The 54,269-nt window shown below is 43.3% G+C and carries 44 protein-coding genes and 2 pseudogenes; 21 read left to right on the top strand and 25 right to left on the bottom strand.

Going from position 1 to position 54,269, the window contains the following annotated elements; all coding sequences use genetic code 11:
- Nucleotides 1-836, top strand: an 836-nt coding sequence (locus tag L8106_RS24245) for an RNA-guided endonuclease TnpB family protein (RefSeq protein WP_009787141.1), incomplete at its 5' end; no start/stop codon positions are given.
- 71 nt (nt 837-907) lie between these two features.
- Here L8106_RS24245 and L8106_RS32565 read toward each other — a convergent pair.
- Both L8106_RS32565 and L8106_RS24235 read right to left on the bottom strand, forming a co-directional pair.
- Complete coding sequence (locus L8106_RS32565) at nt 908-1,063, bottom strand: hypothetical protein (RefSeq protein ID WP_009787140.1); 156 nt, start codon at nt 1,061-1,063, stop codon at nt 908-910.
- 108 nt (nt 1,064-1,171) lie between these two features.
- Nucleotides 1,172-1,606 (bottom strand): DUF29 family protein, encoded by a 435-nt coding sequence (locus L8106_RS24235; RefSeq protein WP_009787139.1) that lies wholly within the window; start codon nt 1,604-1,606, stop codon nt 1,172-1,174.
- Nucleotides 1,607-1,768: 162 nt separating this feature from the next.
- On the opposite strand from L8106_RS24235, the gene L8106_RS24230 reads away from it, so the two are divergent.
- The 4 genes from L8106_RS24230 (at nt 1,769) to L8106_RS24215 (ending at nt 7,321) form a co-directional block, all read left to right on the top strand.
- Nucleotides 1,769-3,913 carry a DNA-binding protein gene (locus tag L8106_RS24230; protein ID WP_009787138.1) on the top strand — a complete coding sequence of 715 codons (2,145 nt, stop codon included), beginning with the start codon at nt 1,769-1,771 and terminating at the stop codon, nt 3,911-3,913.
- 112 nt (nt 3,914-4,025) lie between these two features.
- A complete protein-coding gene (locus L8106_RS24225) occupies nt 4,026-5,309 on the top strand; it encodes an RNA-guided endonuclease TnpB family protein (RefSeq protein ID WP_039897127.1) in 1,284 nt (427 codons plus the stop codon).
- A 217-nt stretch (nt 5,310-5,526) separates the two neighbouring features.
- Nucleotides 5,527-6,198: a fasciclin domain-containing protein gene (locus L8106_RS24220; RefSeq protein ID WP_232228564.1), complete on the top strand. Its 672-nt coding sequence runs from the start codon at nt 5,527-5,529 to the stop codon at nt 6,196-6,198.
- A 400-nt stretch (nt 6,199-6,598) separates the two neighbouring features.
- Nucleotides 6,599-7,321, top strand: coding sequence for a choice-of-anchor E domain-containing protein (locus L8106_RS24215; RefSeq protein ID WP_009787135.1), 723 nt, complete (start codon nt 6,599-6,601; stop codon nt 7,319-7,321).
- Nucleotides 7,322-7,876: 555 nt separating this feature from the next.
- Here the strand turns inward: L8106_RS24215 and L8106_RS24210 are convergent.
- Entirely contained in the window at nt 7,877-8,851 is a 975-nt protein-coding gene (locus L8106_RS24210) for a DUF2207 domain-containing protein (protein ID WP_304412094.1), read from the bottom strand.
- 340 nt (nt 8,852-9,191) lie between these two features.
- Here L8106_RS24210 and L8106_RS29960 point away from each other — a divergent pair, with 340 nt between their 5' ends.
- The 4 genes from L8106_RS29960 (at nt 9,192) to L8106_RS24185 (ending at nt 15,850) form a co-directional block, all read left to right on the top strand.
- The gene (locus L8106_RS29960; RefSeq protein ID WP_009787132.1) at nt 9,192-10,595 is read left to right on the top strand and encodes a hypothetical protein; all 1,404 of its coding nucleotides are present in this window, start codon (nt 9,192-9,194) and stop codon (nt 10,593-10,595) included.
- Between the two features lie 98 nt (nt 10,596-10,693).
- A complete protein-coding gene (locus L8106_RS29955; protein ID WP_009787131.1) occupies nt 10,694-11,959 on the top strand; it encodes a DUF1822 family protein in 1,266 nt (421 codons plus the stop codon).
- Between the two features lie 210 nt (nt 11,960-12,169).
- Nucleotides 12,170-14,860 carry an ABC transporter substrate-binding protein gene (locus tag L8106_RS29950; protein WP_009787130.1) on the top strand — a complete coding sequence of 897 codons (2,691 nt, stop codon included), beginning with the start codon at nt 12,170-12,172 and terminating at the stop codon, nt 14,858-14,860.
- 84 nt (nt 14,861-14,944) lie between these two features.
- A complete protein-coding gene (locus L8106_RS24185) occupies nt 14,945-15,850 on the top strand; it encodes an alpha/beta fold hydrolase (protein ID WP_009787129.1) in 906 nt (301 codons plus the stop codon).
- 484 nt (nt 15,851-16,334) lie between these two features.
- Here the strand turns inward: L8106_RS24185 and L8106_RS33930 are convergent, their stop codons facing one another.
- The 3 genes from L8106_RS33930 to L8106_RS32550 form a co-directional block, all read right to left on the bottom strand.
- The gene (locus L8106_RS33930; RefSeq protein WP_009787128.1) at nt 16,335-20,498 is read right to left on the bottom strand and encodes a PatA/PatG family cyanobactin maturation protease; all 4,164 of its coding nucleotides are present in this window, start codon (nt 20,496-20,498) and stop codon (nt 16,335-16,337) included.
- A 416-nt stretch (nt 20,499-20,914) separates the two neighbouring features.
- Entirely contained in the window at nt 20,915-21,718 is an 804-nt protein-coding gene (locus tag L8106_RS24175; protein WP_009787127.1) for a DUF5829 family protein, read from the bottom strand.
- A 38-nt stretch (nt 21,719-21,756) separates the two neighbouring features.
- Complete coding sequence (locus L8106_RS32550; protein WP_156803814.1) at nt 21,757-22,146, bottom strand: DUF5838 family protein; 390 nt, start codon at nt 22,144-22,146, stop codon at nt 21,757-21,759.
- 11 nt (nt 22,147-22,157) lie between these two features.
- On the opposite strand from L8106_RS32550, the gene L8106_RS34285 reads away from it, so the two are divergent.
- On the top strand, nt 22,158-22,286 hold the full coding sequence (locus L8106_RS34285; protein ID WP_009787126.1) for a hypothetical protein: 129 nt from the start codon (nt 22,158-22,160) through the stop codon (nt 22,284-22,286).
- A gap of 80 nt (nt 22,287-22,366) precedes the next feature.
- Here the strand turns inward: L8106_RS34285 and L8106_RS24170 are convergent, their stop codons facing one another.
- The 9 genes from L8106_RS24170 to L8106_RS24135 all read right to left on the bottom strand — a co-directional run bounded on the left by L8106_RS24170 (nt 22,367) and on the right by L8106_RS24135 (nt 31,197).
- Entirely contained in the window at nt 22,367-23,284 is a 918-nt protein-coding gene (locus L8106_RS24170) for a LynF/TruF/PatF family peptide O-prenyltransferase (RefSeq protein WP_009787125.1), read from the bottom strand.
- 277 nt (nt 23,285-23,561) lie between these two features.
- Complete coding sequence (locus tag L8106_RS34280; protein ID WP_071941443.1) at nt 23,562-23,819, bottom strand: DUF5837 family cyanobactin class RiPP; 258 nt, start codon at nt 23,817-23,819, stop codon at nt 23,562-23,564.
- Between the two features lie 120 nt (nt 23,820-23,939).
- Nucleotides 23,940-24,362, bottom strand: coding sequence for an HNH endonuclease (locus tag L8106_RS24165; protein ID WP_009787123.1), 423 nt, complete (start codon nt 24,360-24,362; stop codon nt 23,940-23,942).
- A gap of 3 nt (nt 24,363-24,365) precedes the next feature.
- Nucleotides 24,366-24,779, bottom strand: a complete 414-nt coding sequence (locus L8106_RS24160) for a hypothetical protein (RefSeq protein ID WP_009787122.1) — start codon at nt 24,777-24,779, stop codon at nt 24,366-24,368.
- A 43-nt stretch (nt 24,780-24,822) separates the two neighbouring features.
- Entirely contained in the window at nt 24,823-27,150 is a 2,328-nt protein-coding gene (locus tag L8106_RS24155) for a TOMM precursor leader peptide-binding protein (protein ID WP_009787121.1), read from the bottom strand.
- Nucleotides 27,151-27,208: 58 nt separating this feature from the next.
- Complete coding sequence (locus tag L8106_RS31780; protein WP_009787120.1) at nt 27,209-28,048, bottom strand: LamG-like jellyroll fold domain-containing protein; 840 nt, start codon at nt 28,046-28,048, stop codon at nt 27,209-27,211.
- A 91-nt stretch (nt 28,049-28,139) separates the two neighbouring features.
- Nucleotides 28,140-28,835 (bottom strand): cyanobactin biosynthesis PatC/TenC/TruC family protein, encoded by a 696-nt coding sequence (locus L8106_RS33210; protein WP_009787119.1) that lies wholly within the window; start codon nt 28,833-28,835, stop codon nt 28,140-28,142.
- A 16-nt stretch (nt 28,836-28,851) separates the two neighbouring features.
- Nucleotides 28,852-29,097, bottom strand: a complete 246-nt coding sequence (locus tag L8106_RS24140; RefSeq protein ID WP_009787118.1) for a cyanobactin biosynthesis system PatB/AcyB/McaB family protein — start codon at nt 29,095-29,097, stop codon at nt 28,852-28,854.
- A 105-nt stretch (nt 29,098-29,202) separates the two neighbouring features.
- Nucleotides 29,203-31,197: a PatA/PatG family cyanobactin maturation protease gene (locus L8106_RS24135; RefSeq protein ID WP_009787117.1), complete on the bottom strand. Its 1,995-nt coding sequence runs from the start codon at nt 31,195-31,197 to the stop codon at nt 29,203-29,205.
- A gap of 633 nt (nt 31,198-31,830) precedes the next feature.
- Here L8106_RS24135 and L8106_RS24130 point away from each other — a divergent pair.
- The 6 genes and pseudogenes from L8106_RS24130 to L8106_RS24110 all read left to right on the top strand — a co-directional run bounded on the left by L8106_RS24130 (nt 31,831) and on the right by L8106_RS24110 (nt 37,144).
- Nucleotides 31,831-32,373, top strand: a complete 543-nt coding sequence (locus tag L8106_RS24130) for a hypothetical protein (protein ID WP_009787116.1) — start codon at nt 31,831-31,833, stop codon at nt 32,371-32,373.
- Between the two features lie 444 nt (nt 32,374-32,817).
- Nucleotides 32,818-33,657: pseudogene (locus L8106_RS34635) on the top strand (reverse transcriptase domain-containing protein); the annotation flags it as partial.
- Nucleotides 33,652-34,425 (top strand): group II intron maturase-specific domain-containing protein, encoded by a 774-nt coding sequence (locus tag L8106_RS34630; RefSeq protein ID WP_369749559.1) that lies wholly within the window; start codon nt 33,652-33,654, stop codon nt 34,423-34,425. The pseudogene L8106_RS34635 and the gene L8106_RS34630, both read left to right, overlap by 6 nt.
- A 50-nt stretch (nt 34,426-34,475) precedes the next feature.
- Entirely contained in the window at nt 34,476-35,240 is a 765-nt protein-coding gene (locus tag L8106_RS34625; protein ID WP_369749543.1) for an RNA-guided endonuclease InsQ/TnpB family protein, read from the top strand.
- 10 nt (nt 35,241-35,250) lie between these two features.
- Nucleotides 35,251-35,646, top strand: coding sequence for a zinc ribbon domain-containing protein (locus L8106_RS34620; RefSeq protein WP_009787112.1), 396 nt, complete (start codon nt 35,251-35,253; stop codon nt 35,644-35,646).
- A 184-nt stretch (nt 35,647-35,830) separates the two neighbouring features.
- Nucleotides 35,831-37,144, top strand: coding sequence for an RNA-guided endonuclease TnpB family protein (locus L8106_RS24110; RefSeq protein ID WP_009786370.1), 1,314 nt, complete (start codon nt 35,831-35,833; stop codon nt 37,142-37,144).
- 913 nt (nt 37,145-38,057) lie between these two features.
- Here L8106_RS24110 and ltrA read toward each other — a convergent pair.
- The 7 genes and pseudogenes from ltrA to L8106_RS24085 all read right to left on the bottom strand — a co-directional run bounded on the left by ltrA (nt 38,058) and on the right by L8106_RS24085 (nt 44,547).
- Complete coding sequence (ltrA, locus tag L8106_RS24105; RefSeq protein WP_009787111.1) at nt 38,058-39,593, bottom strand: group II intron reverse transcriptase/maturase; 1,536 nt, start codon at nt 39,591-39,593, stop codon at nt 38,058-38,060.
- Nucleotides 39,577-39,813 (bottom strand): reverse transcriptase N-terminal domain-containing protein, encoded by a 237-nt coding sequence (locus L8106_RS34615; RefSeq protein ID WP_369749541.1) that lies wholly within the window; start codon nt 39,811-39,813, stop codon nt 39,577-39,579. The genes ltrA and L8106_RS34615 overlap by 17 nt, the downstream gene beginning before the upstream one ends.
- A gap of 724 nt (nt 39,814-40,537) precedes the next feature.
- On the bottom strand, nt 40,538-40,828 hold the full coding sequence (locus L8106_RS34610) for an RNA-guided endonuclease TnpB family protein (RefSeq protein ID WP_009787110.1): 291 nt from the start codon (nt 40,826-40,828) through the stop codon (nt 40,538-40,540).
- A 116-nt stretch (nt 40,829-40,944) separates the two neighbouring features.
- Nucleotides 40,945-41,610, bottom strand: coding sequence for an RNA-guided endonuclease InsQ/TnpB family protein (locus L8106_RS34605; RefSeq protein ID WP_369749539.1), 666 nt, complete (start codon nt 41,608-41,610; stop codon nt 40,945-40,947).
- 217 nt (nt 41,611-41,827) lie between these two features.
- A pseudogene (locus L8106_RS32545) lies at nt 41,828-43,070 on the bottom strand (RNA-guided endonuclease InsQ/TnpB family protein).
- Nucleotides 43,071-43,628: 558 nt separating this feature from the next.
- Entirely contained in the window at nt 43,629-43,919 is a 291-nt protein-coding gene (gatC, locus tag L8106_RS24090) for an Asp-tRNA(Asn)/Glu-tRNA(Gln) amidotransferase subunit GatC (RefSeq protein WP_009787105.1), read from the bottom strand.
- A gap of 106 nt (nt 43,920-44,025) precedes the next feature.
- On the bottom strand, nt 44,026-44,547 hold the full coding sequence (locus L8106_RS24085; protein WP_009787104.1) for a photosystem I assembly protein Ycf3: 522 nt from the start codon (nt 44,545-44,547) through the stop codon (nt 44,026-44,028).
- Between the two features lie 488 nt (nt 44,548-45,035).
- Between L8106_RS24085 and L8106_RS24080 the strand changes: the two genes are divergently transcribed.
- The gene (locus L8106_RS24080) at nt 45,036-46,334 is read left to right on the top strand and encodes a hypothetical protein (RefSeq protein WP_009787103.1); all 1,299 of its coding nucleotides are present in this window, start codon (nt 45,036-45,038) and stop codon (nt 46,332-46,334) included.
- Nucleotides 46,335-46,383: 49 nt separating this feature from the next.
- Here L8106_RS24080 and L8106_RS24075 read toward each other — a convergent pair whose 3' ends face one another.
- Nucleotides 46,384-47,610 carry a glycoside hydrolase family 10 protein gene (locus L8106_RS24075; RefSeq protein WP_009787102.1) on the bottom strand — a complete coding sequence of 409 codons (1,227 nt, stop codon included), beginning with the start codon at nt 47,608-47,610 and terminating at the stop codon, nt 46,384-46,386.
- A gap of 82 nt (nt 47,611-47,692) precedes the next feature.
- On the bottom strand, nt 47,693-48,313 hold the full coding sequence (locus L8106_RS24070; RefSeq protein ID WP_009787101.1) for a macro domain-containing protein: 621 nt from the start codon (nt 48,311-48,313) through the stop codon (nt 47,693-47,695).
- A gap of 219 nt (nt 48,314-48,532) precedes the next feature.
- Here L8106_RS24070 and gor point away from each other — a divergent pair, with 219 nt between their 5' ends.
- The 3 genes from gor (at nt 48,533) to L8106_RS24055 (ending at nt 53,338) form a co-directional block, all read left to right on the top strand.
- Nucleotides 48,533-49,879: a glutathione-disulfide reductase gene (gene gor, locus L8106_RS24065; protein ID WP_009787100.1), complete on the top strand. Its 1,347-nt coding sequence runs from the start codon at nt 48,533-48,535 to the stop codon at nt 49,877-49,879.
- A gap of 122 nt (nt 49,880-50,001) precedes the next feature.
- Nucleotides 50,002-51,357 carry a beta-xylosidase gene (locus L8106_RS24060; protein WP_039897109.1) on the top strand — a complete coding sequence of 452 codons (1,356 nt, stop codon included), beginning with the start codon at nt 50,002-50,004 and terminating at the stop codon, nt 51,355-51,357.
- A gap of 394 nt (nt 51,358-51,751) precedes the next feature.
- Nucleotides 51,752-53,338 (top strand): diguanylate cyclase domain-containing protein, encoded by a 1,587-nt coding sequence (locus L8106_RS24055; RefSeq protein ID WP_009787098.1) that lies wholly within the window; start codon nt 51,752-51,754, stop codon nt 53,336-53,338.
- Between the two features lie 110 nt (nt 53,339-53,448).
- Here the strand turns inward: L8106_RS24055 and tnpA are convergent, their stop codons facing one another.
- Nucleotides 53,449-53,856, bottom strand: a complete 408-nt coding sequence (tnpA, locus tag L8106_RS24050; RefSeq protein ID WP_009784073.1) for an IS200/IS605 family transposase — start codon at nt 53,854-53,856, stop codon at nt 53,449-53,451.
- 54 nt (nt 53,857-53,910) lie between these two features.
- Between tnpA and L8106_RS24045 the strand changes: the two genes are divergently transcribed.
- The coding region (locus L8106_RS24045) for a helix-turn-helix domain-containing protein (RefSeq protein WP_009787097.1) at nt 53,911-54,269 on the top strand (359 nt) is incomplete at its 3' end.

Raw genomic sequence — 54,269 nt, 5'->3', positions numbered from 1 at the left:
AATTAGGCAATATTAAGTTTATTCAACATCGTCCTTTACCTGATGGGTTGACAATTAAAAGAGCTTTAATTACCCAAAAAGCTGATGGCTTGTATGTAACACTAACACTTGAAGATAAATCAGTTCCTAGCCTAACTGTAGATATTCAACCAACAGAAGAAAACAGTTTAGGTATTGATAGTGGTTTAGAGTTTTTTGTTGCTTGCAGTGATTTAACTGCTGTTAAACTCCCTAAATTCTATCGCCAATCCGAAGATAAATTAGCTAAACTTCAATCAAAAAGAGATCGTAGAAAATTAGGGTCTAAAGCCAGAAGAAAGCTCAACCAAAAAGTAGCGAAACTTCATCAAAAGATCGCAAGGCAACGTAAACAATGGCACTATGAAATTGCTAATCAACTCTTAGATAAAGCTGATGTCTTATTTGTTGAAGACTTAAAGGTATCCAATATGTCTAGGCGAAATCAACCTAAGCAGGGAGAAAATGGAACATTTCTACCTAATGGACAATCAGCTAAATCTGGGTTAAACAAAAGTTTTGCTGATGCTGGTATCTCTGGATTTCTTAGCGAGATACTTCCTGGCAAAGCTGAAAAAGCTGGCAAGAAAGTAGTTAAAGTCAATCCAAAAGGTACATCTCAACATTGTGCAATTTGTCTTAATCGTGTTCCTAAAGAATTATCAGATCGTTGGCATTCTTGCGCTTGTGGTGCATCAATGTCAAGAGACATTAATTCGGCAATATTAATAAAAAAAGTGGGGTTGGGCGTTCGCCTCACTATAAAACGCAAATCTTCTGATAATAAGAAGAGGAGAAGCCAGCGTTCTGTTGCCTAAGCAACGAACGTCTGGAGTACGTCACTAACATCAGGGTACAAGGTCTGTACCCCGGCGACTCCTTAAATTTGTTAAGCGGCTTGACGACGACTAGGTAAGGAAAGACTAGACGCCAATACAATAGGCGGTTCTGGGGGAAAGGTACTTAAGTAAAACCAAGCAAAAGCAGTTCCATCTGAGTTGTATTTTTCTCCAAATTGAATAGAACTTCGATGACGACGGATCATGTGCGCTCGCCAACTTTTTAGGTTAATAATAAACCAAACGCTACTACTCCCTATCGATGAAATTGAAAAATGGAAACAACAACATCGCCCCAACACTTAAAAAATCATTTAACTATCTTCATCTGCGAGAATTAAATTTAAGGCTTGATGCAAAATCACTTCTTGATCAACTTTTTGTTTTAACTCTCTAGAATCATAACGCCCTTCTTCAACTTCTAGAGAAGCTTGATCGATAGCGTTTAAATAGGCTTCTTCTAAGGTTTCGAGTAATTCTTCTTGATTGAGATAATAACCCCCCGCTTCGTAACGTTTATTTTTGCGCTTAATCTCTCGAACCGAATTGCGGATAGAAACATCCCAAGAGCGAGTTGTGCGATTTTCGGCTTGTTGTTTAATCAGATGAAGGAGTAAAATAATAGCATGACTGCGAATATTATTAATAATATCATCCCGACTCATTTCTTCCAATTCCTCAACAATCGCGAGTGAACCTTTGATGTCGCCTTTGAGCAGTAATTCTTTTAACTCTAGAATTTCTTCCATAACATCAGCATCAAGAGAAGATAGATTAATCTTAGCGTTTGAGTGCAGTTTGTAGAGTTCTGATACACAAGCTACGCGATCGCAATGCCTAGAAACGTTATGCTTGAGAAAGAATGGCGATATGATAATCATCAAACCCGTTAAACTCCCCCTCCCTGCGATATGCGGCTGCAACGCCAGTTCACCGGACAGAAAATTACCCTTGATACCAGCAACCTGATCGCCAGTGGTGGAGAAGGTCGCATATTTCCGGTTGTCGAAGATTCCTCTCTGGTTGCGAAAATCTATCATAAACCGACAGAGGAAGACGCCGACAAACTCACCGTCATGTTTAATAACCCGCCTCAGACGTTAACGGTAATGCCCGGAGTCACGGCGATCGCATGGCCAGTCGATCTTCTCTGTACCCCCGACAACAAGCGAAAAATCGTCGGGTTCTTGATGCCCAGTGTAACGCGATCGCTGCCCATCCACACCTTTTATACCCCCAAAACTCGGCGGGAACGCAAACCCCTATTTAACTACCTCTACCTGCATCGTACCGCCAGAAACCTAGTCGCGTCCGTCACCGACTTACACGCCAGTGGTTATGTTATTGGAGATGTCAACGAATCAAATATTTTAGTCTCCGATACTGCTTTAGTCACTTTAGTTGATACCGACTCCTTTCAAGTTAGAGATCCCGACACTAAAACCGTGTATCGCTGTCCCGTCGGAAAAGCTGAATTTACTCCCCCAGAATTACAAGGTCAAACCTTTCGCGATCGCGATCGTACCCCAGAACATGATCGGTTTGGGTTAGCAGTGTTAATCTTTCAACTGTTGATGGAAGGAACACACCCCTTTTCTGGAGTTTATAAAGGGAGTGGCGATCCTCCCGCAATTGAAACCCGCATCAAAGCCGGTCATTTTGTCTACGGAAACAACCGGGTTCCCTACAAACCCATGCCTTTGGCACCTTCATTTGAGATCCTCCATCCCAAACTGCAAGAATTATTTTTGCGTTGTTTCCAAGACGGACACACAAACCCCAAAGCCCGACCCGATGCCAGAACTTGGCTATTAACCTTGATCGAAGCCGAAGAAAACCTTCTCACCTGCGACAAATACAGTCAACACCGTTATGGTCGTCATTTAAACACTTGTCCGTGGTGTGAACGCACCTCAAAACTGGGCGGACGTGATCCGTTCCCCTCTCGCGAAGCCGTACAGCAGGGACTCCACTTACAACCCCTCAAACCGAAGCGAAAAAGGCGTTCAACGGTGCGATTGGCTTCGCCACTGCGCTCCGCGCAATCGCTGATTCCGACAAACGCTATTCAACCGCAAACAACCGTTAGACAAGCCGTTACTTCCTCTCGTTCTCGTTATCGTCCTCGTACCCGAACAATCTCAAACGGGTTATCGCCACAAATTCAATCTTTGATGTTGAACTTGATCCAAGGGGCGATCTTAGGCGGAATTTGGGGTGTGGCTTGTTCTTCAGCAATTATGGCGATTATGTTTGGATTTTTCCGAGGAACTGGCGGTATTCTCGGGGGGATGTTTGTGGGAACGATTTGGGGGGCGTTTTTTGGGGTTTCGATTAGTATGTTTTTACCGCCTCCGAGGGGTTTAAATCGCTGGAAAGCGTTTATTGTGGGCAGTTTTTGCGGGGCGATGATTGCAGCCGCGATTTCGGGTATTTTGTTTGGGGCGTTAACGGGAGAGATGGTTGTCGGTCAAACCTTGCTTTGGGGGGCATTTTTGGGGTTAATTTGGGGATCGATCTGGTGTGTGTTTAAACCGCCTTTATCTCTGCCGACAACGGGAGGAGTCAGAGGCTTGACGGGGGCGGTGTCTGGCAGTGTTTGGGGGGCGGTATTGGGATCGATCACGGGGGCGGTTTTGGCGATCGCTGCGGTGTTGTGGAGTGAATGGCAGGTACAGATGAGTCTAACTCTGAGTCCAAAGTTGGTGTCGCAAATGTTGGTGATGGCGATGGTGGCGGCAGGTTTGGGGGCTTTAGGGGGTATCCTCTCTGGCGCCACGTTTGGGAGTATTGGGGGAGTGCCGCCTTTGCCTTTGTCGATGAAGATGGTAGGGACAAAAGGTGCAATTGTCGGCGGAATTTGGGGGAATTTTTTGGGGGCGATCGCAGGGGCGGCGGTCGGGGCGATCGCAGCAGTCATATTTCCTGATTTTCTCAGTAGTACATCGGGAGAAGCGATGCCGATGTTTTTAGGGGCGATGGTGGTTTCTGCCGGAGTCGGGGCGGTTTGGGGTACGATTTCGGGTATTGTTTGGGGAGCGTTGGGGCAGTTTTAACTAAATTTGGCAAGAAGTCCCACTCCAAAAACAGAGTGTTGGTGATGGGATGAATTGCAAGACTAGGCTCTTACCACCTTTGTACTATGGTAGTAAAGAGAAGGTGAATGCAATGCGACATCAAGCCATCAAGGTGAGGTTATATCCGACAACTGAACAAAAGCAGATACTAGCTCAACACTTTGGTTGTTCCCGTTTTTGGTGGAATTATGCGCTCAATTTGTGCATAGAAACATACAAAGCGACGGGCAAAAGCTTGAATCAGTCTGCATTGAATTCAATGCTTCCTAAGCTCAAAAAGGAAGAAGGAATCACTTGGTTATCTGAATGCTACTCTCAAGTATTGCAGGCAACTACATTAAATTTGGTAACTGCTGATCAAAACTTCTTTGAAGGTCGGGCGAGATACCCAAGGTTCAAAGCTAAAAAAAATAAGCAGTCAATTCAATATCCCCAGTCTACAAAAATTGTCGATGGTTGTTTAAAATTTCCCGGTCGAGTAGGCATCATTAAAGCAAAGCTTCATCGACCAATCGAAGGGAAAATTAAAGCCGTAACCGTCAGTATGACTCCATCGGAGAAGTATTATGCTTCAATACTTGTGGAGATAGAAGGGGATAATCAATCGCCTAATAGCTCAGGGAAGGTGGCGGGTATTGACTTAGGGCTAAAAGATTTTGCGATCGTTAATGACGGGTTGAAAACATCTAAGTTTGTCAACCCCAGACACCTGGCAAAGCATGAGCGCAACCTAAAGAGAAAACAGCAAAAATTAGCAAGAAAGCAGAAAGGAAGCAAATCAAGAGAAAAAGCTAGAAAACTTGTTGCTAGGGTTCACGAACGAATTAGCAATGTCCGTCAAGACTACTTGCATAAGTTGTCCAGAAAACTTGTTGACGATAACCAAGTCATCGTAGTGGAATCACTCAATACTAAGGGCATGGTGAGCCAGCGCGTTGGGCGGGTTCCCCGACTTGAAGCGACTGGCTCACCCGCAAGGGTTCGTAACCACAAACTAGCCAAAGCAATCTCTGATGTTGGGTGGGGAATGTTCGTCAATTTCTTGTCTTATAAGCTCGAAAAAGAGGGCAAGGTATTGGTAGTAATTGATCGATGGTTTCCTAGTTCAAAACTCTGCTCAAATTGTCATGATCAAATTGGTGAAATGCCGCTAGAGGTCAGAAGTTGGACTTGTCCAAATTGCGGCACTCATCACGACAGAGACGAAAACGCGGCGATAAATATCAGAGCAGAAGGCATCAGAATTCTATCAGTCTCGGGAACCGGGACTGCTGCTGAGGTCGGGGAAGTAAGACCAAAGCCGGGACGAAAGTCCAAGCTGAGGCGTTCCCCTGTGAAGTCAGAAGCCCACACCAAAAGCGTGCATCGCTTGTGATGGGTAGTTCACATCCTCCTTTAGTTAGATTTACGGATGGATTGATATTGAATTTTGGTTGTTTTCCGAAGGGAGACGAAATGGTTTTGTAGGTGCGGTTAACTGCACTCTCAAACAACTTGACGCCGGTTAAGGTTGTGTTAAGATGCGCTAAGTTCGATAACAATTCGTTACTTTTATCTACGTGCTATAAACAGTTATGAACAAAATGACTCAGATGACAAAGCGCCTTTTAGTTTTATTTGCTGCTTTAGCCAGTGCAACTGTATTAGCTGCTTGTAACTCACCCACTGCAACCAATACTGAAGAACCTGCCACTGAACAGGCTAGCGAACCGACAGAACCCATTGCGGTTACAGAAGCACCTGAAGTAGAACCCGCGAGTGAAGCAGTCGCGACTGATAACACCGATACAACTGCAACCCCCACAGCAACAGAAGCTGAGGGAGAAAATATTGTTGCCATTGCCAGTGGAGATAGTACGTTTAGCACGTTAGTTGCGGCGATTAATGCGGCTGACTTAGCTGAAGTTTTGTCTGGTGAAGGCCCCTACACTGTATTTGCACCGACGGATGAAGCCTTTGCTGCGTTACCAGAAGGAACCGTTGAAGACCTACTGAAGCCTGAAAATAAGGATAAGCTGGTTCAAATTCTGAAGTATCATGTTGTTCCGGCGAAGGTGTTATCGACTGAAATTCAACCCGGCGCTGTTGAAACCGTTGAAGGAGAAGCGTTGGAGATTTCTGTTAACCCCGACACCAACGAAGTTCTAGTTAATAATGGCAAGGTCATCAAGACTGATATTGTCGGAAGTAATGGCGTGATTCATGCTGTTGATACTGTGATGATGCCTGCTGATCCTGTGATGATGCCTGGGGAAGAACAATAGTCATTCAACCCAAAAAACTGAATAACGATTAACGTTCCCCATCTGTGAAGTTGTAACTTACAGACTGGGAATTTTTTTATGGGTTGACCGCAGAATCACGCAATATTTTCTGCATCAAAAATACACTCATTCAAAATTTGCTAGTTTTTACGCAATTACTAAAGTTAAAATTTATACAATGAATTAACAAAATACTTACGTGTTTAAAAATTAAGCTTGATAGACAAACCCTTTATGGCTATTGAATATAAACCTTTGTTTTGACTCGCTCCGTGATTAATTTGTTTGGATGAGGTGATAAAAATCACACTCCGTTTTCTAGACCCCCTTGATAATAGGTTTTAGATTTGACATACACAAAAACATCACTCGATTAACAACACACCACACCCAAACACTTATGATTAACTCATTCATCAACCCTAAACTCATCGCAGGTTTAACCACCGTAACTACATTGACAGGCTTAATAGCGACGGCTGGCGTTGCAAATGCTGCGATGATGACAAAATCCTACAGTGACACTTTTGGACTCGCCACTACAGATATTGAAGATGCACTGCTGTCTGTTCAAAAGTTTGATGCTAGTCTAGGAACACTCAAAAGCGTTAAAGTTAACTTTGATGGACAAATCGTTGGGAATGCAAATGTTGAAAACTTAGACGCCAAAGACCAAACCCTAACATTTGATTTATCCGGTAATCTACAGTTAATGGGGTCTGAGATTTTAGGGACTTTATTTGATGAAACAGCAAACAAAGCAGATTCACTCAACGCCACCGCTTATGATGGAACGTTTGATTTTGGCGGAACTTCGGGGGGTTCCTTCTCCGGATTAACTGCTGTAGCTTCGGGCGAAAAAACCTATACAGACCAAAGTTTCTTAAATGCTTTTATCGGAGACGGTAATATTGATTTCCTATTTTCCGCTTTCACCAACTCCAAAGTTACAGGGTCAGCAAATATTGTTTCTCAAATTAACACCCAAGGCGGTGCAATGGTTTCTGTCGTTTATGAATACGAGAAAACTCAAGAAGTTCCTGAACCCTCAGTTATGCTCGGTTTAGGATTGGTTGCAAGTGCAGGTTGGTTATCGCGCCGAAAAATCACTTCATCTCACTAATTATTCTCTTGATTGATTCTCTCGTTGAAGACGTTAAAGTTTAGTGAATTTTCAATATTAACAATAGTTTTCCTAATGGGTTGACATTAATACTTCGTCTAGGCATGATTAAATTCATGCTTTTTTATTGCTCTCATTAGAAGTCTGAAGACAAAAGGTATAGCGCTACTTGAATCGGGAACAGGGAACACCGGATCTGGGAACAGTAGACGGTGAAGGGGTTTTAGGATTTAGAAATGTCAATCATGTATTCGCGTACTGCTATAAAAGGTAAGAAGCAGAAGTGAACACTTTCTTACAAACTTTGCGCTGAAACGGGTCACTGATAACTGTCTTCCTACCTCCCTACCTCCCTACCTCCCTACCTCCCTACCTCCCCACAAATCAAGTTTTAGGGGGAAAATGAAACGGCTTTGGGGGTTGCAGGGGGCAAAGGATCGGAGTCAGCAAGAGAAGTCCAGAAATTGATCTGTAGCATTATTTTTCAATTTCATATAAGGTGGCATTTATTGTCTTTTTGCTTGTCTGATCATCAAGTTTTTTCCAAGGGAAATTTTAGCCACCGCCACCGCCACCTCCACCACCACCACCGCCTCCACCGCCTCCACCGCCACCTCCACCTCCACCTCCACCGCCACCTCCACCGCCACCGCCACCTCCGCCACATCCACCACCACCACCACCTGTACTTCTACCTCGACGACCTCCACTTCCGCCACCGCCAAATGTACCGCTACCATATGCACTGCTACCACCATCGGTACTTATACCTCTCATAATGAAAATTAAAGAGAACAATGAAATATAGAACAAAGAAACATCTAAAACAGCTTTTAAGAAGGAAAAACGTTGCCAATTGGGTTTCGGTATATCCAGAATATTTTGAGGAAAAGCAATAAAAACTTCTATTAGCTGCGCCGGATAAATGGGTTGTTGAGCAACAAATTCAAAAGTGTAGGGATTAATCTCACGAATATTGGTTGAGACACCATAACTTGTATATTCTAGAATGTTTCCAGCCAATGCTTGAGGAAGTTTGACGACAATTTTGCTATTTTCAATCAGAGTATTTCGTTCAGGAAAAATCGCTTTCCAATAAACCCGAATATTATCCTCGTTAAATTGTAGACCTCCAATCACTCGATATTTCAAAACAAAAGTGTGTGCTTCCGGCGGATTAAGCTCATGTTTCCATCGAATCCAAAGTTGATTATTTTCAACACCCGTTTCAGCCGGAATTTGTTTTTCATTTTCAAAAACGGCAACATCCGTAATCTCATCTACCTTATCTAGAGGAATATATCGATATCGTTGATTAGAATGAGATTGAGTAAAAACATATTTTTGAGTTTCACTAATCAGCATATCTCCATTCTCTTGAACCTCCATTTCTACATTAATAAAATCCCAATAAAACGGAGATTTTTCTTGTGCGACAGTCTTGAGTAGGGGAGTTAAACTGAGCAACAATGAGAGTAAAAAAATTAGGACTCTCTGCCATTTTACTCGAAATCTTATGTTGTACATCATTTTTGGAAGGAGTAAGCAAATCTATAGCAATTCCAAATCGTTTTGATCAACGGTAAGATAAGGATGGGGGTAAGAACCCACACAACAGTCCCTCATACCTATCTGATTGCTACGGTCATTCCCGACTAACTCCTGTCAGGGTCAACTTATGCAAGTTCTGCAAATTATTTCTGGGGTTGACCGAAACCTGCATTAGTTAAAATCGTTAAACACTAGAGGAAAATTGAAGTGTAAAATGGAATGTTTAGAAGAATCAATTTTGAGTGCTAATCCAGTAAATGCTAACTTAATGTATTGGAATTCAAATACTGCCGAGGTAGGTTACACGGGGAGATCATAAATGGGCGTTCCGAGCTACAAATACTGGACATTACGCAGGATCGATTTTGTCAGCTATGATGCGCCTAATTTTCAGAAGGGATATCAAGATCAGGTATTACCTCTGGCCCTGCAACAGTTTCAAGCTTGGTTTCCATCCCTTGATGAAACCCAGGAACTCTCCAGTCAACAGCATCGAAAGATTCAAGTGACTTTGTTGTCTCACTTTCTCAATCAACATTGTGATCCTTCTCTGTCATCGGTTCCCGCTTGGGTGACAGCAGGACTTTGTTTGCGGTGCTACGTTTCCCATGCTATCGTTTATGCTTGTCAAAAGCTGGCTCAACAATTCGGTGAACGCTATGGCTTTTCTACTCTGGATTTATTGCCCCTAGTGCTAACTGATGATGGTAAAACTTGGGTAGGACTAGACTCAAACCGCCAAACTCAAGTCATTCTAGACAATCAGGGAAACCTTCAGCCTTCAGTCTACTCCTATTTTTCGGTGGAGATTTTGGGAAGTTTCAATCAAACGAAAGGGGATCTCTGGAAGTGGGCTTATTTACTCACTCGTCGCCATCGAGAGTTAAACCAAATGTTATGGGTGGAATTCAGGCTATCACTGACTACACCTTGGGCGAGACTCAATGAGATTAAACATTACCAATTGGAAACTCTTTCACCCGATGATCGCAGTTTAGTGGAGGTGTTTCATGGAGTGTATCGGCGTGACAGGCGATTGTCAGGAGCAAAGGGCAAATGTCCAGAACCATCGGAAGCTCAACTCCTGGAAATGGGCGATTATCTAGCGAAACGAGGAATTCAATGTCATTCTCCCCCTGAACTATTGAATCGATTGAAAACTATTGCTCAGTTTCTACAGGAACAAGTTGTTAACCCCACTCCGACTTTACAACCTTCTAATTCACCCGCAATAGAGCTTGAATTTCTAGACGAACATCGCAGTCGAGCTATTATGGAAGCGATTGAGCGGGTACTTTCCCAACGCCTGCATCAACTTAAAAAAAATACTTGGTATGCTGATTATGCCGTTGATTTTTTACCTAGCTTACGACTGATCTATTTTGAAAATAAATCTCAAGGTGAGGTAGCTCGGGAATTGAATATGAATAATCAATCCCAAGTTAGTCGGATCTTAAAGCTCAAGCAAATGCTCAATCAAATTCGAGAACAGGTTATGGAACAGTTGATTCAGGTTTTGTTGAATAAAGCAGGATTAAATTCGGCAGATGGGGTTATAGATACGAATGCTTTTGATTCTTTAATTCAACATTTAACTCACTATTTAGATGAAACTGTATTTCTAGATGCAGCCCGAGAAATTCAGGCGGGTCAATGTCGAAAAATGACCAGTTTATTTGCTGAAAAAATGCGCGATTATCTAAATAATGAATCCAACTATTAAGAATATAAAAATATGAGTTTATTATTTTTTAAGCAATTCATAAAAAATATAACCCAATCAAGAAACATTAAACCCAACGCTTAACTAGGAGAATTGACATGAATTTTGATCTTGATTCTGAACGCTCGAAAGGAAACGCTAATTCACTATCTTACCGACAATTACAGTCAGAAACGGTTGATCTAGAGCCGGAAAATTTTCAGCAAGCGACTCTCCTCAGTCGTCATTTTAATAATGAATCCCAACAATGGCAAGCTTATTTGAATGCACTGGCTTTATTTGGATTAGAACAATGGTTAAGCGATCGCCATTTAACACTAAGTTATCAAACCGATTCTCTTATTCAAACTCAAGTTTTATCTTCAGAAGCAATCAGTCCTCTCCAAGTCGGGAAATTTAAACTTTGCTTACTTTCCAATGCGAGTTTAAAAGATCAAGAAATTGAAATCCCCGAAAAAATGATTGATTCTCCAGATTGTTTCGCCCATTTTTATACAATAATTCAAGTATTAATCGAGGAATCTCAAGTTATTTTATTTGGTTTTTTGCGATACGATCAATTAATAAAAAAACCTCTAAAACAGACAAGAGAAAATTACTACAAACTGTCTCTAGAGGAATTCAACTCCGAACCAACTCACTTAATTTTTAATCTAAAATATTTAAGTCCAGCCGCGATCAAACTCCCGGAAAATGCCTCAACTGAAAACACTTTTGAACAGTTAACACGTTGGTTTGATCAAATCTTTACAAGAGATTGGCAACCCGTTGAAGAACTTTTAGGGAACCGTAAACCGATTATTCAGATGTGTTTTAGGTCAGACGAAGTAACAGACAAGTTGTTTCCGAATGCGGTACAACAATTCCTGAAACAATTCTCCATTCGCACAATTCAGGACAATAAAAATCAGGGAGAATTATCCGAATCTGAACTTTCACAGACTGAAGTTAGTAACGCTCTAGCGCAGGTTTTACAAACAACTGAAGATGAAGAAACACGCTGGCAAGCCGCAGAATTACTCTGGGAAATTAATCCCAGTCATCCGGATATCGGTGTACGACAAGCTATCGATTTAGGAATGCAATTATCCGGTGTTTCTGTCGCATTAATGGTGGCGATTTTACCGAAACCTAATCAACGAATAGCAATTCTTTTGAGAGTTTATCCCCTACAAGAACAATCCGTTTTACCTGCAAATTTAAAACTGATTGGTTTAGATGAAATGGGTCAGTCCTTATTTGAAGTTCGTTCCCGAGATCGAGATGATTATATTCAGTTTAAATTTACCGCAGATCCAGGAGATCAGTTTGGGATTCAGATTATTCTTAATAATGCCACTGTGACAAAGCACTTTATTGTTTAATTGTGGTGAAATCATTGTTAATCGGGTTTTCTCGTGGCTGAGGTATACCCTGAATTTTCTAAAATACTCAACTACTCAATTTCTCAAAACGGAGAGTTTTTGTACCTGATCAGGATAAAATAACTAGAGTCTGATTTGGAATCAATTAAATTATAATAAGGTGTAAAGAATAAGAGTATTCCCAATTACAACTCAACCTATCAAATTATTATGGCAAAACAAGTTGTGATCAAAATAGAAAGAGGTAGTTTTGAATCGGGATTTACCGTTTTCTTAGAGTTTTGGCAAGACGGCAAAATTATTGCTACAGATAGTAATTGTCCTCAACTCCCACCCAACCCCCAAATTCCTCAAGTTTATGAGGAATGGAGAGAAATTTATACCCACTTGGGAGGCAAAATCCGAATGATTGACATCCCAAAGGGGCAAATTACCCATGCTTCTACTTTGCAAGACTGTCAATCTGCTACTCAAACCCTTGAATCTACAGTAGAAACTTGGTTTAGTGATCCCATATTTGGGGATATTCGAGGGCGAATTGTTGGGCAAGTCAAAGACGGAACATCAACTGAATCGGTACGAATTATTCTCGATACCTCAAATGCTTATCTGCGTAAATTATCCTGGGATCGCTGGGATTTATTTGAGAAATCCTATTTTTTACCCCATGCTGAATTAACTCTTTTGTCTTCATATAATCGACCAGCAGAAATACTAACTACACCCCTAAAAATTCTAGCAATTTTTGGGAGCGATCAAGGGGGATTGAAACTTCAAGAGGATCGAGAACTGATTGAAACCTTAAAAAAATACGGAGCAAAAATTACTGCGATTCCCCGGAAGGGAAATTTTCTAACTCCACAAGAACTATTTGATAAACTCTGGATGGGAAATTGGGATATTATTTTTTATGCTGGACATAGTTCTGAGAAAAAGATTCAGGTCGATCATTCCTTTAATTTATCAATTGAAACGTTAAAAGAAGCTTTAAAAAAAGCAGCTAAAAATGTTAAGTTAGCAGTCTTTAATTCCTGTGATGGACTCGGTATAGCTGAATATTTAGCGGATTTTGAGATTCCCCATTTAATCGTCATGCGAGAACCCGTTCCCGATCAAGTGGCACGAACTTTTTTAAAGTTTTTCCTCGAAGAATTTGTTCAGGGTAAACCGCTTCACGCTGCTGTTCGTTCGGCTCGGCAACATTTGCAACAAATTGAAATTCCCACCCCTACAGATCAACTGTTCTATCCGGGGGCATCTTGGCTGCCCGTGCTGAGTCAAAATCCGGCTACATCTGAACTGTATTGGCCTCAAGTTAAACCGGATCATTTATGGAGAAAACCTTTAATAAAACCTTGGCAATTTATTCCATTGTCGCTGGTTTTAATGGGAACTGTGCTTTCTGGAGTTTCACAAATTGTGAGTTCTGAAAAAATGGGAGATCAGATTAGTCAAGGTGAGGAAATTTTAACTCCTTTTCAACCCCGAGATAAGCAAAGGGGGGTAAAGCCTGTGGCTAATTGTCAGCGTCCCTGGAGTTATTACATATCTATTTGGAAGGGTTATGTTCGACAACGGTGGATTGATTGTTTTATTAGCCATCAAAACTCTCAACAGGCTGTTAGTAATCTGCAAGAAAGCTGGCAGGAAGAAAGAAAAGATCCAGAAACTTTAATTTATCTCAATAATGCACTTTTAGAAGCGACAGGAGCCGATTACTATACGATCGCAGTGGTGGTTCCTATTTTAAAAAAAGAGGTTATAGATGCAGAAATTGCAGAAGAACTTCTTCGAGGTATAGCTCAAGCCCAAACTGAAGTTAACTTGAGTTTATTCAATCAGAGTAAATCCCCCGATCTCGCTTTACCCGGTTCAAATTTTTTAGATCGTAACAATTTGAATGGAAAAGGCTTGAAAGTAATTATTGCTGATGATTCTAACATAGAGGGTCAGGCGAGAACAGTTGCTAGAACTCTAGCCAAGCGCTCAGAAATTCTAGGCGTTGTCGGTCATTATACGAGTGAAATGACGATGGCAACTGTAGATATTTATAATCAAAATAAAAAGGTCTTAGTTTCTCCAGGTACAACAACCTCTGAACTCAGCACACAGCCCCGAAAATTTTTCTTCCGAATTCCAACTGTTAACCATGTGCAAGCCAATGTCATCGTTGATGTCTTACTCAATAAAATTAACCAAAAAAGAGTGACAATTTTTTACAATCCGGCTAGTCCCTATTCTAGTGATTATCAAAAACAATTCAAAGAAAAGTTTCTAGAAAAAGGAGGATATATCATTGATTCCTTTGATCTTTATAGTCCTGATTTTAATGCCGAACGTGCCATCCGAAAAATTAGAGATTCTGGAGAATCAGCAATTATTTTAATGCCAGATGGTCAGGTAACTAATTCCCTTGATCGTTCCCTAGAAGTCATTAAAGAAAATCAAGGTCAAAGCCCAATAGTGGGTACTTTGTCTCTTTACAGTCCTAAAGCTTTAAAAATTGCCAAGCTCGAACTTTTAGAAAAACTGATTTTAGTGGTTCACTGGCATTATTTGAGTAGTCCTAACCCAGATTTTTCCAAAACCGCTTTGCAGCTTTGGGGGGGGCCAGTGAGTCCCCGCACTGCTCTAGCTTATGATGCGGCTTTGGTGCTGATCGAAGGAATACGCCAACATCCAACCCGTCGGGGAGTTCGTCAAGCTCTTGCCGATGAGACTTTCGCTGTGGAGGGAGTGACCGGGCCAATTGAGTTTATACCGGGAATCGGCGATCGCCAACAGCCACCTGTGAGCCGGGTTAGGGTTGTTCCTTGTCCTAACCGAGAGTTCGGCTTCGCATTTTTGCCAATTCAGTTTGCGACAGCAGAGGCGGCAGGTTTGAACTGTTCAAATCCTTAAACGTAGCGATCGCACACTTGGCGAGAAATTTGGGGCTTAACCTATTATCATTTGAGAGTGGTCTTATTTACAAAAGTTTATTAAATGACGCTTTCAGCCCAACAACCTCTTTCTAAATTTTCCCTAAACTTGCAAACCTGGCAATGGCAGGGACATTCTATCCAATACACAGTTCAAGGAAACGGACATCCTTTGGTTTTAGTCCATGGTTTTGGTGCCTCTATTGGACATTGGCGGCAAAATATCCCCGTACTCGCAGAAGGGGGTTATCAAGTTTTTGCAATCGACTTACTGGGGTTTGGGGGTTCGGCTAAACCTGCAATTGATTATTCGTTGGAATTGTGGACTGAACTATTGCATGATTTTTGGGCGGAACATATTCTCAAACCCACTGTTTTTGTCGGAAACTCTATCGGGGCGTTGCTGAGTTTGATGATGGTGGCGCAATATCCCAAAATTTCCGCCGGGGCGGTATTACTCAACTGTGCGGGGGGTTTAAACCATCGTCCTGAAGAATTAAATTTGCCTTTACGATTGATTATGGGAACGTTTACCAAGATGGTAGGTTCTCCGGTAATTGGTTCGTTTGTGTTTAACCAAGTTCGTCAAAAACACCGTATTCGCAACACTTTGCGTCAGGTTTATGGAAATAAAAAAGCGATTACGGATGAACTGGTTGAATTACTTTATACCCCCTCAAATGATCAAGGCGCTCAGAAAGTTTTTGCTTCCATTTTAACGGCTCCGGCTGGCCCTCATCCAACACAGTTATTAACAAAAGTCAAACAGCCTTTATTAGTGATTTGGGGTGAAGATGACCCTTGGACTCCGATTAAAGGGGCGAAAATTTATCAAGATTTAGTGGAAACAGGACAACCTGTTCAATTTGTTTCTGTACCGAAAACGGGTCATTGTCCTCACGATGAACGCCCCGAAGTTGTTAATCCTCAAATCTTGGATTGGTTAGCAACAGTGGATTTTAATCTCTAGTTATTGTTTGACGTTTTGACAATCACTGTTAGGAACCTAGTTAATAATTAACTGGGTTTCGTTGGTTATTTTTAACAACTTAACTTGCGAGTAAAAATAATCATATATGGGCTTGTTTCTGCAATAAACGGAGAGAAATCATAATTTCCAAATACTTCCTCAACTTCAAAATCGGCTAACTTCAAAAGTTCCTGAAAACGCTCAAATTCGACAAGTTAAAATTCAACCGGGAGTTGATTTTCTGCGACGATTTTCTTCATTTCATCGAGTTCGTAAATCGTTTGATATCCGCTAACTATTCCCGTTTCCGGGTTAGAGTTCAAATTTACTGATAAACTTACCGCACCGACTCCATCAACACGGGGAAAAGGGCCGTATTTTGTGGGAGTTGTGCTAATCGATTTCAGGCAAACTTTGGGGTTATGTAAAGTGCAGATAAATCGTCCGTTTGGCTTGAGTAGTTCAGAAATTTTATACCGTTACTCTACCAATCGGATTTGGTCTCAGATGGTAATGACCAGCTTTTCACCTCACCCAAAGTTACTGGCATCTGAAGTACCACATCAAGGGTAAAGCGGAAAACCTTGCGCCCCCGACGACTACTTTCCGGGTCGAAAAACTCAAGCTTGACATCCCAACAGTCACTGTTGATGCGACAGAAGGGGCTTTTTTCGACTTTAATAGTGTCGAGTTGCCGACGTTCAGCGATCGCTTTTGCAAAGACGGAAGCCGCTTGGAAGATGTTGGTGGCGGCGAAGTTGAGGGCGCGATCGCGAGAAGTCTGACCCACATTGCGGAGATCGTTGTAGACTCGGTTGAGGAACGCTGTCAGAGCTTGTTGGACGAGGGGTGCTTGGGCTTCGTCCACCTGACGAGCGATCGCCGCCATCGCCGCGTTGACCAGGGTATTCACTTTCCAGCCGTACATTCCTCGGATATCATGTACCTTCACAACAGGCACAACCTGACCAGAGAATAGTTCAACTGTGCGGTTAGTTTGTCGGGCGGGGATGCTAATTCGTTCTACAAATTCATCACTGCTTTCTGGTTCCAGTTGACCTGCTAACATCAGCACAAACATCTCGTAGATCTGGTCTGAAAACGCTCCTGTTGGTTCTAGGACATAGATCGTGTCTCCATCCAGGCTCAAGGTCCAGATCAACGAACGGCTTTCGTCTGGGTTGCGATCGAGGTGTTCAACCATCTGACGGGGATCGTAGGGGTCTGGCGGAACCAAGATGCTGTCCATTTCTACCGGAGCCATCCGTTCTTTGAAGGTATCAACACGGGTTTCATCGCCAAAGTCGTAACCCAACGTTCCCAGAGCGTAAACATGGCCCGAAAAAGCGGTACTAGCCTCTACCGTAGCGGGGTCAGCAGTAGCTGGGTCAGCCGCCGCAGTTACCGCTACTTCGGCTGCCATTGGCGTAGCGGCTTGCATTGTCATAGTAGAGTCTCCAGCCGAACTTGCTGCGATCGCAGTCATCCCAGCAGGAATACTCAACGTATCCCCAGCGATCGCCGTGCTATAGCCAGCCCATTCGGTGCGGGTCACTTGGTCGCCTGCAAAGGAAATGGTAACAGAAGGTTGTCCAAACAGCACCTTCATCGCCCCTGGGATATTCACAAAGCCGCGTAGACAGCGTTCTGGTTCTTCTACAACGTTTGGGTCACAGGGAATAGCAGTATTCAGCAGTGCGGTTCGGACGGCTTCAGCATCAACAGTTTTGCCCTGTTGCACTTGCAAACTCATTAACAGCGCGGAAATACCCGTCATCACCGGAGCCGCCAAACTGGTTCCGGTTTTGCGTACAGGTTCTTCCGTGCAAGGTTGCGCTCCGAGAATATCTTCACCGGGAGCAAGGATACCCTCTTCTGCATTATTGCCGCCCCAGTTACTAAAGTGGCAGGGCGTACCATCAACCTTTGCGGCTCCCACTGCCAAAGTTCCCGGTAGCACAGCAGGCAGACACCAGCATTCGCCTTTATCGTTCCCAGTAGGTGAGACAATCAGAATATTGTTGTCCTGGCATTTTTTCACAGCTTGAGTCAAGAGTTCTTCGCCTTTGCCAGTCTGAGTCGGGCGACACATTGCACAGTGGATAATGTTTGCCCCCAACTCAAGGGCTAAATCAAAAGCGCGTGCCAGATTGAGTGGTGAGATCGCCTCTTCATCTATCCTCCCCATACTGTTAAGAGGTATATTGATAACTCGGCATTTGGGAGCAATACCAGGAACAGGAGTGTTTTCTTGACCAACAATCACACTTGTGACCAGACAAGCATGATAATCTCCCTGAATACGATGCAAAATTGGTTCAGGAAGGGCAGCTTCCAATGCCGCTTTTTTGGCTTCACCTTTTAGATTGCCATTATCAATTTCTAAGTATGTAGCGTAATCTTCTGGAGAAATTGGTTCTGGAATCTCATGCCAGTAGGGAAAAACCTTAGAAACATCGGCTCCTTGAAAACATGACAATGTGTGGTCTGGGTTGCCGTCTAAAATTACAATCGTGATCCGAGGATCGCCTAATGTTTGGTTGTGAAGTTCAGCCAGTCCGGGAATGCGATCGTCGAGGTCATGGGGATGGAGTGCGATCGATGTTTGGGATGCCGAACTCTCAACTTCACTGGCTGAAACCCCTGCTGATTTTTCTCCTTCAGCGACACCCGATGAATCTGGAGTCCCAACGCTCGCATTTGAAGGAGCCATGTCCTCAATTTGCACCGAGGTATTTTCAGTGCTTTCTCCTACCTCAGTCTGTGGATTTTCTGCCACTAACCCAACTGACTCAGCTTCACTAAACTCCTGACTTTTCACGGGATCTGGAAAACCTCTCTCCAAACCTCTCTCCTGCAAGGAGAGAGGCTTTGAATTCTCCTCCTTTGAATAAAAGGCTTCGTCCTCTGCCATCCCTCCTTGTAGGGGGGAACGAGGGGGGTAAAAGGCTTCGTCCTCTGCCATCCCTCCTTGTAGGGGGGAACGAGGGGGGTAAAAGGCTTCGTCCTCTGCCATCCCTCCTTGTAGGGAAGGTTGGGGGGTGAGGTCTAGCGTTGATTTTTCTACATCATGTGAAAAGTCAGCACCAAACTCACTTTCAGCCTCAACTCCAGCCAATTCTGTCTCACTGGCTGAGACAGTTGCTTCAGCAGGTTCTTCTGAGCCATCCACCTCCATCGACTCCAGCCCACTTGCTTCAACATTGCTGTTAGGCAACGACCCCAGGAGAAATTCTCCGACAGCCGACTCTTCTACATAATCTAACCCTGTTACCCGTGCAAAAGCATCACTATCTCCAACTCCCAAGGCACAGGAAGCTAGACTCATATTGGTTGCGACTAGATAGAAGTTTTGGTAGAGTACCCCAACGTGCTTAAGTGCTAGTGCATAGCCTAACGAACGATACTTGCGGAACAGCCGCCCAAAGCGTGCCGTAATTACGAGCAACACTTGTGGTACATCTCCCATAGTAACCTGCTGGGCATCGAATATCAGGGTGGCAGCATCTTCTGAGGCAACAATCTGCTCTAGCTGATGGTTGAGCGGGTCATAATGATATAGACCAGTAGCCAACCCTTCACAGTGACGTACTACTGGATATATCTCTAGCTCATACATACCTCCACCACAGGGATACGGTCTGCTGCTTATGTCCCCAAATTCAAAGTCGGAATCAAAACCCAGTTCCACTTTCCAGTCTTCACCAAACTTGTCTTCCATTCGATAAATTTCTTTAACACGAGCAGTTCGGTAGAGCAGTTCACTCAGTTGCTCTATCGTAATCGGATGAGCTTCGTCAAATTTTCTGATAGACTGCCGTGCTTCGATCGCCTCTGTGAGGGTAGCATCGTTACACATCAATGCGCCCAAGTTCGGATGGGGTAGCGGTACAATCTGGTCGCTCATAGGAGGCTTCACCACCGGGAAATCCGACCATTGGTCGTGGTCAATAGATCTCTGAATATCCGTTGCGGGGTAGTCATGGCGACCGTTGCGGCTACGACTGTGGAACAACAGGTTATGGAAGTCCCAAAGCTGAAGCGAGGGGGGTTCGGGGTCAGCCGTCAGAAACCCCGCAGCCCACAGCAGGTTGAGAAACTGATAGGCGGTTTCTGCTCCCAAGTACGGCGGTGGCGTCAGTGATCCTAAAGTTTGGGGCTGGGCGAGTTGAGCTAAGATCGCACTGGCTCGCCAGTCGAGGAGCTTGACCCGAAACTTCGACAGGGGGGACTCCAGTACCATTGTGCCTTCGTAGGGATGTTGATAGGCAAAACGGGAGAGGCTGAGGCGGGTTTGTGTCCAGTAGGGTTCGGTGAGGTTCAACTCGGCGGAATCCACCATCGGAATCACCACTGCTAGGGGCAATACAGCATAACTCAACCAACCTCGCTCATCCAATTGTTGTAGCATCTGCCCAAACTGTTCCCCGGCTGCCTGACCCTCGAGTTCGGCTAACCCTTGCACGAGTAATTCAGGGGTGGTGTTGCCTGCCTTGAGACTATCAAGAGCCATACCCATTCCGGGCGTTGTGGCAAGGGTTAGCCAAGCATTCGGCTCAGATTCTGCTCCGTGCAGGGTATAACCGTCTTCAGTGCTGGTGACTTGGACAGCAGGGTTAAGGGAAATAGCAAAAGGGCAATTGTTCATAATAATTGATAGTAGTAAAAGATTCGATCGTGCAATTAATTTTGACCTAAACTCCCCCCTTTTTAAGCCAGGGCCGTTTCAAAGTCGATAAACATTTGCTTAGAACCTCTCCCCCAACCCCTCTCCTATAAGGCGAGGGGAGTATTTTTTTTGATTAATAAGTATATCAAAATATTAATTACTCCTCCTTCCAAATAAAAAACTTTTTTCCTTTTCCCTCTCCTCGTAGGAGAGGGCTAGGGAGAGGTGGGAAGGGGGTTGGGGGGTTAGGTCATCAAATTTCGGGTCGAGAATGAAACAGCCCTGCCCTTTTTAAGGGGGGTTGGGGGGATCAATAAGTTCTAGAGATTTGGTATAAGGCATGATTTTTGTAAAATTCGGAAAAATTTGTCTTAATTTTTAACGGATTGCTTGAGTCATCCAAACTCCCAAATTGCTAACGAGTTACCCACATTTAACTGTGCATTTTTACCAAAAGTAAAGGTTTTTTCCTGCTGGAATTGCTCTTTGAGAGTGCAAACAACCTTGCGAATTCGATAACGGGGAGCAACTTTTTGGCATACTTGTACAATAAAACCCTGAGAATAATAGGTAGTAATATCTCCTACGCTAGATGATTCATAGCCAAAAGCTTGAAGGAGTAATGCTAACTCCTCCTGTTCCGATAAAGTCAATTCGAGATGAACTTCTGATATGTCATCAAATAAACAGGTTTCGGAAGTCTCAAGGTTTTTTAGATAAGCAGCACGGTTAAAGCAACCATCACTGGTAAGTTTGATGTTTTTATACTTTAAATAATCCTGATGAAATTCCATCAACCATGAAGCAAAAGCTTCTCTCTCTGCTGGGTTGATGGACAAATAATGAAACCAGGGGACTTTTCCAGCTTCGGTTTGACGAACTTGCAAATCAGAAAGTATTTCTTTAGAGCCTAATAAGGGTCTAAGCTTTTCCTGTACAATATCCATCTGTCCTGCTTGTTGACTATTAAAACCAATACCGGAAAAACCTTCCCTCAACCCTTCAGCACCGCCGGGAGGAAAAAGCTCTAGATAGGAATGTTTTCCTCTGAGATAAATTCCCGTCCAGCTTTCTGCATCAGTTTTTACAGTATCTCTGGATATTGTGCAGAATTCTTGGCTAATAAACTCTGATTTGGCAATTGAATCTAGAGTTTCTGGGTCGAGAGTAACATATAAATGGTTAAATTCTATTCCCATATTCTTACTTCTTGACAGGGATATTGGGGGAGAGGCGGTTAACATTCTTCAGATCGAATGTAGTAAAAATCAAAATTTTCTAATCGACTGTTTTCTAACTCAGGCTCTGTAACAACCACAACATTATATAAGAGACAACTTTGACTTTGGCAAAAGTCATAAATCCGATCACCTAAGCTATTAAACCTAAAATATTTAGGAATATCTTTTATAGTTTTGAAGTAAAACCATAAAACTGGCGTTACACGGGCTTTCGAGAAGCATATTTTTACCTTAAGACGATCAAGAACAATACCGATTACGGGCGTTGTAACAAGGGTGAGCCAAGCAGTCGGATCGGATTGCGCCGAGTGCAGGGTGTAGCAGTCTTCAGTGCTTGTGACCTGAATATCGGGGTTGAGGGAAACAGCGAAAGCGTGATTGCTCATGGTAGTGGATAATGGAAAACGATGATTGGGCAAGTGAGTCAATGGCAGCAGCGATCGGTAAAATTATCAGAAATGGGATCTTATTTGATGTTAAGAATTGGGAAAGTTTAATGTCAGAGCGTTATTATTTTTTTTTATGAAAAGAGAAAATCATTTTTGAATCATCGCGTTATTGCCGAGTTTAGCAACTGCTCTGATTCTGCCGACAAAAGGTAATAATTCAGCCAAAACTTCGTCTGTAGTAGAGACGAAAATTATTCAATCGTTCCCTATCTAAATCTCGCTCATTAATTCCTATCCAAGTCATCGTAATAGAGTCTTGACTTCGACAAAAGTCATATACTCTATTGCCTAAGTCGTTAAACACAAAATATTTTGGTATATCTTTTATATTTTCAAATGCGTAATATAAAACCGGCTCTACATTGGCTTTAGAAAAGCCTCCCACAAAAAAATCTGAAGCATCAAGGAGTGAAGAAACTTTTGGCGAGAATTTTTGTCGTATGTAATATCTGGTAGATTCTCCCCGATTGTTAGGTAAGCTATCTTTTTTTCTTGAACAGCTAATGTATAACTCAACCTCACTATGTCCATTCAGAAAAAAGTCAAACCCAATCATCATAGTATCTTTCAGGAGAACCTGGGCTAACTCAACCGGGTAATGACTACCGTCAATAGCAATTGCCGTTCTTACCAGTTCTTCAGAGTTTTCCCCAAGCATAATGTGTATTTTTACACTGGAATTTTCCAATTCTGGACGTAAATCCAGTCCTGTGGATATCCCCATTATTTTGCCAGAATTTATGTGTGCTGCCAGAAATTTATCCAGCGATTCACGATTAATTTCAACACCGACTCTACTTTCAATTGAATCCAAAAATTGTAAAGCTTGTGCTAATGATTGATGCCAATTATTTTCCTGATCGGAAAAAATCAAAAAACGACCCGCAAGCAATTTATCTGCTTCAATCTTACAAGATAACTCAATAACATTGCTTCCCTCTAGCTCAGTTACTAACTTTTCAAAAAGTGGTAAAGGAAAAACAGTGCTAACATCAAAAGCATCTTGATGGGCATGCATAAATTGAATACGCTGTTCTCGTAGATAGTTATACGGAACTCTGTTAGCTATAGCCATGATCGTCATTTCCCAGTTGTTGACAACTTTAATAAAAGGTATTTATTGCTTTTGATTAAGCTCAAGAGTATGGCAACTTTAGAAAAAAAGAGACGAGGTTGATTAATAAGAAAACTGATGATTAAGACAACAACTTAATTGTTTCTCAATCGTCTTTAACCTCGTCTCTAATGTATAACCTAGTGTCTAGTAGCTTCGGCAGTCCGATCTCTAATTATGATCTTGCCAAAGAGAACTAGATTCAGGATGCCAGTTTCTATCCCTAGAAAGAGCAAAATTACTCTGCATCATCGTAGGAAGGGTAGCAGGGCATGCAAACCGACGCATCCACACCATCGTAGGAAGGGTAGCAGGGCATGCAAACCGACGCATCCACACCATCGTAGGAAGGGTAGCAGGGCATGCAAGCCGACGCATCCACACCATTACCACCGAGCGCTTCTTCAGACAGTTCAGCCAAGTGGCTGGGGAGTTTACCGTTGGTGGTACGGAGTACGGGCTTGCCTTGGTGGGGCAGGATGTTTTTCTTATCCATGAGTAATTTCCTCTTTTTGTTGTTTGGTTTATTGACCCGTTGCGGTGGGTCAGTCCCCTTCCACCTTTCGGCGAAGCTTGTTAGTTGGCAATTTGAGGCGAATGATTGCCAATCAAATTCTTAAATATTTGGTGGGTGCCAATTTTCAGCTACCCAAATTCGGCGTGATGCGATCGCATATTCATTGTTAACTTTCAGTGCGGAGACAGTCGCTCGACCAACTGCTGTCAATCCCTTAATTTGTGTGCCTTCCTCTGTCCAGGCAAAATGTTCAGCCCAAACCTGTTGTCGGGGATGAAACAGGGTGACAGTCTCTCCTGTTTCGGGGTCTATTCCTTGAGTCTTTGCTCCCTTAAACTCATTGCAGCGATAGCATGAAGCCGCAAGATTAGCGCGATCGCTACTTCCGCCCAGAGAAAGAGGAATAATGTGGTCAATCACAAGTGGCATACCGATTAAACATTGTTGGGTTTGACAATATTCGCAACATTGCTGGGCTTCTGAAATCACCTGTTGGCGAATCGTGGGAGAGACCAGGGACATTAGTTAGTTGGGAGCAAGTTGTCTCAAATCGCGAATCGGCTTACCTTGCCATCGCAACATGGCACTGGCATGAGCTTTTTTGAGCATTAATTGATCCGCTGCCTGGGAGAGTTGCTGCAATTCTTGTTGCTCTGCTTCTGAGAGAGAGCTTTCCTGATTGCGTTCTAGCAGAGCGATATGGCGTTCCTGTTGAGCCGGGGGAATTTGGCTTTGGGCAATTTGCCGCAGGGCTTCAACACTTAGAGTTTGCAAGGCCAAAAGTTCTGTTCTAATTTCAGCCGGAGCCATTTCGATTGCTGGCGGTAAATTGCCGGTGATACTTTGAATCACTAGATTTGATAGAGGTTGGTTCGTCAGTTCTGCCAATCGAGACAGGCGTTCAAAGGCAGATTCAGGCAGGTCGATGGTAAGTTGCATGATGATGATATTGATTTATGTCAGTACCTACAGCGTACACATCTTAAAATGGCATCGGTGTCGGGTTCATCTGTGCCTCCGTGAGCGGTTCATCTAGCCATCCCAGTTTCACCGGGACATCATAGAGCCGACCCTCCCCAAACCGTGACCAAAAATGGCGCATCCCTGGCACTGTCACCTTGACCACATTCAGCCCAATATCCGGTCGGGTTTGATCGATTACCAAAGTTTCTAAACCCGCTTGTTGAGCAATGTTTACGCAGGTCATCACATCGGTGTAAATATCATCACTCCAACGCTTGGGGTAGTCCTGGGCTGTTTTGAGGGGTTGTGTGGTATCAGGGAGGAGATAGGGATGATCCGCCAGTTTCTCCGTTATTAACCAATCTGTTGCATCACTTTTCAGGTTCTCATCTGGGACTTTATCGAGTTCCAGGCCAATTTGGTTTACTTCTGTGACGGCGCGGAGAATAGCAATAGTCGGGTCGAGGTGCGCCCCAAAGCCGAGAATCAGTCGTTCCGAGCTTCCGGTTTTCCGATTCGACACCCCTGCAAAAGCGGGAATACCCAAGTCTGCTGTTAAATCCAGCACCCACAAATCGCGATCGTTTTCCCGGTAGAACTGCTGCAACTGGACAAAATACGGCTCGTTAAAGCTGCCCAGATCCACCGCCGGACGCCTCAAGCGGTTGTACCACCACAGCGCCACACCGTCGCGCTCCACCAGTTCCATAAACCCTTGCAGAATGGCTTCTTCCAGGGTGTTGCCTGCGGCGTTTCCGTTGGAATCACCTCTGGCGAAGCGGTGTTCTGGGGGTAAGGGATAGTGGTAGTAACACAGGGCTGTCGGCAGATACTTATGGGTCTGCTCTGTTAATGACCATACGGGCGTCCATTCAATGGCTTGACTGGCATCAAAGCGCTGCGGAATCCAATCGTGAGCCACTGTTGCCTGTTCGTTTAGGGTTTCCCGGTTAGCATATTGCCCGTCGCTAAAGCACAAACACTGCTCAGGATGAATCGCCAAGTCTCCCAGTTCTGCCAGGGTTGCCCGTTTGCGGGGTTCGTCTCCCTGAAAAATCCCGGAATAGCGTTCCACTGCCTCACACAACCCACTAGCCTTAGATTGGCTATCGGTTTTGCCTTTGCCAGAACTCTTGTGTTTCAAGGTATTCCGCAGCCCCCGCAGGCTGGTGGCGCTGCCGAAGCTATGCCCCGCCCGGTAGGTATGTACCAAGGGATTAGCTGGGTCGGTGATTCGCACCAATTCCGTCACGACTCCCGTCACCGGGCTGATCAAGTGCTGGTATTTCTGCACCGTCTGTTCGGGAGTGGTGCCCCGATGACCGCCATCCGAGGTGAACTGCTTGGGGCGCGACTCCAACTTCAGGGGTTCAAATCCTCGGTGCTGCAAAATTTTGGGATCGCCACAGGTTGGACATTGCGATCGCTTAATCAAGATATGGCTTTTCAAGTCCAAAATCGAGTGATTTAAGGTGATAATCTTGCCATCGAGGGTGGGAAAGAACACAGTACCCGGTGCAGTGGCATTGACGTGATACTTGACAATCCATTTAGCAATCTCAGTTGCCGCGAACTGTAGCCCCGTTTGCAGGGTAGAAGGCAGGGTTGCCCGTGCGGTAGGCAGGCAACCGATTACAGAACCGGACTGACCATTACGTTGCTGCTGGGCTTGTTTTTGCCGCAATACTGACGCCTCGACTTCTCGGTTGCCCCGTAGCCGATGGGCTAGACAGTCCCAACACCCCGTCTTGCCGGGAACAAACACAGGCCCCAGCCACAGCACACTGCCTACAGGTTTGACCAGTAGCCAAGTTTGCTGACTCTCTAGTGCCTGTTTATTAATCTTGGCGAGTTCGGGCTGCAAATAGTCATCGGTTAAGACGACGTTGAGCGCCGTTGGAGAACCTGCTTCCGTTGGGGTCTGCACGGAAATACCAATGTCCCGCAGAGCCGTTGTCAGGGCTGCAACCGTCACTTCACTGATGTTGCCCACAGGGGTTAGGGTTACAGGCTGCCGTAAAGCTTCCGCCGCAACCGGAGGTGCAATCCCTAACTCGCTCCAAAATGCCGCCACTTCCGAGGACAGTTCCGGGGCAGCCTCAGTCAGATAACCTTTCTCAGCGAGGCGCTCCAGTACATAGTCGATGTATTCTGGTGGGACTTCCCCATCCAGCTTTTCGACAATCTGCTCAAGGGTGTACTGCCCATTTAAGAGGGGCAAAATCTGGCAGTAAAGCTGTCCTGTCAGGGCATGGTTAGCCTGTTCGCCAAGGAGATAGACTTGCTTTGGCTCGATCACCTCGACATGAAAGTGGGGTTGAATTTGGAGCAGTGGGGTGGATTGCATAAAACGAACAGTCAGTGATTAAGTGGACGATAACAAGACCAGCAGCAGCAGCTAGGGGTTAAGCCCAGATGCGACCGCGCCGGAAGGATTTAGGGTCTTTGTCTGATTTCTTGGCTTGATCCTTGACGTATTGGCACCAGTAGGAATAATCTTGCAGCCCGGTCTGGGAAGTGGGAACGTAAGACTGCTTCGGTGGTTCAGGGGTTGTGAGGGGCAAATCGTCGGTGGTGTTCCAGGTTGCTCCTTGCAGCACACCGTGGTTCACCGAGCGAGTTTGATCTTTGGCGCTTTCGCCTGCACTATCACTGAGGGGCCAGTAAGCCACCAGACTGGGTTCTTTACCAGTGCAGCGCTGATTCATATAATCCTGGATTTCTTCGGGGGTGCGAACGCAATTCCAGACACGCACTTCGGCAATTTGCCCATTAAAAAAGAATTGCGGCGATTGTTCTGTACAGCCGGTGCCAATACGCAATGGAAAGCGGGTGTTTAGAGTCAGTGGAGCCGTAACCGGAGACCCGACCTCTTTGCCATTGACATAAAACCGCATCACTTCACCATCGTAGCTCCCTGCACAGTGCGTCCAGGCATTCAGCTTAATCGCGGGGCCTTGGTAAGTGCTCCAGCTACCGCCACTGCCAATCCAGAACTGCCATTTGTTGTTTTGGCCAGCGTAAATAATGTAACCTGCCAGGGGTCCCTCACCTCTGGACGTGATGGGCGATCGCCATGACCCTTGCCCCCCTGTAACTTTTGCCCAGCATTCAACTGTGAATTGCGGTGGGTTCAACACTTCCTGAAAGCCGACTTCAATGTAGTCTTTCTTGCCGTCAAACTGAGCAACTGACAAGGTTGATGGGTCTATAGATGGCTGTGCATTGGCAATTGGCTTAGGCATGAGGAATATCGTGAGCAGTAATTAATAAGGTGGACGGGGAGAGAGGAGAGAGGCGGAAACGGAAAGCCTGGGACGGGGGACAGGGATAAGGTTAAGCCCAGATGCGTCCCCGGCGGAAGGGCTTACCATCGCTCTTGGATTTTTTCGCCTGTTCCCGGACATAGCTCCACCAATAGGAATAATCTTGCAGCCCAGTTTGGGAAGTGGGAACGTAGGACTTCTTAGGGGCTTCCGGTTCTGGAGTAGTAGCCTTCTTTTTCGCCATAGTCTTGTTGTCCTTGGGTGTTTCTGGTTGTTGAGGAGCCACAACCCCTTCTAGTTTGAGGTAGTCGATCCAATGACCCCCATCTCCCACCCCACCCGCAGTAGTCAGGGTGAAGGTATGTTGTCCGGCATCCAGGGCTGGTAAAGGGGTTTGTGTTTGCGATCGCTTGCCTTCTCCCACCCCAACCCATTCGGTCACTCGTTCGCCATCCATCCAGAGGGTGTCCGTTTCCGATCCCAAAAAGTCATAAAAGAGGGTGAGTTCTCCGGCGCTGTAGCTCTGGGCAAGGGTAAACTGAATATTCAGTTTATCGGTAGCAAAAAGTTGCTTTTTCCCACGTTTTGGCTTGGCCTTGCGACCAGGAACAACAAGCAACGATGGCATCTGGGGCTGGTTAATAGGGTCATCATCCGAGCCCACCACGTAGGTGAATTCGGCTTTCCAGCCATCCACTTGCACAAACTCCTGACCCCCTTTACCCGGTTGACCAATTTGCCATAGGGTTTTAGTGTCTTGAGTCATGGTAATTATCGGTTAGTTAAAAGAATCGTCCCATACCTCCAAAGCCTCCCCAGCCCGAGCTGGCACTAGATGCACTAGAGTGCATCACTTGGTTGAAACTACGGTTGGCATAGGCTGGAGGATCGTTATAGTTAGCGGCATGGAGCAGATCCATCCGAATATGCACCAAATCTTCGGGACGACCATTTTCGAGATCCACGCACAGTGCGGGCTGGACAAAATGGGGACGTTTAATCGGGGGAGATAATAGAGGAAGTCGCATAGTTTAGGATTCTCCCTATGGAGAGTATTAATCAACTGAACACATCTGCATCTCCTAGTGAGAGTGGGGTCTAATATTGCACTCTCACTAAAATTGTGCGGCTCCTTAGTAGGGAGAAGACCAAGAACGAACTTCGCCAAGGGTGACAGGAATTAGGTCACTTACATCAATGGTAAAGCGGTAAATCTTCTTGGCACGGCGGCTGTTTTCCGGGTCGAAGAACTTCAGCTTCACATCCCAACAGTCGCTATCCATACGACAGAAGGGGCTTTTCTCAACGGTCACGCTATCGAGTTCCATGCCAACGGCTACCGCTTGGCTGAAAGTTTGGGCGGCTTGGAAGGCGTTGGTAACGGAGAAGTTGAGGGCGCGGTCTTGGGAAGTGGTTCCCAAGTTGCGGAGGTCGTAGTAGATGCGGTTGAGGAAGCCATCCAAGGTTTTGCGGATCGTTTCTTCGTCAGCAGCGCCATCTTCTGCTTGTACCGCGTCCATCGCTGCGCTGACCAGGTTGTTAACTTTCCAACCGTAGAGACCACGGGTGCTTTGGGGTTCAATCACCGGGATAACTTGACCGGAGAATAGTTTGACCTTACGTCCAGTTAAAATACCGGGGATACTCACCCGTTCAACGTATTCGGTATCGTTTTCCGGTTGGATTTGACTCGCCAGGAGTTCTTGAAGGGCGCGGTATGCTTCTGCGGCGAAGGGGCCTGTAGGATCGATCGCATAGACCGGAGTCAGTTCAATGTTAAGCGTCCAAATTAGCGATCGCGATTCCGAGATGTTTTCCCCTAGATAGTCCACCATCTGACGGGCGTCGTAGGGGTTGGCGGGAACCATGACTCCTCCACCTAAATCAAAGGGGGGCATGAGTTGTTTAAAGGAGTCCCGACGTGCTTCTGTTCCGAAGTCGTAGCCGAGGGTTCCTAGAGCATAGACAAGCTGACCCATGTCGGCAAGTTCGCTGGGGGCTTGGCTGGCAGTGACGGAATTAGCAGTAAAGTTGGGGTTGGGCATCATGGGTTGTTGAGTTACAGGGGTGGGTAATGATTGAATCAAGTCTTGCAAGTTAGGACTGTTGCTCGGAACAGCCCCAGCCGCTGGACTGGCTGCTGCAACTGAGCCTTGAGCGGGTTGCTCTTGCTGGGCGGCTGTGGCTTCACCTACGTTGGTTAGACCGCCATCACAACCGCAACCTGCGGCTTGTACTTCTGATACCTCGACAGATGGAAATTCCTCAGCCATTTTTCCTCCTTTTAGTAACGTTATGGCTCCAGAGACGTTCAGTTTGCCTGCCAGACACCGCCGGGTTTCTTCTGGCAAGTCAGGGTCACAGGGTAAGGCACTCTGCAACAAGATTTGACGAATTTTTTGGGGGTCGGGGGTTTCTCCTTGCTCCCGTTGAAGACTGAGTAACACGGCTGCTACACCGGAGACAATCGGCGTGGCGAGGCTTGTCCCACTCAGGCGGTGGGTGCCACCACCCGGTTTCGCCCCCAGGATGTCTTTGCCAGGGGCAAGGATTCCTTGGTTTTTGTAGGTTTCGCCCCAGTTGCTAAAGTCGAGGGGTTTGCCATTCCCATCCATCGCCCCGACCGCTAGCACAGATGGCAAGGCTGCCGGTACGTGTAAGCAATCGCAACCATTATTCCCCGCCGCAGCGACCAGCAAGACGTTATTTTGTCTGCACAGACGAACGGCATTCTCTAGCCAGCCATCGGCTTCCCCAAAGTCAGTCAGTTGACCTCCACTGAGGTTGATCACGTGGGCTCCAGCATTGACGGCTTGCTCGATTCCCCGAGCCAAATCTAACTGGGAAGTCTTGCGGCGGTCATCGGCAAAGATCGGCACGATTATCCCCTTGCAATGGGGAGCGATTCCCTCCACTGGGCTGCCCGGTTGCCCAAAGATAATGCTGGCAACGTGGGTTCCGTGCATGGACATATTGCCATCAGCCTTGGCCTGATCTTGAACCAAGGTGGGAAGATAGGTTAAATCTGCGCCTTGGAAGCAAGGATGAGTTTGGTCAACAGGACCATCCAAAACAGCCACACAAATACTACTATCTCCTTGGGAGATGGTACTTAATTTCTCTAGCATTTAAACGTATTTATTCCAAATACTAATCAGCATAGAGTCGTTCTTTTACATAAGGTTGATAGCTGCGTTTTTACCTTCAATGTAAGCGAATAAAACGCAGGCGAATTTAAGTCTAATCTTGAAAATCAGACTATCATAACAGTGTCTTGAAAAAAGGCATTAGTTTGATTTATGCACAATCGTATGTTGGCTAGATGCTCCAACAGACGGTTCCTTGAAATGACTGGTTTGTTAAATTGGCTAGTGGAAGAGCGTTTAGCTCAATGCCAACTCACTAAACATATCTAAGCATAGTCAAAGCAGAGATGTCAATCTTGATACAATAGTCAACTAAAATAGGGCCATAATTGGTTGGACAAAAGGGAAATGGACTGACGACTTTTCCATATTTGGCCAAGTAAAATAGGGCCATAATTGGTTGGACAAAAGGGAAATGGACTGACGACTTTTCCATTCCCCTACACTCAAATCAAACCAATCAAACACTGCGGTTCAAACGATTTGCTGATTAGGAATCATTGCTATTTCTGTTATCAAACCTTGGGAAAGACGAAAAATTTTTTAATCTTAACTCAAATTCCGAAATTTTCGATAAAATCAAAGTGCAAATGGGTTGAGGGAAAAGAGAGTTAGATGTCTAAAAATCAAGATGAGTTCGTGCGGTATCAGATTCGAGTTCCCAAAGAAGTCTATCAACAAATAGAAGCGATCGCAACCGCCAAGGGAGCGAAACTTCATCCCCGAACTAAACGACCTCAACTCTCTGAAACAATTATAGAATTATTGCAACTTGCACTCAAACACTCAAACTCAACAGACGATCATCAATCTTCCTCACAAAAATCTCCCGACTTAGAGTTAATTGAAAACTCGCTAATCGCAATTAAAACCCAACAATTGAATACCCTTCTTGAAGCCCAAAAACAAACTCAAGCCGAACTCAATCGTCTTTATACACTTTATCATCAACTCTGCGATCGCCTACCCATTCAAGAACCATTACAAAAAACCTGGTATTCTAATGAATCTCCTCAACAAATACGTCCTTTAGAATCCTATTGTGAAGGCCCTTGGATGGTCAATCGTCAATGGTTAAATCTCAATGGTCGCTTTAATGAAGAAGCATTTAACGAGTGGAATAATGGAGAAATTCGTCAAGATCAACCTGTGAAATAGGCTGATACACAGGAAACAAAACGTTAACGAGAAAGGTAGATGGCAAGTTCTACTTTGACCATCGACACCTACCAAAATCCGGCAGATTGGAAGGCTCTAAAGTTAATAACAACGGTAATTAGGAACGAATCAAGGATTGGGATGGTTCTTTGGGAAATGTAGAATCTCAAAGCAGTCATCCGCGTAAGAAACCGCCCAATCTAGGGATGTAGGAATAAGCCAACGCCCATCTGTAATGGATGAGGATATGCTGACAGCCTACCTGCTATATGGGAAATACGTTCTCAAGTAAGAGTAAATATGTCCAATACGGAGATAACATCACAAGTGGAATGGAAGACAATGGACTGGCGAAAAGCCGAATTTGCTGTCTTCAAGCTCCAAAAGAGAATCTATCGAGCCTGATTGAGTGGGGATAGGAAACTTGTCCACAAACTCCAAAAGATGTTGGTGAACTCCTGGTATGCCAAGCTCCTAGCAGTAAGGCGGGTAACTCAGGATAATAAAGGGAAGAAAACTGCTGGAATAGATGGAATTAAATCTGTCTGTCCAACAGATAGAGTTAAACTAACCCAAAACCTGAAAATAGACGGTCTATCAAAACCAACTCGAAGGGTCTGGATACCCAAACCTGGAAAGAATGAAATGCGACCTCTAGGCATCCCGACAATGCAAGGTAGAGCTAAACAAACACTTCTCAAACAGGCACTAGAACCTGAATGGGAAGCAATATTTGAACCCAATTCCTATGGATTCAGACCAGGACGCTCCTGCCATGATGCAATTCGAGCCATATTCGATAGCATCAAGTACAAACCAAAGTATGTGCTAGATGCAGATATAGCCAAATGCTTTGACAAAATAGACCACGAGGCACTGATCAAAAAACTAAATACCTTTCCCTCCTTTACACGTCAAATAAGAGCGTGGCTCAAAAGCGGGGTGATAGACTTCAGCCAATGGGCAGAAAGGAAAGGATACTCCATGACAGAGGAAGGAACACCGCAGGGTGGCGTAATTTCACCCTTGTTGGCAAATATAGCCTTACACGGCATGGAAACAGCCATTCGGGAGAAATACCCTTAAAGAACGAACGGAAGAATACAAAAAGCCAAAAGCAAGTATGGTAGGAAAGATATTTCTACACCAATCTTGATAAGATATGCAGACGACTTCGTTATTCTTTGCGACGAATTAAACATTGTTGAAGAATGTCAAACAATAATATCCGAATGGTTAGAGAAACTGGGATTAGAACTAAAACCCAGCAAGACTAGAATGTGCCACACCCTAAACGAATTAGAGAAAGAAAAAGCCGGATTTAATTTCCTCGGCTTAGAAATTCAACAATTCAAAGTGGGAAAACATCAGAGCATAGAAAACGCAGGAGTAAAACTAGAACACACAACCATCATCAGACCATCAAAAGAAAGTCTAACCAGACATTACAGAAAGCTGGCAGATTGGTGTCGGAAAATGATGGCAGTCTCACAAAAGGAACTAATAGGCAGACTCAACCCAATAATTAGAGGGTGGTGTAACTATCACAGTCCTTGGAACTCAAAGGAAGTCTTCAGCAAACTTGATTACCTAATCTGGAATCGACTCTGGAGATGGGCAAAACGTCGCCATCCCAACAAAGGAAAGAAATGGATTGCTAGGAAATACTGGCGAACCATAAACAATAATAACTGGACTTTCTCAACCTTAAGAGAAGGTAAAAATCCTCTAACACTACTAAGACACTCAGAAGTACCTACTGGAACAAAATGGGTCAAAGTAAAAGGGGAAAGAAGTCCTTATGACGGCGACGAAATCTATTGGGGAAAACGTCTGGGGGATAAATATCAAACCCTAGACGCGCAAAAATCCCGATTGCTTAAGAAACAAAAGGGTAAATGCGCTGATTGTGGACAAACATTTAAACCAGAGGATAACTTAGAGAAACACCACCTCAAAGCAAAAGCAAAAGGTGGAAACAACTCAGACAAGAATCTTATTCTGGTACATTTACATTGCCATGACCAAATACACGGCAATCTAAACCCATGATATGTCTGGACGGTACAAGCAAAGGTACTAGCCATGTACTGAGGAGCGGAGTGAAAGGAAACTTTCACGCTCCGTTCTGGAGGGAAGTAGGAGAAAGTAATTTCTCCTACTCACCTAACAAGTGTGCGATTAATTATTGTTCATTGCAACAAGAATACATCATCTCAGCAGATGCTCCTTACCCCAACTACAACGTACAAGCTGCGAACTTAACAAAAGCAAAAAAAACTAACCCGGAAATCAAGAAAGTGAATGCTCAAGTTTTACAACAAGTTTTGAAAACTTTAGAAAGAGCATTTAACAGCATGAAAGAAAAGGGTTACGGTTTTCCTCGTTTTAAAAACAAGTATCGAATGCGGTCGTTTGTCTTCCCTCAGTTCAAGACAAATCCAATCTCTAATGACTGGATAAAACTACCTCAGATTGGATTAGTTCGGATGAGATTATCTCGCCCAATCCCAGAGGGATTTAAGCTCAAGCAGGTGCGGGTAGTTAGACGAGCAAGTGGGTATTTTGCGATGCTGTCATTGCAGAGCAATGTAAATATCCCAGACACTCCGGCTTCGGGGTATCCACTCGGGATTGATATTGGACTCGATAAGTTTTTGGCAACTTCTGATGGTGAATTGATTGAACGTCCAAAGTTCTTGGCTCAACTACATGGCGAGCTGAAATTGCTGCAACGTAGATTCAAGTCAAAAAAACCAGGTTCAGTCAATCGACATAAACTCAATCAGAAGTCTTCAAGAATTCATCAAAAAATCTCGGACACTCGAAAAGATTTTCACGCTCTCACTAGCCCATCATTTGTGTGACCAAGCTGGAATGATATTTGTTGAAGACTTAGATTTTAGAACTTGGGCGAAAGGGATGTTGGGTAAACATACTCTTGACGCGGGATTCGGTCAATTCTTCAATATTTTAACTTGGGTCTGTTGGAAACGAGGGGTTTATTTTGGCAAAGTTGACCACAGATATACCAGTCAAATTTGCCCAAATTGTGGGACGCATACAGGCAAATTTGATTTGTCAGAGCGTATCCACAAATGCCCTGAATGCAATTACGAATGTAATCGTGATGTTGCGGCAGCAAAAGTCATTTGTCAACGGGGGATTGCTGCGGTCGGGCAGATCGTGGTTCAAGAAATTGACTGTGGAGATGGTCTGACGGGGACTGGTAAAGGTCTAGTTAAGAATCAAAGATGCAGTAAATCCAAATAGCGATGTTTGGGAATCCCTCTCTATAATCTCTGATTTAGAGAGGGAGGATGTCAATGCCCTATTTTAGCTTCACAGCGAGAAGCCCCACACCTGACACTGCGTTTCAGTGTGGGATGAATCGCCCTTGAGGTTGTTAATTCTCCAGATTGAGTTATAATAAATTGCATTCGCTCTAATTTGCATAATGAGAAACGTAGCAAAAGTCAGACTATATCCAACAGATGAACAGAAACAAGCTCTTACAAAAGCTTTTGGTTCTGTCCGATGGGTGTGGAATTACTGCCTGGAGCTGAACAACCAAGCCTATAAAGAAACAGGCAAGGGAATCTCAGGAATGCAACTGAAGAAACAGTTACCAATTCTAAAAAAGAAAGAAGAAACAGCCTGGCTAAAGGAAACCTATTCACAATGCTTACAGCAGTCTGTTTTAAATCTTTCCAGAGCTTTTGTTAACTTCTTTGAAGGTCGAGCCAAGTTCCCTCGATTTAAGAGCCGCCATGAAAAGCAATCGATCCAGTATCCTCAGAACGTCAAGATTGTTGACAGTCATTTAAGTTTTCCTGTTATTGGCAAAATCAAAGCCAATATTCACCGAAAATTTGATGGCAATATCAAAACAGTCACAATAACAAAGACAAGAACGGAGAAGTATTACGCTTCAATTTTATTTGAGAACGAAGAAGCTGAACCGCAGACTTCTGAAGAAGGAAAAGCGATAGGATTAGACCTGGGACTCACCCACTTTTTGATTACAAGCGAGGGGTCTAAATACGAAAATCCTCGGCACTTTAAAAAACATGAACGTAATTTAAAGCGAAAGCAGCAGAAATTATCTCGCAAGCAAAAAGGTTCCAATTCCCGGAATAAAGCCAGGAAATTGGTAGCAAGAGCGCACGAGAAAATCTTCTTTGCGAGGCAAGACTTCCTGCATAAACTGTCTCGCAAAATTGTGAACGAGAATCAAGTCATAATTGCTGAAAATCTCAACGTAAAGGGCATGGTGAGCCAGCGCGTTGGGCGGGGAACCCGACTTGAAGCGACTGGCTCACCCGCAAGGGTACGCAACCACAATCTAGCCAAGGCAATCAGCGACTGTGGTTGGGGAAGGTTCTTAAACTTTGTTGATTACAAATCAAAAAAGGACGGAAAAACCTATCTGGAAATAGATCGGTTTTTTCCGTCCTCAAAGACTTGTAATGTTTGTCTGAATGTTGTTCAAAGTCTGCCACTCGATGTTCGTCACTGGGAGTGCAATCATTGTCACACCCAACATGATCGTGATATCAACGCGGCTCTCAATATCAGAGATGAGGGATTGAGAGTTATCGCGGCAGACCCAGATCGACAATTCCTCGCCCCTGGGACGGGGGTGACTGCCAGTGGAGAAAGTGTAAGACCAACCAAAGGACGAAAGTCCTCTGTGCGGCAACTTCCGATCAATGATCAATCTAATGATGCTTCGACCAAGGTTGATCAAGAAGCTGGAAGCCTACGCTAGAAAGCGAAGCGTCTGCGTAGGTAGTTCACTTGAAACATTCCACTATAACCAGCAGAACGCTTATGGACATTATATGGACATTATATGGACATTATATAGGTAAACCTTTGTTGACACTCCCACGCCGTAAACGGCGGGGATTCTTGGTTCAGCGAGTCCACTTAATACAAATAGGGCGACCTATCTATACCAGAGATGGACTCTCCTCAAGCGTTTTGCTCCATTTCATCAGCCTGTTTGGGTATGCCCTACCCTACAGTTCAAAACCTAAAATCTTGGTTTCTCTGTACTTGTTGCGTTGCGCGCTAATAAGCGTACAAGCTTTCCTATACGGAACCCCATAACTTCAGTGCGTCAAGGTGCGCTGCCTTTTCGGCGACTGGGTTTTTAGTGTGGTTGATTACCCTTTCCACAAAAGAAAGTTTAGCAGAAAGCCGTCAATCACGGACGGGGCTTGTATCCCAATTTTTTCGGTCAATCAGCATTTTGAAACCTTAGAGGAGATCAGTAGGTATAGCGCAACGCGGGCGGGAACAGGGAACGCCGGAACAGGGAACAGAAGAGAGAAATGCCTATAGTGCAAGGCTTTGAGCAATTTCTTACAATGGCGATATGTAAATAGACGACTCGCGACTTGCTATAGTCGTGAGTGAACTACCCAAAGCCGTCTTTGACTGAGCTTTGGGCTTCCTTTCCAACAGACAGCGAAACCGTAGATTTCTTGCGTCCTCTACTATCTCGACTTACACCTGGACAAAAGGCGATCTCCCCCGTCCCAGAGGATAAAATACGCAGTCCTTCGTCTCTGATAATTAAAGTCAGCGGCTCCCTCGCGAGAGCCGCTGCTCTCCAGAACGGAACGTGACAATTTCTCGTCCCAAGCGCTCCTCAGAAAAACGGCTGTTGTCATGACTCACGTCACCAGCATATCTTGCTCCCATCTGTAATTTTCTGGGATTTTGATTTGACTAATTGAACCTTTATTCAAGCTACCATCTATTCTGGTTTTTTCGTCGTGGCAATGTCGGTGGAGTAATTGATAATTATTGTATTCATTCCTTCCGCCTTTCGACTTGGGAATGATGTGGTCTAATTCAATTAAGTCTCCATCTTTGAATGACAGTCCGCATTTCGGGCATTTCCCGTTCTGCTTTTTAAGCAATGATGCCGTTCGCTTTAACATCTCCGGGTGTTTACCCATTCTTGAACTCCAATAGATTGTGTCACCATTGTAGGGGCTGGCATCGTCTTTAACTTTAACGTGGCGAGTGATTTTTGTCTCGCTATGTTTTAGTAGCCGCAATGGGTTTTTACCTTTAGGGCTAATTGCGAAAGTCCAGTTATCCCCTCCGATTGTTTGAAAGTATTTGAGATATACCCATTTCTTCCCTTTGTTTCGGTGACGTTTGATACCCCATTTGATGAGTTTCCAGACCGTTAAATGCCAGATTCGTTCAAAGATTTTCTGGCTTACTACTGTAGAGAAATAATTGCACCATCCTCTGATAATTGGGTTCAGATTTTTAATTAAAGTTGTCTGAGATAACCCCTTATGTTTATCAATGATTTCTGCTACTTTTTTGTAGTGTTTCTTTTGGCTGTCTTTGTTTGGGGTAATTATGGTTTTAAAACCTAATAATTTCCCATTAACCCGTCCAGAGGTGTACTTACCTGTTGGGTATTGTCTGACGTTGAATCCAAGAAAATCAAAGCCAGGTTTCTCCTCTAGATGTTCCTCTAAAGTGTGGGCTAGTCGGGTTTTGCTAGGTTTGAGTTCTAAGCCCATGCCTTTTAACCAATCTGATATTAGTTCCTGACATCTTTTAACAATGGTTAAATCTTCGTGTAAAATCACGAAGTCGTCGGCATAACGCACAAAATTCACTGATTTTCGTTTATCCCTTTTGCCTAATTGTGTGCCGTCAGGACGTTTCATGTCGAATGTATCAGCTAGTTCTTTAATGGCGTTTTCCATTCCATGTAAGGCTATATTTGCCAGTAACGGGGAAATGACCCCGCCCTGCGGTGTGCCTTCGGATGTCGGAAATAATCGTTTGCCGTCCATCACTCCCGCTTTTAACCATGCACGAACTTGTCGGCGTATGGTGGGGAATGTATTCAATTTTTTGAGCAGGGCTTCATGGTTGATGCGGTCGAAGCATTTGGCAATGTCAGCATCAAGCACATATTTGGCTTTTTTGTTAATTGCTGGATATATTGCTCCAATTGCATCGTGGCATGAGCGTCCCGGACGGAAGCCATAAGAGTTTGGCTCAAATCGCGCTTCCCATTCAGGCTCTAAAGCCATTTTGACAAGTGCTTGCAATGCGCGGTCATACATGGTCGGTATTCCCAAAGGTCGTTTTTCGTCTTTTCCGGGTTTGTCTATCCAAACTCTCCGGGTTGGTCTGACCTTTGAACTCAGCTTAAATTTATTGACAAGTTTCATCCGTGCTACTGGGGATAGAGATTTCACCCCATCCACTCAGAAGCGTCTTTTTACCTGTATTTTCCTGAGTTACTCGACGCACCGCTAGACATTTTGCTGTCCAGGATTTGATGAGTGTTTTCTGGAGTCGTCGAACTGTCAGTACATCATCACGACGTGACGCTTTGTAGATGCGATGAGTGTAACTTGAAAACTCGTTTTTCTGCGTTTTTCCAGTCAATCTGATTCCATTGCTGGATGGGATTGACTTTCTTTGCATTGTTTTCGATTTTGCATCCCACAGTATTCTTTGATGAATCTGTTTTAGGCATATTTGTTACTACTTGTACCTCTACATTCCGTTAATCCGTGAGTCCGTCTGCATATCCATAACCATTACGGCCCGGCATTCGCTTCTGACCCAATCTCTCCCGACCTGCAACCTACAATATGTAGAGTTTTGCGTCTTAGCTGACTACTCAACCGGCTCGACCTGGGTTGAGAGTATGCAGGTAGGTTAATTCGTTCCTCATAATATGCAGGTTTGTCACGTTAGGATGGTACTTTTCACCGAGTTTAAGGGTGGTACAGATAAGTCGATAGAAATCCTCTTATCACCCTGACCTTGCCCTTTTGGGACTTCCAGTGTGTTAGCCTTTCCACTGGTTCGCAGTAACGATGATTCACACGTACCTTCACTTGCGTTATCCATAGTGACTTGCTGACGGGATACCAAATTAGGCTATCAGTATCTTTCCGCTTTGATTCCCGCTTCAGGGGTTGAGGGCTAGTCGCGACCCTGGGGAAACTGCTTTCACTGTTGTACCGACAGGATAGGACTTGTGTTTTCTAGGGTACTCACACTCACCTATAAGATTATGAAGTTGTCTTCTGCTGAGGATTTAAGTGCGAACTCAACGTGTTAGTTACTCAACAGAAGCCAGTCATCCCCCTATTTCTAGGTTTCAACTGAACGAATCGCACTTCAGTGCTGCGTTGATATCACGGTCATGTTTAGTCCCGCATTGATCACACTGCCAAAGCCTCACATCAAGGGGAAGGCTTCCTACTTGATTGAGGCAAATATTACAAGTTTTGGAGCTTGGGAAAAAACGATCAACTTCTTGATAAACCTTTCCTTCCCATTCAGTTTTGTATTTCAACATCGTACAAAACTGTCCCCATCCTACTTGAGAGATTGCTTTGGCAAGGGTATGATTTCTAACCATATTCTTGACAGCTAAATTTTCTACCACAACAACTTGGTTTTCGTTGACTATCCTGCGTGATAGCTAAAGCGTGGAAATCTTCTCTACATCTTGATATTTTATTGTGGATGACTGCTACTTGTTTACGGGTTTTGTTACGATTACTAGAACCTTTTTGCCGCCTTGATCAACGTTTCTGCTTGGCTCGACGAATTGTGTTCGTGTTTAGCTATCCACCTGGGATTATCAAATTTAGAGCCATCTGAGGTGATAGCAAAGTGAGTCAACCCCAAGTCAAGACCAATCGCTTTCCCCTCTGTCCGCTTTTCAGGAATCTCTTGTCCATCATCAACTAAAACAGAAGCGAAATATTGACCCGAAGCATTCAGCGACACCGTAACAGTCTTTATTTTGCCCTCAATCGGACGGTGTATTTTGGCATCAACAATTCCCATCTTGGGAAATTTAAAACCATTGTCAACCGCTTTAACATTTTGAGGGTATTGAATTGATTGTTTATAATGTTTCGCCTGAAATCTAGGGTAACGTCCTCTCCCTTCAAAAAAGTTGCTCAAAGCCCTGGATAAATTGAGAGCTATTACTTGTAAACATTGAGAATAAGGTTCTTTCATCCATTCGTATTCTTTTTTGAGATTAGTTATCTCTTTCTGAATAGCAAACCGACTCAAGCCTTTTCCTGTAGCTTTATAGGTTTCATTGGTAAGATTTAGAGCATAGTTCCAAGCGAATCTACAGCAACCAAAGCTTTGAAGAAGATGCTGTTCTTGCTCTGTGGTTGGGTAAATTCGGAACCTAGTCGCCTTCAACATTAGCAATGAAACTTTCAGTGATCAAGATTTTAACACAATTAGTTCGCTTTCATCCCCAATCCGCTCTGCTGAGATTGGGGACTTCTCGCTCACCCTGTTAAAGGTTAAAAAGCAAACCTTTGATTTGCAACAATTATCGATTTTAAATTGATCTAATACTGTTGACCTCCTCCCATCGCCAACACATTCGTTTTTGGCGTGGGATTCCCAAACATCACTATTTGGGTTCCTGCTTCTTTCTCTCTCTTGAAGAGTTTTTCGCACCTGGCTTAACAGATTTACTCTGTTGAGCTCTTACAGTCGCTCCGCAGGCAAGCCCTGCCGCCAAAATGTTTATACTAGCGTTGATGTCTCGGTCATGGCGAGAATTGCATTTAGGGCAATCCCACTCCCGGATATTTAAAGGCATTCTCTCTGCGATATAACCACAATTAGAACATCGCTTTGTTAAGGGAAACCAACGGTCGATCTTAATTAATTCCCGTCCATACCACTCAGCTTTATAAGTCAGTTGTCGGACAAGTTCACCCCAATTGGCGTCGCTAATTGCTCTAGCTAACTTGTGAGCCAGCGCGTTGGGCGGGTTCCCCGACTTGAAGCGACTGGCTCACCCGTAAGGGTGATTTTTGACCATGTTCTTCACAGCTAAATCCTCAATTACAATTGTTTGATTTTCACGAATTAGTTGGGTGGTTAGCTTATGAGTATGGTCACGACGAGTATCGGCAATTTTAGCTTGGATACGAGCAACTTTAACTCTGGCTTTCTCTCTATTCTTTGAACCTTTAGTTTTCCGGTTAAAAGACTTTTGAGCGAGTCGGAGTTTTTTATGCAGCTTGTTAAAATGTTTGGGATTGGAAACTTTAACCCCGTCAGATGTGGTGAACAGACTGGTGATTCCCAGATCGATTCCTATCTGTTTTTTGACAGGCTCTAACTTCTGATTCGTTGGATCATCAATCCTCAAAGAAATAAACCATCTACCACTCGGATCTAGTTTGACCGTAATGGTAGATGGTTCGCAATTTTTAGGGAGTTGACGACTCCACCGAATCGGTAAAGGTTCTTTGCACTTTGCAATGTAAACTTGACCCCCTTTAAACTTAAATGCTGACGCTCGTAAACTCTGCACTTCCACCGTTGCGTTTTTTCTTGAAGTTCGGGTATTTTGCCTGACCCGCAAAGAAGTTGGTAAAAGCAGTTTGCAGATGTCTTAATCCTTGCTGGAGTGGAACACAGCTCACCTCATTTAAGAAGTCTAATTCTTCCTCTTTTTTCCAGCTTGTCAGCATTGAAGAAGTTTGAGAATAGCCAACCCGTTCTTTCCGTTCATACCAGGCTTCGGTGCGTGTTGCTAGTGCTTTGTTGTATACTAAACGCACACAACCCAACGTCCTCCTCAACAGGTTCTCCTGTTCAGAAGTCGGATACAAACGGTGTCGGTAGGCTTTTTCTGTCATGTTTCACAGTTTAGCACAAAAATCGTGAAGCATAGCAGTCGGCATTCCTCCCATCGCCAACTCAGACTTATGGCGTGGGTCTCCTGCCGAAATATAGATGAAGATAATCACCCAATTTTTGACTTCTATTTTTCAGGCTTTCCTTGACGGCGATCGCTAAATCATCTTCATCCTCGAACATTCTTCCAGAAATTTAATGAGTTTTAATTTGATGCCATTCTGTTTCAATCCAATTGAGTTCTGGACTGTAGGTTAGTAAGTCAAATAAACAGAAACCTTTTTGCCATGCTTTTATCTCCCTCTAACTTGATCACTTATATGAATTAAGTAATTGTCTATAAATATTATTGTGTCCTGCCCGGTTTAAATTCTTTTTTATTCAGCTTCTTCGGCTTTTAGATCTAATATTTTTAGCCAAGTTTATTGCTTAAAGCTACCTGATAGTAAACAGTGAACAGTATAAATTCAGAAGTACAGAAGATTAAATTGAACTAATCACTAACCCCTGAAAACACTGGTCACTGTAAAACTAATCATTCAAAGAAACCCGTCTCAACTTTATTCTTCTTTTAAGATCTTGGGAACTTTAAAATAATCCCCATCCGATGAGGGCGCACTTCCTAACAGAGACTCTCGATTTTCATAGGGTTTCAACTCATCAGGTCGGCTAATATTACTGACATCAATCGCCCGAGTTGTGGGTTGAACATTCTCAGTATCGAGTTCTTTAAGCTGTTCAAAATATTCTAGGATACTGCCGAGTTCAGTTGTAAACTTTTCTTCTTCTTCGGGCGTTACTTTCAACCGAGCTAAATGAGCTACTTTGCGGACTTGTTCGCGATCAATCATTGTTCAATAAAGAGAGAATATAGAGAGTCAGAAAATCAAAACTTGTCAGCGTTAACTGCAACATTCTTGCCAAACCACAGGTCACTGACCTCAACTTAATCAGGGCTTAGAAGTACACATCAATATTAGAGCGTCCGGTGGTTTTGAGCCAGTTTTGAGCCTCAATATAGTTATTAGGAGCAAGGCGAATGGCTTGTATCCAATGTTCGGCAGCTTGACGATAATATTCTTCTGCTTTATCCTCATCTCCAGCTTCTTTTTCTCGTTCGGCTCGATAATGATACATCACCGCAATATTATTTAAAGCTTGAGGCATTCGGGGATTGAGATCAATTGCCTGATGATAATAACCTAATGCCTTTTCATGTTCACCGTTACTGGTATGAATCAACGCGATATTATATAGGATATAGCTACGATCATTGGGGTCATCTTCGAGTTTCAGGGCTTCATAGTAGTTGTCTAAAGCTTCTGCATATTCGCCGTCACCTTGGGCGGACATTCCATCACGATAATAGGCGAAGGCTTCTTTAGATTTTTGATTCGTCGGCAGAATTTTGAGGATGATATCTGCCATCACCGTAAAGGTCTTATCGATGAAGTTATCGTTACGTTGTGATCTGGGCATTAACTTGATTCTCCAGTGCTTGAGAGTTGTGCGATCATTAATTTAACTTGAATTTGCCCTTGATTACCGTTGAGTTTATACTCATGCCGTTAAAAGAGCCTATTCTATACTTTAGCTTGTCGTTAACTTTTTCTGAAGTCGGGCTGAAAAATTGTTCTCAGATGTCGTCAGAGGACTGTTGTTATAGCAGAACTCAGAAGTCGTGAGGTCAAACTCGCATCTTCACTATATTTTAACAAAATTGCGGGCCTCCTAATTGACAGCCGCGACAGCTATACAAGCCGCTTAACAAAAAAGGATGCAACCGACAATATAAACAAATCAAGCCATAAAGGGTCTACTTTTATGTATAACTCTCCTCGGTAATGTGAGTTAAAAAATTCCCCATCAGGACAAAGCTTCACGGAGGAAGTATGTCAAACTAGAAGTAAGTATATGGAGATAGCTTTAGAGCAAAAAAACGCGCTATGACACCAAACCCTTCGATAATGAAATCGGTTGAGCAGTTGGGCTATCGCGTCACAGTTGGGGACGTAGCCGCCCAAGCAGGAATCGATGTTAACGTCGCTCAACAACAACTTCTCGCATTGGCTTCTGATGCTGGAGGACATCTTCAAGTCGCTGAGTCTGGGGAAATTGCGTTTCAGTTCTCCCAGGATTTTCGGACTGTTCTCCGCAATAAATTTTGGCGGTTAAAATTGCAAGAATGGTGGGAAAAAGTTTGGCGTGTGTTATTTTATATCATCCGCATTTCTTTTGGGATTTTCCTACTGGCTTCTATTGTGCTGATTTTTGTGAGTATTGCCATTATTTTGATTGCGATGAATTCCAGTCGAGATGGCGATGATTCCGGTGGAAGTAGTGATAGTGGCGGTGGATTTATCTTTGTTCCTCGCTTGTGGTTTGGCTCGAACTGGTATTGGTTTTTGTATTGGAATGATGATGATTATTACCATCAACGACGTCAACGTTCTGCTAATCCCAAAGACAATCAGTACAACTTTTTAGAAGCTGTCTTTTCTTTTCTCTTTGGAGATGGAAATCCGAATGCTAATTTAGAAGAACGACGTTGGAAAACGATTGCTACCTTAATTCGCAACAATCAGGGGGCTATTATTGCTGAACAGGTTGCACCCTATCTCGATGAAATTAGTCGTCAAGAGGAAGAATACGAAGACTATATGTTACCTGTTTTGACTCGATTTAATGGTTATCCAAAAGTGAGTCCTCAAGGTGAACTGGTTTATCATTTCCCCGATTTACAAACGACGGCTAACCAATATCGTCCTCAAGCGATTGTGAGTTCTCTGAAAGAACAATTGTGGAAGTTTAGCCAAGCTAGTTCTGGTCAATTAATGTTAGCCGCAGGTTTGGGTGTTGCCAATATTGTCGGGGCGATCATTTTGGCGAGTTTATTACAAGATCAGAATCTGGTTCAAAGTTTAGGTGGATTGGTTGCCTTTGTCGATGTTATTTTCCCGCTTTTGTTGGTTTATGGGATTGGATTTTTAACCGTTCCTTTGATTCGTTTTATTTGGATAAAATGGCAGAATGCTCGCATTGAGGTTCGCAATCAAAACCGACAAGAACGGATGGCAATATTGAATCAAGCTCAGGATTCTGTTAAACAAAAACTGAGTTTTGCTCATCAATTTGCCGCAGAAACAGTGATCGATCAAAAAGATTTAGCTTACACCACCGAATCCGATTTAGTCGAACAAGAACTCGAACAAGCAGATAAAATTGATGCAGAATGGCAAAAACGCTTAAATGAATCTAATTCTTGATTGGAATTTCATGGTTTGAGAGCAGTTGATACACATGAATTGTAGAACGTTAGGAGGGCGAAGGCGAAAATAAAATTTCAAATACTCTCCGACGTTCTCGGGGTGCATCTGGAGTAAAATAACTCCACAGTGTTTCCCAGTAAAAAAAAGAAATTCCTTGAAAGTTGTGTGAGCGAACTTCTTTCACTTGTTGCTGAATTTGTTCGATCTCCACAGGATGTCCCATTGTACCGCTTAAAATTCCAATTCCGACCGGAATTTTACCCCGAATTTCTAGAATTTCTGGATCGTCTAACTCGCTTACAAAAGCTTTAGGGCTATCTCGATAAACTTGTAAGATTAACTCCTCAATTAAACCCTGTTTCACCCAGGTTTGCCAGTCTTGTAGAGATTCGTTATAAGCAAATTCACGGGGGTTCGGCGCGAGAGAAATCAGACAGTCTGGTTTGACGGCTTTAATGCGATCATGTAAGATTTTCATAAAAGCTGTAATTTTATCCGCCCTCCACCGCATCCATTCGGGATCTGCGGGATTATTTGGAGGAAGTTTACCTTCATGTTCTTGCTTATAAATTTTACGAGTATACCAATCATAACCCAGTTCTATTGGCATTCCAAAATTATCATCAAATTGTATACCATCAACATCATATTTAATCACGACTTCAATAATTAAGTCTTCTATAAATCTCTGAACTTGAGGATGTAAGGGATTTAACCACACATTTTTAATCCCCAACCATCCAGACAATTTATTACTCGGTGGAAAGTTGGGCAGTAAAGCATCATCTAAATCCTTTAGAGAAGGAATAGCTAAAAATTTAGAACTGTTTGGTAAAGTAATCCATTCGGGATGGCGTTGGACAAGCTGAGAATTGATCGGTGCCATAAACCCATATTCAAACCAAGGAATCACTCTTAAACCTCGTTGATGTCCTTGGCTAATAATATCAGATAAAACATCTTTTCCTAAATGGATTAAATTCAGTAACGAATCTTGAAAGCGTCCTGTAACTCGACGGGCGGTAGAACTTCGATAAAAGGTTGTTCCTCGATTCCAAAATACCGGATAAACGGTATTAAAATTTAATTGTGAAAGTTGATTTAATGCCAATTCAGTTCCACCCGGAACAAACAAAATACCACTATTGACATTGGTAATCCAAACTCCTCGTATTTCATCGCTAGCTGCTACTGAACTTTTCGGAATTGTAGTCGGATAGAAACGAGTCCATGTCAGTGCAAAGCTTAAACATAAACTCAAAAAAATAAGCATTAACAGGTCAAGTCTCTTGCGTCGTCCTCTCATTTTTTAATACTTTTCAAAATTTGAAATAACTGAAATTTGCAATTCATTATTAACTTTTATTAGACTTTCCTCCCTCCCAAATTTGAAGCTGTCTTTCGGCGGCAAAAAAAGTATTAATCGAAGTCGGTGGATAAACAAAATGATCGTAAGCCAACGCCATTAGACGGGCGGCTTCTGTATAGGGAACCTTGCCAATTCCTGTTCCAAAACCAGGACAAATAACCGTTTCAATTTGTCGCTTTTGATGTAAATTGTGACGGCGAATCTCCAGCAACATTGCCCACATTGCCACATAGGGAATATCAGTTCCATTCACCGACATGGGAACCCGCATGGTTGGTGTATGGGCTAAAAAAGGATGTTTGGGATGTTTTGTTTCCACAATTAAACAGCTTCCCACAGGTTGTTCGCCGAGATACTCTGCTAAAATCTTATCTTGAACTGCGATCATTAATTCTTTGCCAAAATACTGAATAATTGCAGCATCAATTCCGCCATCCATCAAGCCAAAAGAATTAGCCGGACTCACCAAACAATCATACTCCGATACCGCCTCAAAAGAATCGTTGATAACTTTTACATCCGGTAAATAATGAAAATGTTCTCGAAAAGCCGCAGCTAAAGCGGGGTTGGGTGCTACTAAAATCAGTTTCAAGGTTCCTAACTCCATTCGAGTTTAACTTTAATTTTAAACTAATCAATATCCATTTTGATTCTCTGGTTGTGTCTCGGTGTCTTCAGGGTGAGTTTTCCCTTGCTAAAAATGCCCTAATCTATCTTGTTACTCCCATATGTTAATATTTATAATGAATCCCAAGAGTTAACTGCACAATCGAGTTGACCACAGCGAAAAGACTTCAGAAAATTCTCTACACGAGGCAATTTTATTATGGCTTATGACTACGATCTATTTGTAATCGGTGCAGGTTCAGGCGGGTTGGCGTCTTCCAAACGGGCGGCTTCCTACGGTGCGAAGGTGGCGATCGCTGAAAATGATCTCGTTGGGGGAACCTGTGTGATTCGGGGTTGTGTTCCCAAAAAATTGATGGTTTATGCTTCCCATTTTTCTCACTATTATAAAGATGCACTCGGCTATGGTTGGAGTGAGGTAGAACCCTCCTTTGATTGGAAAAAATTAGTCGATGTTGTTGATAAAGAAGTGCGACGTTTGAGTGAACTCCACATTAGTTTTTTGGAAAAAGCAGGCGTTGAATTGATTCGCGGATATGCTAAATTTATCGATCCCCATACCCTAGAAGTTGGCGATCGCAAAGTGACAGCCGATAAGATTTTAATCGCCACTGGAGGACACCCGGTTAAACCTCAAATTCCTGGAATTGAACATAGTATTTCATCGGATGATATGTTCCTTTTAACTGAAAAACCGCAGCGATTTGCAGTCTGGGGAGGAGGTTATATTGGAGTAGAATTTGCATCAATTCTCAAAGGTTTAGGAAGTGAAGTAACTCAGATTATTCGCCGAGATTGGATTTTACGAGGATTTGATCAAGATGTCCGTAGTAATATTCAAGACGGAATGAGTAAACATGGCGTCAATTTTCTCACCAATACTACCATTGAAAAGATTGAAAAAACCGATGAAGGTTTAAAAATTACCCTCACAGGTGAACACGCAGAAAAACCATTAATTGTTGATCAACTTCTCTGTGCGACGGGTCGCAAACCCAACTTAGGCAAATTAATGTTAGAAAATGCCGGAGTTGAAATGAATCAAGATGCGATCGCTGTCACTCAAGATAGTCAAACGTCTCAATCTCATATTTATGCCGTTGGAGACTGCACAGATCGGGTCAATTTAACCCCCGTTGCGATCGCTGAAGGTCGTGCTTTTGCTGACACTGAATATGGTCATCTTCCTCAATCTATTAGCCATGAAAATATTGCGACAGCCGTTTTTTCTCAACCCGAAGCGGCAACAATTGGGATGACAGAAGAGCAAGCAAAAGAAAAATTTGGTGAGGCGATTAAATGTTATACCACTCGTTTTCGTCCGCTCTTTCACAGCTTAACTGGAGCCGATGAAAAAGTGTTTATGAAGTTAATTGTTGAAACCAACACTGATCGAGTGTTAGGGGCGCATATGGTCGGCAAAGATTCGGCTGAACTTATTCAAGGAGTTGCGATCGCAGTCAATATGGGAGCGACGAAAAAAGATTTTGACAAGACAATGGGAATTCATCCCACCAGTGGCGAGGAATTCGTAACCATGCGTTAGAATATTGAACTTTAATTAGAAAAAGAGAGGATAAAAAATCAACCCATTTATCCCTCTTTTTTCTCCTGACTTGATATAATTGACCTGATTAATTTAATCATCGGCACTCCAACATTTTATCAATGGAAAAATTAAAACCATTCAATCTCTTTACTCACCTCAGATATTTTAAGCAGAAGCCATTCCGAACCCTTTGTGCATTATTGTTTATCAGTTTTGCATTACTGACCTTTTTAAGTAGACAGTCTCCTGTTTTGGGACAAACTCAAGCCACCGTTGCGATTGATTTTGGTGCGCCTCTCCAGGGGATTCATTCGATGAGTGGTTTTTTGTATGGTATTGGTGATAACAAACCCCCCAACGATAAATTAAGTCCGTTGCAACCGAAGTTGTGGCGAACCTCTACATTAAAGCATTATCCTCGAATTACAGGTATCGGTTCTCAATTTCAATTACTCTTAAGTGATACTTGGGGCTATGGAAAACCCCGTGGCTGGCCCTATGAAGATTATAGTAAATGGGAAGAACACGTTAGAAAACTTGCTCAACAACATAAAGGTAAAAATATGACCTGGGATGTTTGGAACGAGCCAGATCTTAAAGATCCCTTTTGGCGAGGAAGTCGAAAACAATTTTTTGAAACCTACAAACGAGCTTACACAGCTATTCGTCAAGAACTCGGGCCGAATGTAATGATTGGAGGGCCGAGTATTGCCAAATATGATCAAGGTTTTTTGCGGGATTTCTTAGATTATTGCCAAGAAAATAACTTAGAAGTTAACTTTATTTCTTGGCACGAACTCAACGATCAAGAGATTACCCGAATTAATAATCATGTTGATGAAGTCCGGCGTTCATTTGTACAAAATTCCAAGTATCAAAGCCTCAAAATTCAGAAAATTTATCTCAATGAAATTGTTGGGCCAATTGCTCAATATCGCCCCGCAGAAAATTTAGGATATCTGACTTACGCCGAACAAAGTCGGGTTGATGGTGCTTGTAAAGCGTGTTGGGAACCCATCGGCGGGGGACGTAATAATTGTTTTAATGAAAGCCTCGATGGTTTAGTGACACCCGAACAGTCAGCCCCGAGAGCGGTGTGGTGGGTGTATAAAGCCTATGCAGATGGGTTGAGTTCCCGAGTCAAGAGCGAGTCGAGTAACCCTAGAGTCGTCGCCTTAGCCAGTCAGTCTAACCCCAAAGGTGAAGCTCAAATTTTGTTTGGCTATTTTGAACAGGGCGCCTCGCCGGGGAGAGCAACAGTTGTCTTGACCCTGAGAAATTTACAAAAGCTTGATATTGCTCGTTCAGGAAAACCGCTAACCTTTGCTGTGGCGAGAATTCCTGATTCTGGAGAAAAGGTGATTTCCCAACTCGAAACCGTTAAACAAGACCAAATCTCTGTCGGTAATCAAATCGTTCGTCTAACTATTCCGAATTTAAAACTGCACGAAAGCTACTTACTCACCATTCGTTGAAGCCAGATTGTTGAAACTGTATTATCGGCTCTGATCTGCTGAAAGTCAAACAAAATCCCTCCTCCGAGGGATGACTATTAATCAGATAGACTTTCTCAAATGTATCAAATTTTCATAAAATGTTTGAAAACTTCAAAATATCTCGAAAATAATGCCTGCACTTTTAAAAGTATAGTTGATTTCAAACAAAATTTACATAAGAATTGTAAAGAAGAATAAATAAGCTATGTTCATTGATTTATCCTAGATCATAGAATCTGTGTTTAACTAGAAAAAAAAGAGGAGGTGATCTAGAACTGTGCATAAGTTTTTATGTTCGTGCTGTTCTGAACCCCTATTGGTTCATATTAGTGACCACAAAAAGATAGGATTTTGTATTCAGTGTCATCAAGAAATGCCACTACTCGAAAATTATGGTTTTTCGGGAATTACCTCTTATTCTGAGGTAGAGTTGAGTCCAGTTGATCCCCTATCAAATTTAAACGATATTCAACAACTATCTCGTCAATTTCTAGAAACTAGACTGGAAGGAATAGTCATTTTAGATCGAGATAAAAAGATCACTTTTTTAAATCACAAGATGGCAGAAATGCTAGGAACATCGGTAGAAGAAATGAGCGGTAAATCTTTTACTCTGTTCTTAGATCGAGAACATCCGGCATTTTCTCAGCTTTGCTCCTATCAAACTCTGGCGAAAAAAGAAGAAAGATATGAAATTAAATTACACCACAAACAAGGAAATTTTATTTGGGTGAAGTTGTCTGTTAATGTTCTCCGCGATCAAGAAAATCAGTTTAAAGGCTATCTTTGTCGAACAATTGACATTACACATAGCAAACAAATGGAACAGGAAATCAAACAACAAAATCGACGAGAACAAGCTCTCAATCGTCTGACGCAAGTGATGCGATCTTCTTTTAATTTAGAGATCGTTTTTTCGGCAGCAGTTGAAGAAATCGGTAAAATATTTCCAGTTTTATCTGTGCAAATTGTTGAATATCTTGCCGATGAACAATGCTGGCTGAGTCGAGCTGAGTATCGTTCCCCCGAAGCTGAATTTGCGGTCAATTCCCCAGAAAGTTTAGAACCGATTAAACAATTGGATCATCCACGATTATTACGATTTGAGGCTCGCAATCTCGTTAAACTTGATCGAGAAGGGTCCTCAATTCCTTTAAAAGTTCCCGCTTATGTCACCGCGAACATGACGAACCATAAAGAAGTCAAAATAGACGAAAATAAAATTGATGAGTTTCTGCACAATAGTCCAGGAGCTTGGCTACCCGTACCGTTGTATTCTCACTCAGAGATATGGGGAAGTCTAAGCCTAGTGATGAAAAATCCGGGACATAGTTGGCAAGAATCGGATTTAAAATTAATTTATAGTTTTGCCAATCAACTCTCCGTTGCCATCAATCAAGCTCAACTTTATCAGCAACTTGAGGAGGCCAAAAAGAAATTAAAATACTTATCCGGTATTGATAACTTAACTCAACTGCTCAATCGTCAAAGCTTCAATCAATACCTCTACGAAAAATGGGATCATCTCTCTCCAGAATCCTTACCTTTTTCGATGGTTTTGTGTGATCTAAACTATTACTCATTTTATCGCGAAACCTATGGAAAACAAGCAGCCGGACAATTCCTCAAACAAATAGCTCAAACCATTAATGCTGCTGTCAAAAATCCTCATCATCTCGTTGCTCGCTATGACGAAACTGAGTTTGCCGTGTTATTACCCAAAGCCAATTCAGCGATCGCCATACAACTGGTTGAAACGATTCAAGCTAAAGTTGAAAAAATTAAATTAACCCCAGAATCAACAGATGAACGACAATACTTGTCGATGAGTTTTGGGATCGCTAGCACGATTCCTCGATTGGGGAGTTCAGCAGAACAGCTACCCGAAGCGGCAGAACAAGCCCTTGATCGCGGAGCCTCTCAACTGTGTAAATGTTTACTCTCGACAAAACTAGGATAAATCAAACATAGAGCAGTTGTTGAGCTAATGGCGACAGCCCCGCGTTCTATCGAAGATGAACGTCGGGAAGGATAGCCCGACAAATTAAGGACTCGATGTCCGAAATTTTGTCAATTAGGAGTTTTTTGATTCTCAACATATTCTTTTAATTGTGAAACAGTTACACCTCCGCAACTAGCAATAAAATATGATTCATTCCATAAAACTGACTTTCTATAAACATCAGCTAATTCTGGAAATTCAGTTCTTAAACGACGACTGGTTATAGATTTTAAGTTACCTACAAACTTAGGTAATTCTAATTGTGGGTAATATTGGAAAAGCAAATGAATGTGGTCTGTTTCCCCATTAACTTCAATCATCTGACAATCCCATTTACGGCAAAGTTCCCATATGATGGTTTGAAGTCGCTCTATTATAGCTCCTGTAAACACTTTACGTCGATACTTAGTTGTCAAAACCAAGTGGGCTTTTAAGTCTGATATTGCTCTCCCGCTAGAGACAAAATCATCTTTCATGTTGTCACCGTGCCTGTTTTATGTTACAGTCATTGTAACAGGTCGAGGTTTACCATGATAATTTCTTACCAATATCGTTTAAAACCTAATTACGAACAACGTTGTCGTCTCAACAGTTGGCTAGAAAAATTAAGGTGTCAGTACAATTATTTGTTAGCTGATAGATTTGATTGGTGGGAAAACAACAGAAATTACGTTAATTCTTGTCCTTTAGTTTGTAGTATTGCTGAACCTAGAGAACAACCAGAATACTATAAACAAAAAAGATCCCTTGTTCAATTAAAACAAGAGCGACCTTGGTATAAAGACATCCATGCTCATGTTTTGCAAGATATGGTCAAACGAGTCGATCTAGCTTTTAGTCGTTATATCAAGGGAGATAAAAATGGAAAACGTAGCGGTAAGCCTCGATT

Source organism: Lyngbya sp. PCC 8106 (assembly GCF_000169095.1).
In the GTDB taxonomy this organism is placed as follows: Bacteria; Cyanobacteriota; Cyanobacteriia; order Cyanobacteriales; family Microcoleaceae; genus Capilliphycus.
Note: the sequence above shows the minus strand (reverse complement) of the source record. Positions and strands in the feature narration are given on the sequence as shown.

Coding starts and splice junctions, on each gene's coding strand:
- L8106_RS24080 (WP_009787103.1), top strand. CDS start 45,036: ATGAAATCGGTTGAGCAGTTGGGCTATCGCGTCACAGTTGGGGACGTA.
- L8106_RS24130 (WP_009787116.1), top strand. CDS start 31,831: ATGTCTAAAAATCAAGATGAGTTCGTGCGGTATCAGATTCGAGTTCCC.
- L8106_RS33930 (WP_009787128.1), bottom strand. CDS start 20,498: ATGAACAATTGCCCTTTTGCTATTTCCCTTAACCCTGCTGTCCAAGTC.
- L8106_RS24085 (WP_009787104.1), bottom strand. CDS start 44,547: ATGCCCAGATCACAACGTAACGATAACTTCATCGATAAGACCTTTACG.
- L8106_RS29950 (WP_009787130.1), top strand. CDS start 12,170: ATGGCAAAACAAGTTGTGATCAAAATAGAAAGAGGTAGTTTTGAATCG.
- L8106_RS24075 (WP_009787102.1), bottom strand. CDS start 47,610: ATGCTTATTTTTTTGAGTTTATGTTTAAGCTTTGCACTGACATGGACT.
- L8106_RS24135 (WP_009787117.1), bottom strand. CDS start 31,197: ATGCTAGAGAAATTAAGTACCATCTCCCAAGGAGATAGTAGTATTTGT.
- L8106_RS24210 (WP_304412094.1), bottom strand. CDS start 8,851: ATGATGTACAACATAAGATTTCGAGTAAAATGGCAGAGAGTCCTAATT.
- L8106_RS24225 (WP_039897127.1), top strand. CDS start 4,026: ATGCGACATCAAGCCATCAAGGTGAGGTTATATCCGACAACTGAACAA.
- L8106_RS24235 (WP_009787139.1), bottom strand. CDS start 1,606: ATGGAAGAAATTCTAGAGTTAAAAGAATTACTGCTCAAAGGCGACATC.
- L8106_RS24230 (WP_009787138.1), top strand. CDS start 1,769: ATGCGGCTGCAACGCCAGTTCACCGGACAGAAAATTACCCTTGATACC.
- L8106_RS31780 (WP_009787120.1), bottom strand. CDS start 28,048: ATGCCTAAGCCAATTGCCAATGCACAGCCATCTATAGACCCATCAACC.
- L8106_RS34620 (WP_009787112.1), top strand. CDS start 35,251: ATGATATTTGTTGAAGACTTAGATTTTAGAACTTGGGCGAAAGGGATG.
- L8106_RS34280 (WP_071941443.1), bottom strand. CDS start 23,819: ATGGATAAGAAAAACATCCTGCCCCACCAAGGCAAGCCCGTACTCCGT.
- L8106_RS24165 (WP_009787123.1), bottom strand. CDS start 24,362: ATGTCCCTGGTCTCTCCCACGATTCGCCAACAGGTGATTTCAGAAGCC.
- L8106_RS33210 (WP_009787119.1), bottom strand. CDS start 28,835: ATGACTCAAGACACTAAAACCCTATGGCAAATTGGTCAACCGGGTAAA.
- L8106_RS24140 (WP_009787118.1), bottom strand. CDS start 29,097: ATGCGACTTCCTCTATTATCTCCCCCGATTAAACGTCCCCATTTTGTC.
- L8106_RS34605 (WP_369749539.1), bottom strand. CDS start 41,610: ATGTTGAAGGCGACTAGGTTCCGAATTTACCCAACCACAGAGCAAGAA.
- L8106_RS24110 (WP_009786370.1), top strand. CDS start 35,831: ATGAGAAACGTAGCAAAAGTCAGACTATATCCAACAGATGAACAGAAA.
- L8106_RS24160 (WP_009787122.1), bottom strand. CDS start 24,779: ATGCAACTTACCATCGACCTGCCTGAATCTGCCTTTGAACGCCTGTCT.
- tnpA (WP_009784073.1), bottom strand. CDS start 53,856: ATGAAAGATGATTTTGTCTCTAGCGGGAGAGCAATATCAGACTTAAAA.
- L8106_RS29960 (WP_009787132.1), top strand. CDS start 9,192: ATGGGCGTTCCGAGCTACAAATACTGGACATTACGCAGGATCGATTTT.
- L8106_RS24060 (WP_039897109.1), top strand. CDS start 50,002: ATGGAAAAATTAAAACCATTCAATCTCTTTACTCACCTCAGATATTTT.
- L8106_RS24215 (WP_009787135.1), top strand. CDS start 6,599: ATGATTAACTCATTCATCAACCCTAAACTCATCGCAGGTTTAACCACC.
- L8106_RS24175 (WP_009787127.1), bottom strand. CDS start 21,718: ATGGGAATAGAATTTAACCATTTATATGTTACTCTCGACCCAGAAACT.
- L8106_RS34285 (WP_009787126.1), top strand. CDS start 22,158: ATGGAAAACGATGATTGGGCAAGTGAGTCAATGGCAGCAGCGATCGGT.
- L8106_RS24220 (WP_232228564.1), top strand. CDS start 5,527: ATGACAAAGCGCCTTTTAGTTTTATTTGCTGCTTTAGCCAGTGCAACT.
- L8106_RS24155 (WP_009787121.1), bottom strand. CDS start 27,150: ATGCAATCCACCCCACTGCTCCAAATTCAACCCCACTTTCATGTCGAG.
- gatC (WP_009787105.1), bottom strand. CDS start 43,919: ATGATTGATCGCGAACAAGTCCGCAAAGTAGCTCATTTAGCTCGGTTG.
- L8106_RS24055 (WP_009787098.1), top strand. CDS start 51,752: ATGCCACTACTCGAAAATTATGGTTTTTCGGGAATTACCTCTTATTCT.
- ltrA (WP_009787111.1), bottom strand. CDS start 39,593: ATGAAACTTGTCAATAAATTTAAGCTGAGTTCAAAGGTCAGACCAACC.
- L8106_RS24170 (WP_009787125.1), bottom strand. CDS start 23,284: ATGGCTATAGCTAACAGAGTTCCGTATAACTATCTACGAGAACAGCGT.
- L8106_RS24185 (WP_009787129.1), top strand. CDS start 14,945: ATGACGCTTTCAGCCCAACAACCTCTTTCTAAATTTTCCCTAAACTTG.
- L8106_RS32565 (WP_009787140.1), bottom strand. CDS start 1,063: ATGATCCGTCGTCATCGAAGTTCTATTCAATTTGGAGAAAAATACAAC.
- L8106_RS32550 (WP_156803814.1), bottom strand. CDS start 22,146: ATGAGCAATCACGCTTTCGCTGTTTCCCTCAACCCCGATATTCAGGTC.
- L8106_RS29955 (WP_009787131.1), top strand. CDS start 10,694: ATGAATTTTGATCTTGATTCTGAACGCTCGAAAGGAAACGCTAATTCA.
- L8106_RS34630 (WP_369749559.1), top strand. CDS start 33,652: ATGTGCCACACCCTAAACGAATTAGAGAAAGAAAAAGCCGGATTTAAT.
- L8106_RS24070 (WP_009787101.1), bottom strand. CDS start 48,313: ATGGAGTTAGGAACCTTGAAACTGATTTTAGTAGCACCCAACCCCGCT.
- gor (WP_009787100.1), top strand. CDS start 48,533: ATGGCTTATGACTACGATCTATTTGTAATCGGTGCAGGTTCAGGCGGG.